Genomic DNA, 57,671 nt, shown 5'->3' on the forward strand with positions numbered 1-57,671 from the left:
GGCTATGTAGACATAACGGAAAGCTATGAATTTGGAACCCCGCTTGAAATTGCTGAAACGATCCAAAGGCAAATTCAGAGGCAGCTTGATTTACCGTGCAGCATAGGGGTTGCACCGAATAAATTTCTAGCAAAAATGGCTTCTGATATGAAAAAGCCAATGGGGATCACTGTTCTTCGAAAAAGGGATGTGCCATCCGTTTTATGGCCGCTCGATGTGGAAGAAATGCATGGGGTTGGGAAGAAAACAGGGGAAAAACTACGGACCATCCATATAAAAACGATTGGTGATCTAGCAAAAGCCAATGATGTTCAATTGAAATCTGTTCTAGGAATCAATGGTCCGAGATTAAAGGAGAGGGCGAATGGAAATGATCAAAGACCTGTTGACCCTGATGCAGCTTCCGAATTCAAAAGCATTGGCAATTCAACCACTTTGCCTCGTGATGTTTCCAATCAGCAGGAGCTCTTGCAGGTACTTGAAAAACTATCTGAAACTGTGTGTGTCAGACTAAAAAGAAAAAAAGTTCTTGCTTCTTCATTAGGGATAACTATCCGTTTCAAGGATCGAAAAACAATTACGAGAAGCAGGAAGCTTCAAAACCCAGTTCAAAAGGAAGAGGAGCTATTTCAGATAGCTAAACAGCTTTTTCTAAAGCATTGGAATGGTGATTCCGTTCGGCTGCTTGGCATTACGGGAATGGATTTAATTGAGTATAATGAGGCAGTTAAACAGCTAGACCTCTTTAGCTATGAAAAAGAGGCAAGGAAAGAGCCTTTGTTAGCAACATTAGCAACTCTTCGTGAAAAATTTGGCTCACATATTATTGATCGAGCAGTGATGATGCCGGAGGTTAAATCCGAGCAGCGAAATATTGGGGCAGAAACGAGCTTTAATAAAGATTTTTTGCAGGATTTCCCTTATAGGAAGGCCGAAAAAGAGGAATAGTATGCGAGAATTGCATTAATAATTGAATCTTGCTACAGTATAGAGGATTCTTAGCATGAAGATAGGCTTTAGAAGGGGTGTTAAAGGATGGAAAAAACACAAATTGGAATTATAGGTTTAGCGGTTATGGGAAAAAATCTTGCTATGAATATTGAGAGCAGAGGGTATTCCGTTTCCGTCTATAATCGATCACGAGAAAAGACAGATGAGATGCTGAAGGAGACAAACGGAAAAAATATTAAGGGTACATATTCCATTGAAGAGTTTGTGAATTCGATTGAAAAGCCAAGAAAGATTATGTTAATGGTGAAAGCTGGCGCTCCTACGGATGCAACCATTGAGCAATTAAAACCCCTCCTTGAAAAAGGGGATATCTTAATTGACGGCGGCAATACGTTATTTACAGATACACAGCGCCGCAATAAAGAGCTAAGTGAATTAGGCTTCCATTTCATCGGTACAGGTGTTTCTGGCGGCGAAGAAGGAGCATTGCTCGGTCCTTCCCTTATGCCTGGCGGCCAAAAGGAAGCGTATGAGCTTGTTGCTCCAATTTTTAAAGATATTTCTGCAAAAGTGAATGGGGAACCTTGTACAACGTATATCGGCCCGGATGGTGCAGGACATTATGTAAAGATGGTGCATAACGGGATTGAATATGGAGATATGCAGCTGATTTCAGAGGCTTATTTCCTATTAAAACATGTTCTTGGTCTTGGAGCAGATGAGCTTCATGATGTATTTGCAGAATGGAATAAAGGGGAACTTGATAGTTATTTAATCGAGATTACTGCGGATATTTTTGCGAAAAAGGATGATGAGACAGGTGAACCGCTTGTCGATCGCATTCTTGATACAGCTGGTCAAAAAGGGACAGGGAAATGGACAAGCCAAAGCGCATTAGATATGGGCGTGCCGCTTCCAATTATTACTGAGTCTGTGTTTGCCCGCTATATTTCTGCAATGAAGGCTGAGCGTGTCTCTGCAAGCAAGGTGCTAAGCGGCCCTAGTAAACAAGCTTTTTCAGGGGATAAAAAAGCTTTCATTGAATCTGTCCGCAAAGCACTTTACATGAGCAAGATTTGCTCATATGCACAAGGATTTGCCCAAATGCGTGCAGCATCTGAGGAGTATAATTGGGATTTACGCTATGGCGATATTGCGATGATTTTCCGTGGAGGCTGTATTATTCGTGCACAGTTCCTGCAAAAGATTAAGGATGCCTATGATCAGGATGCAGGCTTGAAAAATTTACTGCTTGACCCTTATTTCAAAGAAATTGTAGAAAGCTATCAGGGTGCACTTCGTGAAATCATTGGTGTGGCTGTTCAAAATGGCATTCCTGTGCCATGCTTATCAGCAGCTATTTCTTATTATGACAGCTACCGGACAGAAACCTTGCCAGCCAATCTCATTCAGGCACAGCGTGATTATTTCGGTGCCCATACATACGAGCGTATTGATAAAGAAGGCGTGTTTCATACAGAATGGATGAAATAAAAGAATACAAAAAACAGCAGCGTTCAATATGAATGCTGCTGTTTTTTGTACAAATTAGAAAAGGGGATTAAAAATATAATTAACTCTATTAAAAAATTCGTTCTAATGAAAAAAAAGCAGGGATTAGCTATTATTCATATGAGCAAACTCAATGGTTGACAGAGAAAACGCGAAGAAGGTTAATGCAGAAATAGGATTAGAAGCTATAGAAACATCCATATCTACAAGCTAGGAAGTCAAGCAGGCTGGGCTGAATCATTAACCGGAAGAGCAGCTGAATTCTATATTTCAAAGGACAATCCAGTCGCAACAGCCCTTGAATCTATATATTACTGGAGCAAATGCAAGGGGATTCCAATGTTTGACATTGAAGGGAATTCTGCAAAGTGTAGAGATTTTGTTTCATACGGACTTGACTATCATGTCTAGGACATTCAACAGGAACAGTGGCAGCCGGCATCCTAAATGGAAAAAGCCAAGTGATATTCCAGTGTGGGATTCTCAGAAAACTTAAGGGTTGTCATTAATAAAAAGGCAGGTGAGGGTGGGAGTCTTAAAAGGATGCTAAAAATTGTAGGGAATAGGAAAAAATCACACTGCTAATTTAAAGCAGTGTGATTTTTTATTTTTTGAAATATTTTAATAAATTAATGGTTTATTCAGGTAGGTAATCAGCAAATTAGGGAGGCTTAGGAAGAGAGCATCCGCCCCCTCCCTTTGCAATTCAAAAGAACTAAGTCGTCTATCCAATTCGTCAACGGTGAGATGTGATTAATTTCCAAAAAATGAACAATTTGTACTAATAAAATTAACATTTGTAACATAAAAAAGGTGAATTAATTCAATGAAATTTACAAAAGTAACTAAAAGATGACTTAGGAATGAGACAAGTATAGTCCATTAGTTTTATTAATTATTCTAGTTTCAAGACAATATCAGGAATATTTTAACAGACAAAATTCGACATTTTTTTTGGGAGTATTTGACCAATTTGTGAACAGGTGGTAATTAATATTAAAGGCAAAAAAAAATTAAGAATGTATATTTCATACTACAAAAAGTGAATCGCTAAGAGAGGTAACAAATTATGTTGGAATCAAAGAGAAGAGCCATTATTTTCTTATCAATCTCTTTAATATTGGCGTTTATTGCTGGACTATTTTTTCTGCAAAAAATTAAAGAATTAAATAGTGAATTAGGGGGGATGACCAAAATATACGTGGCAGCAACTGATATCCCATCACGATCTTTACTTCAGCCTACCCATGTTATACAGGAGGAAATTCCAAATCGCTATGTGAATAATTCACATGTGACAAATGTTGAGGATTTGATTGATAAGGTTTTAGTTGTTCCATTAGTTGAGGGAGATATTATCACGAAATCGATGTTAAAACCTGTCTCAAATGCAACAGATGAAAATAATAGATTAGTAACGATGCTCCAATCAGATCGGATACGTTTTGATGAAGAATTAGAAGGACTTGATCGTGTTGATATTGTAGTATCACATAATTTTGACGGGAAGCCCGTTACTGAAATCTTTATGAAGGATGTTTTAGTTGCTGCCGTCTCTAAAAGCGAGAAAAACTTTTCTGGAGTAGCTGTTGAAGTTCCAGCCGAAGATGCGCCGAAAATTATCCATATGCAAAATTACGCGGATTCCATTCGAATACTAAAGGCGAATGTTGGAAAAGGACTCCAAATGAATACAGAGACCGATAAGCCGGAAGCCGAGCAGGAGAAAAAAGAAGAAAGTGCAGAAACTCAAAAGGCCCCAGTAACTCCAGTCGCACCACCGCAGGAGCAAAATAAAGAAAAAGTTGAAACAACTGAAAACGGGGCTGAAAACGTAAATAATAAAAAATAGAACCGAACTTAATTTGGAGGGTACAAATGAGTGCTGAGATAAAAATATTACTTGTTGGTGATCAAGAACAATCGAAAAATCATTTAAGGGGTGTATTAAATAGCTTCGAAAAAGTTGATTTAATCTCTTATCGTGATTTGAAGACTGAGCTGGATCGATTAGCTCCAGATTTAATATTTTTAATTGAATCTGACGATGAATCCTCTGCAGATGCCATTGAATATATCCATGCAGTTAATCCGATGGCTCTAGTGGTTTTTATCGCATTCTCGCAAAATTTTGATGTATTAAAAAGCGTAATGAGAGCAGGCATTAAAGATTTCTTCGTATTGCCTGATGAAAATGCGATGCTGTATGGCCGAATGGATAGCATTATTCAAATGGTCTATCAACGAAAAAAACAATTAATGGAAACCGCCGTTGCAAGCCAGTCCTTTAAAAGAGGCAGGGGAAAAATATATTCGTTTTATAGTGGAAAAGGCGGATCAGGCAAAACGTTAATATCTAGTGCTTTTGCACAAACTTTAAAGTTTGAATCGACCGCTCAAGTAATCTTCATCGATTTAAATTTACACTATGGTGGTGCAGAGGCTTTTCTTTCAATCACTTCTAACCGTTCCTTTGCCGATCTAATGCCGGTTATTGATGAACTAAACGAAAGCCATATTCGAAATGTATCCCAAGTGGAGAAGCTATCCAAATTAGAAGTGCTGCTAAGTCCGCGCGATGCAGAAATAGCTGAGCATTTGCCAGAAGGGTTCATTGCAAGACTATTAAGAACTTGCAGGAGAAGCTATGACTTTGTCATAGTGGATTTGCCTGTGGCCATGAATATTCATTCCTATGCAGCTCTTGAAGAATCCGACAAGATTTTTTACATATTAAATTTAGATACCCCTTCTATTAACACTTTAAAACAAGTGGAGGGGCTATTTCAAAGGCTAGGAATTGAAACCGAGAGCAGAATGGAAATCCTCATTAACCAAGTGGGAAAAGAAAATGAGATTAAACCGAGTGATGTAAAGAATATCATTACTTACCCAATTGCTGCTAAGTTTCCTCGTGATTTTAAAGGAGTGCAGGCACATATTAATAAAAGCGTGCCCTTTAGAAAGGAAGCTAATGAAAAGAAATTAATCCCATTTGCAAAAGGTGTTAGAAAATGGGTTGTTCAAATGGTGGAATAACTCTTAAAAGGATTGATGACAGATGTCATTATTTGAAAGAAGAACGATCAAGTTAAAAGAAGAACATAAAGGAAATTATGAAAATCAATATATTAGTGAACTAGTCGATCATTACAAAACGAGAATTTTGCGTGAAGCGAACTTAGAACTGTTAACAAGTCTTCCTCAAGGCGAAATGAGATTAAGAATTGAACAACTAATTAGCCAATTTATGAGTGAAGAAAAAGTTGTCATCCCTAGACTTGATAAAGAAGAGCTATTGACAAGAATTATTGATGAATCGGTAGGCTACGGGCCGCTAGAGCCGCTGCTCGATGATCCAACGATCACAGAGATTTTAATCAATGGCCATAAGGAAATTTATATTGAGAAGCTTGGTAAGCTGCAGCTTGCTCCCGTTGCGTTTAAGGATGACAATCATGTGCGGCATGTCATCGATCGAATTGTTGCCCCTATCGGCCGGCGAATAGATGAAAGTTCACCGATGGTAGATGCTAGATTACCAGATGGAAGCCGTGTAAATGCCGTTATACCGCCAATTAGCTTAATTGGTCCAGTTGTTTCCATCAGGAAGTTTCGAAAAGAACCATTTCAAATGACTGATTTGCTTAATTTTGAATCATTAAATAATGAAATGTCGATATTTTTAGATGCTGTTGTAAGGGCAAAATTAAATATTTTGATATCAGGCGGTACTGGAAGCGGAAAGACAACTTTGTTAAATGTAATGGGCAACTCCATTCCAAATGGGGAGAGAATCGTAACGATTGAGGATTCCGCGGAGCTGCGTCTTGATAAACAGAATGTTGTTGGTTTGGAAGCAAGACCTCCTAACGTTGAGGGCTCAGGTGAAATTACCATTCGACATTTAGTGAAAAACTCGTTGAGGATGCGTCCTGACAGAATTATCGTCGGAGAGGTACGTGGTGCGGAAGCGTTTGATATGCTTCAAGCAATGAATACTGGACATGAAGGGTCAATTACAACCGTCCATGCCAATACTCCATTTGATGCATTAAGGCGTGTAGAGGGGATGGTTGTCATGGCGGGAATGGATTTACCTACACATATCATCCGTGAGTATATTGTTGGTGCGTTGGATATTATCGTTCAAGGAGAAAGGCTAACGGATGGAACGAGAAAGTTAACATCCATTTGTGAGATTCATAGGGAAGACAATGGAGAAATTGTCATTAAGGAAATTTTCGCATTCAGAAGAATTGGGATGAAGAAAACGGGAGAAGTTGAAGGGTATTTTGCACCTACTGGAGTAGTACCGAGATGTTTAGAAAGGATAAAAATGTTCGGCATTACTCTACCAGAAAATCTTTTTGAAAGTAAATAGAGGGGGGGACATTTTGGAAATTGCCTCTATATTCGGTATTTCTGTCTTGTTTTTTATTTGGGGAATTTATCAATTGCTCGGCTATAGAAAAGAGAAACGGGAAATAACAAAAAAGTATGAAAATATGTTTAAGAAAGAGAATGGTAGAAGCAGCTTTATTTCAAAGCTAGGTGATCGCTTTGATCAAACCCCATTCGCAAAGAAATTCAAGATTAAATTATTGTATGCGAATATATTAATCCTTCCTTCCGAGTTTTTTGCTATTTTGCTATTTTATTGCTTTGTCATGGTCATTATCTTTATGTGGCTATTTTCCTTGAAGTTTAAGATTAGCATTATCATAGCAGCCGTCATAACTTTAGTATCTTACTGGCTTTTATTTCTAGGAAGAAGAAACAAGTATATTGAAAAGCTAAATAATCAGCTTTCAGAAGTTTGCCGATTGCTGGGAAATAGTACAAAAGCCGGAATGACGATTAATCAGGGAATTGAAGTTGTTGCTGCAGAGGTCGGATTTCCAGCAAGAGATGAATTTAAAGATCTAGCCCATAATTTACGTCTCGGCGTAGACTTTGAAAGGGCCTTAAAGGAAATTGAAAAAAGAGTGCCGACAAAAGAATTTAAATTATTTATTGCTGCTTTATTAATACAGAAGAAATCAGGCGGAAACTTAACAAAGGTTTTGGAGGAAATGGCCAAAACATTAGAAGAACGAAAAATTTTAAGGCAGACGATTAAAACAGCAACAGCTGAACAGCGCTTTATTTCATATATTTTACCGGCAATGCCGATATTTTTAATTTTAATGCTGAATTCAATGATGGATGGTTTTATTGATTTGATATTTACCATTCCGGGTGCCATATTAACAACGGTTTTCTTAATCGGAATGGTCATATCTTTCATATTGGTTAGAGCTGTCACAAATATAAGGGTGTAGACGATATGGACGGAGTAATACTTTCAGCAATTTTATTATTTTGGTTGTTCTTAGTGCTAAGCTTTTTGAATTTATATAGTTATTCCAAAAGCAAGGAAACACTTAAAGTGCACTTAAATGAAGTTGCTCTAACTCAAGCAATGATAAGGGAAAAGAAAAGATCATTATTCGACAGAATGATTATGTTTCTATCCCGTTATGCTGATGATTTTTCAGCAATTGGAGAGAGAATTAATTTTTATAGTGAATCACCTGATGTTGAAGTCTTGCTGACGAAGGCAGGGAAGCCATATGGACTAACGGTAGCCCGCTTCCAGGGATTTAAAATTGTTTGCGTCATCCTTGGGTTTATTATTGGAACTTTTCTCTTCATTTTGGGCTTTCCTTTTGCAAATGTTCTTTTTGTTACACTTCCGTTTATTGGATTTTTTATCCCTATTTTCTTAGTAAGGGGAAAGGCGAAAAAGCGTCAGGAGCAGCTCCGACGAGATTTGCCGGACTTCCTTGATACGGTAAGTATAAGTTTGCAGGCAGGATCTGGATTAGATGGAGCAATAAAGGAAGTAATCAGTTATTATATCGGGCCAATTCAGGAAGAGTTTTCAAGGTTTATTCAAGAAATAGAACTTGGTGTTCCGAGAGAAAAAGCATATTTGGAAATGCTGAATCGAAACGATAATCAGGATTTTCAAAATGTCATTAAATCTTTAATTCAAGGATCAAGATTAGGTGTGCCCGTTGCTACAACGTTTCAAAATCAAGCGAATGAAATGAGAAGGATAAGCCTAGAGCAAGTGAAGGAAAAATCTGCAAAAGCTTCTCCGAAGGTGACACTCATTACGTCATTTCTTATCGCACCACTGATTATGTTAATGATTTTAGGTTTGATCATTCTCAATATGATCTATGGGGAAGACAGTATTATTAATCTATTTTCAACGTAAAAAGACTCTTTGAAAGGGGTGGTGTTTCAAAGGTTAGAAGAAACGATGACTTTGTTGTTATGATTTAAGATTGGAATTAAACATATTGAGGAGGAAGAAAATGAAGAAGAAATTGATTGAAATTAGAGAAAAAGTGAATAACAGCTTAACGTCTATGTACTTTGGTCTTAAAGGAAGAGTAGCAAATGAGAAGGGTGTTTCAACTATTGAGTGGGTTGGCTTAGCGGCGGTTATTATTGCCTTGATGTTCGCATTAGCTACAGCGATGAAGACGAGTGGCGGGGATCTTTCTGAAGTAATCATAACTAAATTAAAGGAAATGATCGAGGGTATAAACAGCTGATTACGGTATGAAACAACTTTGAAAGGAGGGAGTTCATGCTTAGACTATTTACTCCTGCAGCTATTATATTTTTTTGCTTTATCTTTTTGGCTGGGTGCCAAGATAAACAGGAAACGGTTGATAAAGTAAAAGAAAAAGAGGTTGTTAAGGTAGAGGAAGAGAAACCTGCTTCCGAGGAAACGACAGCAGAGCCTGAAGAAATACCGTTTCATATTGACGTTCCTGAAATGCCTAGCAATCTTGAAGAAGTAGTTTCCTATCCCGTTGGATTATTCGCATCCAAGGATACCAAGGTAAAAGATGAAGCGGTTCAAGAAGCGTTAGACGTAATCCCTCCTCTTTCTGAAACAGCTAATGATGAAGAACTATCTAATTTATTGGCTTATGTATACTCTCTTTTCAAGATGGATTATGATGACCCAAAGGTTATTATTGATTCGTTAAGTATTGCGACAACACCAGAATCGGAGGGAATTTCTGAAGAAGAGAAGACGGAGACATTCAATGTGGAAATCATACTGGATGCCAGTGGAAGTATGAAGAAAACGATTGGCTCTAAGTCTATGATGGAGATTGCCAAGGAGGCTATTCAAGAATTTGCCTCAACCTTACCTGAAGAGGCAAATGTTGGTTTGCGTGTTTATGGCCATAAAGGAACGGGTTCTGACGCGGATAAAGCCATGTCCTGTGCTGCAAATGAATTAGTCTACCCTATTCAGCCGTACAGTGACTCGGGACTGAAAGAGGCATTAGGAAAATTTAATCCTTCGGGCTGGACACCGCTTGCCCAATCATTACTTGAAGCCCAGCAAGATCTAGCTCAATTCAAAGGTGAAAACCATCGAAATATTATTTACTTAGTAAGTGATGGAGTAGAAACATGTGATGGCGATCCAATTGCTGCTGCAAAAAGCTTAAAGGCATCTGAGATTTCACCAGTTGTTAATATCATTGGATTTGATTTAGGCAGTAAAGACGAGCAGCAATTAATGGACGTAGCAGAAGCAGCTGGTGGAACATACGTAAATGTTCGCAATCATGAGCAATTAAAAAGTCAATTTAATAAGGCTTCGGCTGATGCAAATAAATGGATGACGTGGTATCAGAAGGAAAAGTCAGCCACTTATGATTTAGCAATTAGTCAACAGTCGGCAATTTATAAGCTATCAAACTCATGGAAAAATAATATTTTCAAAGAGAAATATTTAGTTCAATTTTCACTGCAAAGCTTGCATACAAAGGGGAAAATTGAAAAAGAGCAGGAATTAAAAATGTATAACATGGCAAAAGAATTCTACAAGGAGCATTTTGAGTCAGTTGAAGAAATGAAGAATACGCTCATTGATGCAAGAGATGAGAATTTAGCCTCATCTTTAAAAGAAATTAAAGAAATATATAACCAAAACGTCTCTCCAGGAAAAAAAGAGTAGGGGGACTTGATAAGTAAATGAAGAAATTACTTAAAAATGAACGAGGGTCGGCAATCATTGAATTTATTTCAATGGTGCCCCTTGTCTTACTTTTAATGATGATCCTTTGGCAATTTCTTGTAGCTGGATATGCTGTTATTATCACTCAGTCAGCCGCAAACGAAGCCGCAAAAAACTACTCTGTAACAAAAGACCGTATGGAAGCTAATGCTGCAGCGGAGAAAATTGTTCAAAATGCTAAAGGTATATTAAAGCTAAATGGAAATGTAAATATTCAAAACTTGAGCTCAAGAGATTTCAAGGCGACAGTTACTGTTGATATGTCGCTAAAGTTTTTGCCTAAAGATTTTCTTGGAATCCTTCCGCCATTAACTTTTGATAAGTCAATAAATGGCAGGACGGTGGAGTAAGTGAAGAGATTTATTGCAAATGAAAAAGGGAATACGATGATTATTATGCTTGGCTCGATGACGATGCTTGTGTTAATGTTTGTCATTATTGGGAGCTTTGCCAATGTCTTTATTATTAAGGAAAAGGCATCCAATAATGCTGAACAGGCAAGTTTAGCAGCATCGGGGGAAATTTTGGCGGGTTTAAACACAGCGATCGAGCAGTATGACCAATTTCAGTATAATTACTATCTAAGTATTGAGAGGTTAGACTTATATGCTGCAAATTCAATCCTAAAAAAGCTTGGTGAAGAAAAAGTAAAGCTAAGCAGCTCCGGGAGAGATTTATCAACAATAGAGATTAACCACAATGCCATAAATAATGTGATAAAGGCAGAATTAGAATCTCCAGGGATTACTAGTAGTGCATTGCAAGGGTATGTAACCAGTGAACTGAGTACTGCAGTTAGCAGAGTCCATAATGCTGTTGAAAAAAATATTAATGACAACAATGGTGTGCTTTCTGGAACAACAGTAGTTATTTTTAACAAGAATAAAAGGGTTGAAGTAGAGACAGCAACCAAATATAAGGCTATTAAATATGATAGCTTGTTTCCCGAAGATAAAAGGCTCATCAAGCAAAAAGGTGAAGGGTTAAAATTTGAGTTTTTAAGCGGTTTCGGCACGTTCAAATCGGAATACACATTTCCGTGATAAGAAATTTTAGGCAATAAATAAATCTGCAAGAAAGGAGAGGAGATATGATTAAACGATTAAGGATCGTTTTTGCGATCATAGCAACAGCAGCATTGTTGTTTCTCAACACGGGTCCATTTATTTTATATGCGTCAGCATGGGGTGAATCGAACACATGGACGACTTCTCCATCGTGGAATAACGAGCCCACATGGAAAACCGCGCCTAAATGGGAGACTCCACAGTGGAAATCTCCTGGCTGGAATACACAGCCCACATGGAAAACGCAGCCAAACTGGCAGAATCCTGGTTGGAATACCGAACCATCATGGAAAACATCACCAGATTGGAGTTCGCCTGGTTGGGAGAATCAGCCAAATTGGAATTCACCTGGATGGGAAACTCAGCCTGGGTGGGAAAACCAGCCAAATTGGAATTCGCCTGGATGGGAAACTCAGCCTGGATGGGAAAACCAGCCTAATTGGCAAGATCCAAACTGGAATGACCCTAATGGGGGAAACTCTAATTCGAACCCAACACCCGGCCAAAACAACAATATAAATGATCCTACTTCTCCAGATGGAACAAAGCCAAATAATCCGGGTGACCCAAACTCCCCAAACCCACCAGATGATAATAATCCACAATCGAATGATCAGACAGATAATCAAAATGACTCTAATACGGAAAATAAGAATAATAATGATAAGTCAGGGGATGACCTAGATGGCCCATTCTTTGATTTCAAAGATCCTAAAGTTAAAGATAGTATTGATTATATTGTAAAGGATATTGCTGGAGGGACGATTAATCTAGTAGACCAGAGTCTAAGAAAAGGAGACATTACTCTACAAGACTTTCTTAAAAGCAAGGGTTCAATGGGGTTCTCCGGGTTTAAGGTATTTACAAAAGGAGATCCCACACTTGATGGATTGTATGATGGAATTGATCTAGTAAAAAACTCTAAAGAAGTTTATGATAAGTACAAAATTTTTAAAGAAGTAAAAGATGTTGATAACCTAAGAAAAGCTGGAGATTTACTAGAGTATGCTAGACATTCTCAAGATTTATATGAGGCTGGTAAATCCTTCTCAACTGGAAATGCAATAGTTTCAGCTATTACGATGCCATTAACGATATATGACACCGTCGGTAACGTTAAGAAACTAAATAATGCCAAAACGGCTGAAGAAAAGACGGATGCTAAATGGGATATAGCAGAAAATACCGGAAGTCTAATAACTGGCGCTGCCCCATTTGTTGCAATGATTCCAGGTGCACAGCCTATTGCCGCAGGAATGGTTGTTGTAGGTACAGCAATAACTGCCGTAGCCGCAGGTAGAAAACTTTGGAAAAACCGTAAAGAAATTGGAAAAGATATAGTGAAAAAGGCTAAGAAGGTAGGAAAATGGTTTAAGTCATTATTTAAGGGGTGAGTTGCAGCATTGATCGACACAAAGCCTACAAAACTGCACGAAAAAAATATCAAACAGTATAAAAAAGTCTTTGAAAAATGGGATATGTGGGATTTTGCCTATTTTGATGGAAAAGATTATTATTTTTTAACTTTATATGAGCAGGTCCTTAAAGGAATAACAGGCTATTTGATCCTAGACTACAAAGGGAATATTGTTCCCTTTGTACAGGCAAAATCCCCAGCTCTTTCTTTAATTAGATTTAATACGATGATCCATGGGGCAATGCAGGAAATGGTTCCGCAAATGCGGAAAAATATGACTCCGTATAAAGAAGTAGTATCCTTGTTATCAAAATATAAAACAAATTTAGTTAGTAAGCATCCCAAATTGGAATCATCTGTTGAAAAGGTCATTCAATACACAACACATGCGTTAGGAAACAGTACGCGAATTGAGGAGTTTATTAACAAATTAGGCCATTTGCAGCGTTTTGCTACGAGAGAACATGGATATTTTGATGAAGAAATCTTAAAGGCAATGAAAGAAGAAAGTGTTAAGTATAATGCCATGATGTATGAGTATGGTCTCAATGAATTTGATATGATGAATGATTACCAGCAAATAATCAATGCTTTAAGCGAGGGATCTTCTACTATTCCTTTTACTGACCGTAAAAAAATAAATGAATTATTGAAGGCAGCAATGCAATCAAATAATGGTTCGTTAAAAAGGACAATGCAGGAATTTGATGATGGATTTAAGGAGGTCAATGTACTTCTAAATCCAGCAAATTTAGAGCAATCGTTTAATGAAAAAATGTTGAAAAGCGGATTGAAGGCATTTGAAGAAAAAATAGTCCCTATCATTCGAAATCCATCATAATGGCAGGTAAAGTACATGAAAAGAATTTTGTCTAACTCATTATACTTGTATTCAAGTAAATTTGTTCCACTTATTTGTATGTCATTATTGACGTATGTCCCCTTATTATTTTTGCATACGATCATAGTTAACTATATTTATAATGAATCGCGTTTTATGGAATATCCTGGTGTGATCGGGGATGCAGCCAATGGGATATTCATGCTCGTTTTTCTAACTATTGCCCAAGTTCCGTTTATTAAGCTAACCATACTGGATCATGAAGATGAGGAATCCATATTTCGAAAATCTCTAGGGTTTTCACTGGATAGAATGATTTCTTTATATGTTTTTGCTTGCTTGTATTCATTATTGGTATTTCTTGGGGGACTGCTTTTTGTCATTCCGGGGTTAATTGTTTTACTTCTTTTTTATTTTGTTCCATATTTTATTGCGGATGGTGTTAAGTCATATAAAGTAGCCATTCGAAAGTCTGTCAGCTTAGTGAAAAAGCGCGTTTTAATTACATTTGTAATCATTGGAGCAGTAACGGCCATTCAGTTATTATTTGAAAATGTTTTATTCCTCTTTATTTCTATCTATACGGATGTGTATTTCGTATTTCTATTTACAAAAATTATTTTACAAATGTTTATTTTGCCATTCCAAATTATCCTTGTTACAAATTTATTTATTGATATTAAGGAAGAAAACACGGTTGAACTCGAAACGAATTCCATCATTAAAGCTAGAATGTAAAATGAGTGTCAAATGTTAAAGGGAAAAATGCTGAGACAAAAGGAGCTTGACATTTTATGATAAAACTGACGAAGAAGCACTATATTATCCTATTAATTGTATTTGTTTCTATTATCTCAGCATTTTTATTCAGTATGGCTTTCTCGGGAAATCAGCCGAAGGAAGCATCTGTACAGCCCGAAAGTAATCAAGAAGAAATAGAAGAATCAGAGAAGGATGCAGAAGAGGGTCTGCAACCGAAGCAGCAATTGAATGCAGATGAAATATTGGCTAATCTTCCATCAACATTAGAAAAGGTCGATGAGATCGTCAACTACCCAGTTGGGGGCTTTTCGGGAAGGAGTTACCGCGAGTTAAATAAAGAAGAAAAGCAATATATATTAGAACACTTTGAAAAGCTTCCTATTATCGAAGATTCAGATGGGAAACAAAGTCAGCCTGCAGAGGAAGAAATCGAAGCTTATTGGCGATTAGCCTATTCTTTGTTTCATGAGAACTATCCAGGTCCAAATGAAATTTTAAAAGAATTAAATACAATCCTATTTGGAAGACCGGATTTAGAGGATGACCGGTATCGCTTTAAAGAGCATTTGAATGTGGAAATCATATTAGATGCCAGTGGCAGCATGGCAAAAAAAATTGACGGCAAGCCTATGATGGATATGGCCAAAGAGGCAATAAAAGAATTTACTGCAGACTTGCCGAAAGATGCACATGTGGCTCTTCGCGTTTATGGACATAAAGGAAGCGGCTCAAATCAAGATAAAAAGCTTTCATGCTCGAGCAATGAACTTGTTTACCCGTTAAAGAAATATAGTGCATCTAGTTTAAATTCAGCGTTAAGGAAATTTAAACCTTCCGGATGGACGCCACTTGCTAAGGCTATTGAAGAAGCCAAAAATGACTTAAAGGATTTTAATGGCGAAAATCATACGAATATTATTTATTTAGTAAGTGATGGGGTTGAAACGTGTGAAGGTGACCCTGTAAAGGAAGCGAAGGAACTAGCAGATTCAAATATTACGCCTATCGTTAATATTATTGGCTTCAATGTGGATAGTGAAGGGCAAAGACAATTAAAAGAGATTGCAGATGCTGCAAAAGGAACATATACAACGGTTTTAAACCAAGAAGGGCTATCAGAAGAATTCGACCGTTCAAAAGAAATCGCTCAAAAATGGGAAGAATGGGTTGCAGATGCTGTTAAGCAATTAGAGGATGAAAATAATCATCAATGGGATAACATCTTTAATGCTTCAACGATATGGCTGGAAAAGAATAAACAGCAAAGAATGAACATTATGGATGTTACAGATGATCTACATAAAAGCGGTCAAATCAATAAGAAATCCGCTGAGATGATAAAAGAAAAAGCAAATGACCAATCTAGGAAGATATTAAAACTAAGTGCAGATTTAAGAGACGGTCTTTGGGTGCTAAAAGATAAAAAATACGAGGAAGTTAAAGAAGAAATTGATAAGCTATTTAATGAAAATGTCGAGCGGCTAAAAAATAGGGAGAAGTAAGACATTGCCAATCTAGCTGCATGACCAATAGCAAGATAGGATTAATAAAAACAAGCACTCCTATCATTCACTTTAAAAAGGTAATATGGAGTACTCTAAGCTGATAGTTATATCTCTATCGGCTTATTAAATTTCCAAAATTCTTGATAGAGGTAAGCCTTTAATCAAATCGTTCAAATAGTGTAGCAGAATCAATTTCATCTTCAGATTAAAGGGATAATTTATGAAACAAGAAGACTATTTTATTGTAGGGAAGTTAAGAACAAGGACGTATATATGTGGAAAAACGGAAAGTGGAGTAAAAAATCTTTACAAAGCTTTCCATTTTATTTTTGCATACCTTTTGAAGAGGACTTCTAGAATGGATGTGTTTTTCGGAAGTAAGCCTTTAGTCTATTGTTTAAATAGGGATTTATACCTAGAAACTAAACTGCAGCCCAAACGTAAAAGATGATAAAGGCATGTAAATGTTTGTTTTGTTATTTAAGGGGGTGAGTTGCAGTATTGATAGACACAAAGCCTACCAAACTACACGAAAAAAATATCAAACAATACAAAAAAATATTTGAAAAATGGGATATGTGGGATTTTGCCTATTTTGATGGAAAAGATTATTATTTTTTAACTTTATATGAGCAGGTCCTTAAAGGAATAACAGGCTATTTGATCCTAGACTGCAAAGGGCATATTGTTCCCTTTGTACAGGCAAAAGCTTCAGCTTTTTCTTTAATTAGATTTAATACGATGATCCATGGGGCAATGCAGGAAATGGTTCCGCAAATGCGGAAAAATATGACTCCGTACAAAGAAGTAGTATCCTTATTATCAAAATATAAAACAAATTTAGTTAGTAAGCATCCCAAATTGGAATCATCTGTTGAAAAGGTCATTCAATACACAACACATGCGTTAGGAAACAGTACGCGAATTGAGGAGTTTATTAACAAATTAGGCCATTTGCAGCGTTTTGCTACGAGAGAACATGGATATTTTGATGATGAAATCTTAAAGGCAATGAAAGAAGAAAGTGTTAAGTATAATGCCATGATGTATGAGTATGGTCTCAATGAATTTGATATGATGAATGATTACCAGCAAATTATCAATGTTTTAAGCGAGGGATCTTCTACTATTCCTTTTGCTGACCGTAAAAAAATAAATGAACTATTGAAGGCAGCGATGCAATCAAATAATGGTTCGTTAAAAAGGACAATGCAGGAATTTGATGATGGGTTTATGGAAGTTAATGTACAGCTAAATCCAGCAAATTTAGAACAATCGTTTGATGAAAAAATGTCAAAAAGCGGGTTGAAGGCATTTGAAGAAAAAATAGTCCCTATCATTCGAAATCCATTATAATGCAGGTATAGTACATATAAAAATAAGAACCCCTTTCATTCAATTTGAAAAGGGTTCTTATTTTTATTTAGCAATTATCCACATTTAAATCGGTCACGGGCCACCAGAAGAATCCATCTTTTTCTAATAATTGATCTGCTTCTCTTGGTCCCATCGTTCCGGATTCATAGTTCGGGAAGTTTTCCGCTTTTTCCGACTCCCAAACCTCAGATATTTTATCGACGAAGCTCCAAGAAAGGGCCACTTCGTCCCAATGGGTAAAGTTTGTTGCGTCTCCGCGCATGCAGTCAAATAATAGCTTTTCATATGCTTCTGGCGTATTGATTCCATCAATCCCTTTATTGGCAAAGTTTAACTTTACAGGTGTAGCCTCCACATTTTGTCCGCTCTTTTTAGCATTCAAATAGAGCGAAATTCCTTCGCCCGGCTGAATGTGGATAACGAGTAAATTTGGATTTAGTGTTTGCTCAGATTGATAGTACAAGTTCATCGGAATATCTTTAAATTGGATAACAATTTTAGTTGACTTTGTTTCCATTCTTTTTCCTGTACGGATATAGATTGGTACGCCTGCCCAGCGGAAATTATCAATTAAGAGCTTTCCAGCGACAAATGTTTCGGTATTAGAAGAAGGGTCCACCATCGGCTCATCGCGATAGGCTGGCACTTCTTCTTCGTCTATTTTCCCTTTGCCATATTGACCGCGGACAAAATGCTCATTGACGGCATCGCCTTCTAACGGCCTCATTGCACGAAGTACTTTTACTTTCTCAGATCTAATTTCTTCTGTTGTCAGGCGAATAGGAGGTTCCATCGCGAGGAGGGCGACCATTTGCAGCATATGGTTTTGGACCATGTCTCGGAGAGCACCGCTTGTTTCATAGTAGCGGCCTCGTTCCTCTACTCCAAGCACTTCACTTGATGTCAACTGGATATTAGAAATGTAGCGATTATTCCATAGCGGTTCAAAAATCGCATTTGCAAAACGGATCACTTCAATATTTTGTACCATTTCTTTTCCTAAGTAGTGGTCAATTCGGTAAATCTCATCTTCTGAAAACGCATTTCTGATTTGTTTATTCAGCTGCTTCGCGGATTCTACATCATGGCCAAAAGGCTTTTCAATGACAAGCCGCTTAAAGCCTGCTACATCTGTCAATCCATCTGCCTTTAAATGCTCAGCAATTGTCCCAAAAAACTCAGGAGCCATTGCTAAATAAAAGATCCGATTTCCCCCTAATCCATAGTGACTATCTAAATCTGATGCCATTTGTTTTAAGGATAGATAGGAACTTGAATCTGTAACATCATGTGAATGATAGTGAAAGTGGGAAATAAACTCATCATGATTTCCGTTTTTATCAGATGCTGCCTCAATCGATTCCTTTACACTTAACTGAAATTCTTCATTTGAGAGTGCACGTCTTGCAACACCTACTACTGCAAATCGTTCAGATAGCTTGCCTTTTTGATACAATCGATAAAGTGATGGGAATAATTTTCTCTTAGCTAAATCTCCTGTTGCGCCAAATATCATAATTAATGCAGTTGGTTTTTCAGTATGTATCACGTTTCTTGAACCTCTTTTCAACAAGAATTCTTTAATTATAAAAGAATAAAGGATGTTTTTCATCATAAATATCTCGCAAATATAGTTTTTCGCGAATACATCCTTCCTATCCAAATGTTTTTAATTAAAGATTATATGGTATAGTAAGTACATTCAATATAGCACGAATTTATTTTTAAAGCTTTAAAGGGGAGTTATGTATGGAAGTCTTTTTTTTAGGCACAGGTGCGGGAATGCCCGCTAAACTGCGAAATGTTACTTCAATTGCGTTGAAATTGCTAGAAGAGCGGGGAGCCATCTGGCTTTTTGACTGTGGAGAAGCAACCCAGCATCAAATTTTACATACATCGATTAAGCCGCGCAGAATAGAAAAAATTTTCATTACCCATTTGCATGGGGATCATATTTATGGGCTTCCAGGACTATTATCAAGCAGATCGTTTCAAGGAGGAGAATCAGAGGTTGTTTTGTATGGACCAAAGGGGATAAAGGAATTTGTTGACATCTCACTATCTGTTAGCCAGACCTATTTGAAATATCCGCTGAAAATAGTAGAAATCAAGGAAGGAATTATTTTTGAGGATGAAGAATTTACAGTAGAAGCAAGGCTTCTTGAACATGGGATTCCTTCGTATGGCTTTCGAGTGAGCGAAAAGGACAGACCTGGTACATTGCTCGCAGATAAGCTTATGGAAGCAGGAGTAAAGCCAGGACCGCTTTATAAAAAAATAAAAAATGGAGAGGCAGTAAAGCTTGAAAATGGAAATGTAATTGAGCCTGGAGCTTTTTTAGGACCTTCGCAAAAGGGACGAATCATAACGATTCTTGGGGATACGAGAATTTGTGAGGCAGCCGCCTATTTAGCCCAAGAGGCGGATTTGCTTGTTCATGAAGCAACATTCTCGAATGGAGAAGAAAAGCTCGCATATGATTACTTTCACTCAACAACTGTTCAAGCCGCACAGGTCGCCAAAGAGGCAGGTGTGAAAAAGCTGTGCTTAACTCATATTAGCTCAAGGTATGATCGTACTGATTGGAATCATCTTGAGGAAGAGGCAAGAAAGATTTTCCAGAATACAGTTATTTCAGAGGATTTTAAGGAAATATCATTGCCAATTTGTAAAGGAAATTGAATTTTTCCGATAATTTTATTGACTTGACTAAAAATGCATACTATAATCTCATTTAAACCTAAACATTATATTTATAAAGCTATGAAGAGTATCTATTAAGTCTTATTTCCCTGTTATAGAGAGTCAGTGGTTGGTGAAAACTGATACAAAGGTAAGATGAATTTCAGCTTGGAGCTTTTTCTTGCTGCATGTATTATGCAGGAAGAACGGAAGAATCCGTTAACATGTCAAGTGGAAAGTCACATGCTTTCAAAAAGGGTGGTACCGCGTGAATCAAATCACGTCCCTTTTAGATAGCTGTGACTTTTTTGTTTTTAGTAAGAAATCGGCCAATTTCTGAACGATTCAATCTTAATTGAAACTAGAGGGGGAGCAAATGATGCAAAATGAACAATGGTCTTCAAAAATTGGCTTTATATTAGCTTCTGCCGGTTCAGCAATTGGACTTGGAGCAATTTGGAAGCTTCCATATGTAACAGGGAATAGCGGGGGCGGTGCATTTATTCTTTTATTCTTAATTTTTTCCTTGCTTATCGGGTTTCCGCTTTTACTAGGTGAGTTTATTGTTGGGCGCAGTACAGGAAAAGAGGCGATTTCTGCATACAAGACGATTGCCCCGAAATCAAGATGGCATTGGATCGGTTATATAGGGGTATTTACATGTTTCCTGCTTCTGTCATTTTATAGTGTAATTGGCGGCTGGATTATTAAATATTTATTTGCAAGTGTTACGGGGGGAATGCCTGCCGAAGCTGATGGCTATGTAGCATTTTTTAATCAATCAGTTGGAAATCCTCTTGAAGTTATTATTTTCCAAGCAATCTTTTTAATTATCACTATTGTTGTTGTTGCAAGAGGTGTGCAGCAAGGAATTGAACAAATTAGCAAAATCATGATGCCCGCTTTGTTCTTATTATTTATCGTTCTAATTGTCCGTTCCTTAACATTAGAGGGGGCAATGGCTGGAGTTACGTTCTTTTTAAAGCCTGATTTTTCAAGCTTAACTTCTGAAAGTGTGCTTTATGCGATGGGACAATCATTCTTCTCATTGAGTGTAGGGGTTTCTGTGATGGTCACGTATAGCTCGTATTTATCCAAAAAGGAAAGTCTCCTGCAGCCAGCGCTATCCATTGTGGCGATGAATCTATTCATTTCTATCTTAGCTGGATTGGCAATTTTTCCAGCTGTGTTTTCATTAGGGTATGAACCTGAAGGTGGACCTGGATTGTTATTTATTGTTCTGCCATCTGTTTTTGATCAAATTGTTTTTGGAAAAGTATTTTTATTGCTATTCCTTTCCTTATTTTTATTTGCTACGCTCACATCCGCTTTTTCGATGCTTGAAATTGTCGTGGCAGCATTGATGTCTAACAAGGGAAAAGGAAGAGGCCGAATGGCTTGGCTAATTGGTGCAGCGATTTTCCTAGTCGGAATTCCTTCTGCTCTATCCTTCAGCACATTATCTGAAATCTCTATTTTTGGTAAAAGTATTTTTGACAGTGCTGATTTTCTAGTTAGTAATATTTTGATGCCGATTGGCGCGTTGCTCATCTCTATTTTCGTATCATATAAAATGAAGAAGGATCTTTTAAGAAGTGAACTGATTCAAGGGAAAAAAAGTTTGAACTTAATTTTTACAGTGTGGTTCTTCCTGATGAGATATGTCGTTCCTCTTGTCATTATTATTGTGTTCCTTGATGCAGTAGGTCTTATTTAAACAATAAAAGGGATGGACATATAAGTGTCCATCCCTTTTTACCTATACAAGCCATCCGCGTTCATATTGCTTCGGCGAATCAATGTTGACACCAAGCTCTTTCGCTGCTGTGCGCGGCCAGTATGGGTCACGCAGAAGCTCACGAGCAAGGAAAATTAAGTCGGCACGTTCATTTTGCAGAATCTCTTCTGCATGCAGCGGTGCTGTAATTAAGCCTACCGCACCAGTAGGGATACCAGCCTCCTCTTTAATTTTTTCGGAGAACTTTACCTGATAGCCAGGGTACGTGTGAATCCTAGCTGGGACTACTGCGCCAGAGCTAACATCAATAAGATCGATTCCTTGTTCTTTCATCCATTTCCCAAATCGTACATAATCTTCAGCAGTTAAGCCTTTTTCATGATAATCATGTGCAGAAACTCGAACAAATAATGGCCCATCCCATACAGTTTTAATTGCCTCAATGATTTCACGAAGGAAACGATAACGATTTTCAGGAGATCCACCGTATTCGTCTGTCCGCTGGTTAGAAAGAGGGGATAGGAATTCATTAATTAGATAGCCATGGGCCCCGTGAATTTCGATGATATCAAAGCCTGCTTTTTGTGCTCTTTCTGCTCCTTGCTTGAATGCTTCAATTGTTTCTTGTATTTCTTCAATCGTCATTTCTTTTGGCTGTTTCATTTTTTCATTGAATGCTAGAGCGGATGGTGCAAGGATTTCACCCTCAAGCACTGCTTTTCGGCCAGCATGGGCAAGCTGAATGCCGGTTGCTGCTCCATGTTCCTTCATTAAATCAGTGAGTTCCTTTAACCCAGCAATGTGGTCATCGCTCCAAATCCCTAAGTCATTTGGGGAAATCCGTCCTTGTGGAGTGACAGCAGTTGCTTCTAAAATAATCAGTCCTACTTGACCGACTGCTCTGCTCGTATAATGTGTTTTATGCCAATTCTCTACCATGCCATCCTCGTTCGGGCACGAGTACATGCACATCGGTGCCATGACAATCCGGTTTTTAATCGTCGTATTCTTAATCGTAAAAGGGGTAAAAAGCTTTGCTTCCATTCGAAAAACCTCCTCTTATATATGTAGCTTTTCTCTAGTATAACAATCGTTTCTTAAAATGAAAAAGAACTAGCTTCTCTTTTCACGCAATTCACTCAGACGGTACTTTGTTCCCCTCCATATGATGCCGCCTCTTTTAAATGTCAAGAAGCTCGCACGGATAATTGAATAAATAAAGACAAGTGCTGTTATTGGAAATAAGAGAAAGGGGAGCGGGGAGAAGGCCGTCATCCGCTTTATGATCAATGTGTAAACAATAGCTAGCAGAAGGATATTGGCTGCACTTAAAGCAATATGGTCTTGGGAAAACAATGTGAAGAAAGGAAGAACTTGTGAAAGGAACACACCGGCTATCGCGAATAGAACCATACTGATCCGATAATGGAGACCGGCAAACGTATTTTTCTCAAGGCCAATTAATGCTTCTTTTAAGCTTCTATACCACTCTACCTCAAGTAATTCCATTGCAGTCACCATTCGCTGATGATGCCCCATTTCCTTCATTTTCTTCCCGAGCATTAAATCATCGTCCGGGCGCATTTTAATCGCTTCATGCGTTCCGAAAGCATGATATGCCTTTTTTGTTAGCATATTGAAAGCACCGATGCCCATTCCCGTTTTCGAAGTCGGTCTATTTGCCATCCACGGACGCTTATAGTAAGAAAAGCCAAACATGAAAAAGGCAATAAAGGATTGGAGCATGATGCTTCTTCCATATAGATTTGGAGCGGCAGTTAAGTGATCAAGTTTATTGTTTGTAAAATAGCTGATTGCCTTGCCAATGGTTTGTTCTTGGAATTGAACATCTGCATCCGTAAATAATAAGAGCTCTCCGGCGGCTTCTTTTGTACCTGTATAAAGCGCATAATTTTTCCCAAGCCAGCCTTTAGGGAGCTCCTGAATATGAATGATTTTTATTCGTTTGTCAGTTTCCCGCAATTGGTCCATTATCTTTCCAGTTTTGTCAGTAGATCGATCATTCACTAAGACCCATTCAATGTTTTTATAGTTTTGTTTCAGCTGGCTGATGATGCTGCTTTCGATGTTCTCTTCTTCATTCCGAGCTGCAACAATAATTGAAAGCAGCGGTCCATTTATTTGTTCCGCTTCATCTTCCAGCCGTTCTAATTTTCTAAAGCCTGCACTGGCATCAAATAGAATCGCCAGCCAAACAAACAAGCTTAAAAAAAGCAGAGCGGTTAGCATGGAGACACTTCCTTAAGAAATTTGTATAAAAAATTGGCGTTTTGCAAATTTAACTTGATTTTCACAAATAAATTATTTGGTTTGCAAATAAACAAAGAATACCGAAAAAAAAAATTTAAAAAGGTTAGTAATCGGGATCTTGCAAAAATTATGTCATATTTCGCAAATATATAAAAACAATTTGCTAATAAACTAATTTACAGAAGGAATTTTTGCCAACTAGATTGAATATATTCTTGACATTACGAAAGGTGTGATCTAATTGATTGTAATGGAACGTGTTAAGCCGGTGAGAGTGCTCAAAAATGAGGCATTATTAAGGCGGCTTCCCAAAAGCCATGTGAAACGTCCCATAATTGAAACTGAACAAGGGAAAAGAACTGCTGGCCCGATTCTCCAAGCGAAGAGGTAGCAAAGTGAATTTACAAACTGGCTAAAAGAGCTAAAAGTTCATTTACCTTCAGAATGTTTAATCACCATTAGCAATCCCTCAACAATTATTAAATCAGATCCCCATCATTATGAAGCACATCAAAAGGTTGTGCGACCACAAGAGATAGTAGAAAAGATCGTTAAAATTAGTAAGCAATTTATGAAGGAGCAATTGTCCTCTTATGAATTAAAAAAAGTAATCAAAACCTTAATAAATAGGCATGTTCCAGAGTCTTTTGATGCCTTAGCCTATTTTAAAATACCCGAAACGGATGTTATTACTGGTGTTCAGTGCAAAGAATGTGAAGTGTTTGGTATGGAACGAATACATGGGACTTGGTATTGTCCATCATGCAAAGCGAAAAATAAAGATGCACATATTCAAGCAATTAATGATTATTTTCTTATAATAAATACAACGATTACGAATAAAAAGCTATGTGAATTTCTCCATTTAACCTCACCATATATTGCTAGCCGTCTCTTAACAAAAATGAACCTTCCCTTTACTGGTACGAAAAAAGGTAGAGTGTATAAGCAAAAACACTAAATTTGTGCTTTGCAAAAATAAGGTAGATCTTGCAAATAAAATGAGTATTTCACAAAAATAAGGTTGATATTGCAAATAAAATGAGCTATTTGCAAAAATAAGGTAGATATAGCAAATAAGAAGAGCATTTCGCAAAAATAAGGTTGGTATTGCAAATAAAATGAGCATTTCGCAAAAATAAAGCGGATCTAGCAAATAAAATCAGCTAATTGCAATTAACCAGCTATACGTTCATTCCTGCAGAGATATCTTCGCCAAGGCGCTTTGATTGGGCAGTTGCTTCTTTTATACAATCGATAAATGCATGCTGTACGCGATAGTTTTCCAAGACTTTCAGTCCCGCTTCTGTTGTGCCGCCAGGACTTGTTACTTCCTTCCGAAGCTGCTTGGGTTCTTTTGCTGACTTTGATAGCATTTCTGCCGCTCCCAGTAATGTTTGTACAATGAATTCTTTTGCGATTTCTTTCTCGAGACCGACGTCGACTGCACTTTTTTCCATTGCTTCTGCCAGATAGTAAATATAGGCTGGGCCACTTCCCGACAAACCTGTCACGGCATCAAGCTGCTCTTCTTCAACGATTGCTGTTACACCAACCGTTGCAAACATGTTTGACACAAGCGTCATCTGTTCAGCTGATACTTTCTGATTGATCGCAAGGGCAGTAGCTGATTTTCCGACAGCTGCTGATGTATTTGGCATGGCCCTTACAATGGCTAATGATTGTCCGGCAAGCATTTCAACACTGTTCATCGATACGCCAGCTAATACCGAAATAATTAGCATTTCCTCTGTTAAGTACTTCTTAATATGCTCTATTGCCTCAGCTGCATCCTTTGGTTTCATTGCTAATATAACAATGCTGGCATTTTGAAAAAGTTCATTTAAATTATAGGTCGTTTGCACATCATATTGATTTTGTAAGGATATTAATTTTTCATGATCTGTCTTGTTTGTAACCCATATTCGCCTGCTATCCATTAGCTTATTTTTTACAATGCCGGCTATTAAAGCCTCCGCCATAGAGCCTGCGCCAACGACTGCTAATTTTTCCATTTCATATTCCTCCAGTGTGAATGAATGTGTAAACAAAAAAGTCCTTCCATCCTGTAAAGGACGAAAGGACTAAGCTATTCGCGGTACCACCTTCAATTACCTTTTTCATCTAACCGAAAAAGGCATCTCGACTCCGTTAACGCCGGAAAACACGTTTAGGTTTGCCTAACCGCTCATAAGGTAGGTTCAATGGTCAAGTGGACGGTGAAGCCTTTCAGCCTGTCGAGCTTCACTCTCTTACGTCTTTTTCCATTTACTGGCCTTACTCATCGCTATTTCCATTCTAAAGATATTAATAGTGATTATGAAGGGGGACAAGCATAGTTGTCAAGAGTTAATTGTTTAAATAAACAGAAAATGATCTTTTGTTATTGTAACTCCAAATGCTCCCTTAATTCATCTTGAACCCTCTGTTTTTCTTCGTCAGGCACAATAAAATAATAAATATCTTTGATTAATTTTCCATCACCGGCAATAGACATTGGTTCTACCGTTTTTGCAGCATTACGGTAATTTTTTTGGATATCGACCATTTCGTTGAAAATAAGGTTTGTCTTAATGTTTTTTCCTAACGCACTAAAAATCTTCTGATAATTTGTTAAGGATGAAAGGCTTGCTCCTTTTTTAATCACCGCCTGGATTACTTCTCTCTGTCTTAGCTGGCGTCCAAAATCACCTCTCGCATCCTCGTATCTCATACGTGAAAACATTAACGCTTCTTTTCCATTTAAAGTGATTTCGCCTTTAGGAAAATGGTTCCCATCAACAGTAAAGTCTAAATCATTGTTTACGGTTACACCACCAACAGAATCGACGATATCCTTGAAGCCCTCCATATTAATTTGCAAGTAGTAATCAATGGGAATATCCAAGAAATCCTCTACGGTTGCCATCGACATTTCAATTCCGCCAAATGCATAGGCATGATTAATTTTATCTTCTGATCCATGACCAACAATTTCTGTTCTCGTATCCCGTGGAATGCTGAGCATTTTGATGGTATTTTGATTTGGGTTTACTGTTAAGACAATCATCGTATCAGAACGTCCACGATCACCTTTGCGCTCATCAACCCCAAGCATTAGAACAGAGAACGGTTCTTTCTTTTCAAAAGTCACCTCTTCCATTCTTTTTTCAGATAATTCTCTTTCAATGGGCTGATGCATGGTGTCAACTGCATCTGTCAATGATTTATATACTGAATATCCGTATACTCCGGTACAGATTAGCATAAATAAAATGACAATCCCAGTTACGCGGAGCCAGGTTCTTTTTTTTCTTTTGGAATCAGATCTCATTTCCTTGTCCTCCATTAAAGGGTAGATCTATATTAATTAAAAGAATAACAGATATTCTTTTAAAAGAACACTAAATACTTATGTGAAGAATGTGAATATTCAATCGTCAGTGGTTCCGAACATTAGGGGAAAAACCGCTATATTTGTCTCACGATTGTTTCCAGTACTAATTAATTATGTGAAAATAATGACAATTACCTAAAAGAGGGTTACACTTATTTATATACACGGAAGTCAGCAAAAATACGTGAAGATAATCCTATCGAGAAATAGTAATTTTTGAGGAGTTGGAAAAATGGCACAGTGGAAAGACGGCATTGCAAAACTAATCATCCCGACCCCTTTTCCAGTCGGAGATGTAAATGTATATGTGGTGAAGGGAGAGAGGCTGACACTCGTTGATGTTGGGCCGAAAACAGAAGAGGCATGGGAGGCATTGACTGAGCAGCTGAAGGAGTTAGCATTAACACCAGAGGATATTGAGCAGGTCGTGCTCACCCATCATCACCCGGATCATTCAGGTCTGCTGGATTATTTTTCACCAGCCTTGGAAGTGTATGGGCATCGATTTAATCAAAGATGGCTTTCCCGTACCGATCAGTTTCTAGAGGCACATGACGAATTTTATCATCAGCTTTTTGGTGAATTTGGCATTCCCGAACAATATTTTCCGCTCATTGGGGCATTGAAAAAAACGCTGCGTTTTGCATGCCATCGTTCTCTTACCGGTGAATTGGCAGAAGGAGATACGCCTGTTGGTCTGGAGGAGTGGATGGTGATTGAAACACCGGGACATGCCCAGAGCCATATCGGTCTCCTGCGTGAAAAGGACGGCGTGTATATAGGCGGGGATCATTTGCTCGCCCATATCTCGCCGAATCCATTATTAGAACCGCCTCTTCCAGGCGAAACGGTGCGTCCGAAACCCCAATTACAATACAATGAATCATTAAGAAAGCTTTCGACGCTTCCGATTCAGCTCGTTTATTCGGGACATGGCGACGATATTTATCAGGTGAACATGCTAATTGAAAAAAGATTGTCTCGCCAGCGCGACAGAGCAATGGATGTAAGAAAATGGCTTGAGACAGAAAGGCTTACTGTTTTTGACATTTGCCGCCGGCTGTTTCCAACGGTCTATGAAAGGGAGCTTTCTCTTACTATCTCTGAAACAATCGCCCAGCTTGACTATTTGTATGCAATCGGGGAAATTAAGGTAAGTAAAGAGGAGAAAGCATTTTTATATTATGTTTAGTTCTAAAGTCAAAGTGAGGTAACTGCATGTCTGATCGATTAAAAAATAAAAATATAATTATTACAGGAGCGTCAGGGGGAATTGGAGCAGAAATGGCTGCGCTTTGTGCCAAGAGCGGGGCGAATCTTGTGCTGCTCGCCCGAAATTTTGAAAAGCTTAATGCCTTGAAGACACAATTAGAAAATCAATTTCATGTTCAAGTTGACGTACATAAACTTGATGTTTCCAATACGGATGATGTGCAGGCTGTTTTTTCAAACATACTTGCTAAGATTGATCACGTCGATGTCCTTGTGAATAATGCTGGCTTCGGGATTTTCCGTGAGGCCCATGAGGCAAAAATTGATGAAATAAAGGGAATGTTTGATGTAAATGTTGTCGGATTGATGGCTTGTACAAGTATGGTGCTGCCAAAAATGAGGCAGAAGCAAAGCGGACACATTATTAATATTGCTTCCCAGGCTGGGAAAATTGCGACGCCAAAATCGAGTGTATATTCCGCAACGAAGCATGCGGTTCTCGGGTATACAAACAGCCTTCGGATGGAGCTTGCCCGCACGAATGTCTATGTAACAGCTGTGAATCCAGGACCGATAGAAACGGACTTTTTTACAATTGCTGATGAAAAAGGCACATATGTTAAAAATGTACAGAGATACATGTTAAAACCCACGTATGTGGCAAGAAAAGTTGTTGATGCCATGCTTACTCCTACTAGAGAAATTAATTTGCCGCGCTGGATGAATGCAGGAAGTATTGTTTACGCACTTTTTCCCCGTATGTTCGAACGGCTTGGCCGAAAGGCGTTCGAAAAAAAATAGCCGCCAGTTCTTGGCGGTTTTTTTTTGTCTAAAAATAAGGGGAATCCGTTATGTAACCGTAAACAACATCATTAACGATATCATGCAAATCATCTTCCTCTTTTTTTGTTGCAATAATTTTATTATAGATCTCCTCGAATGTTTTGCTGTTTAGTGTGATCGAATCGCCATCCTCATTGTATTGCTTCAAGCAGTTTTGTACCATTTTTAAAATAAGTTTACGATCCATTTTTTTGCCTCCTTCTACAAGATTATACATGCTAAGGGGGGAATAGCTTCTCACGTTTAAGAAATTAGTCGATAAATTCCTGTTGTAAACGAACGTATATTCGATTAATATAATGGATATAATCAGAACAAACGTTCCCTTTGGTTTTAGGAGATGACGAATATGATTGATTACAGCATGATGCCAAAGAACAAAATTCTGTGTGTTGATATGAAAAGTTTTTATGCAAGCTGCTCTGCTGTCATGCGAGGGCTTGATCCGCTTGAGTGCTATCTTGTTGTAGCCGGCAATCAGGAGCGAAAGGGGAGTGTTGTTTTGGCAGCATCTCCCCAGATGAAAAAGGTATTTGGAATAAAGACAGGTGCTCGCCTTTACGAAGTTCCGAATGACTCGCGGATCATCATTGATGAACCGAAAATGGCAACATATTTAAGAGTTGCTGCTGAAATTACACGTGTTTTTAATCGCTATGTCCCGAAGGAGGACATTCATGTGTACAGCGTGGATGAGAGTTTTATTAAAGTCGATAGTGTCCTTCATCTTTGGGGGGATGCATTTACGATTGCAAGGAAAATAAAAGATGATATTGAGCGGGAATTTCAATTGCCGTGTGCTATTGGAATTGGACCAAACATGCTGCTGGCCAAGCTTGTGCTTGATTTAGAGGCAAAAACGAAAGAAATTGCTCAATGGACATATGAGGATGTCCAAACAAAACTATGGAAAGTTTCTCCTTTAAGGGAAATGTGGGGAATCGGGCGCCGTGTGGAAAAAACGCTGAATGGGATGGGGATTTTTTCAGTTGGCCAGTTAGCCAAATATGATTTAGAAAAACTTGAAAAAAAGTTTGGGGTTATGGGCAATCAGCTGTACCATCATGCATGGGGAATTGACCTTTCAGACTTGGGTGCACCGATCATGGAAGGGCAAATCAGTTTTGGGAAAAGTCAAATTTTGTTACGGGATTACAAAGAAGAGCATGAAATCAAGGCTGTTATGTTGGAAATGTGTGAGGAGGTAGCAAGAAGGGCACGAGACCATCGAAAAGCCGCACGCACTGTTAGTTTTGGCGTCAGCTATAGCCAAGATGAATTTGGCGGCGGTTTTTATCGTTCCCAAACAATCGATGAGCCGACGAATATCACAATGGAAATTTACGGTGTCTGTTTAAAACTTTTTCACAAACATTATGAAGGTAAAACCGTTAGGCAAATTTCTATTTCACTTAGCAAGCTTGTTGATGATACGGAAATGCAGCTAAATCTTTTTGATGCGAATGGCTGGAAGAAGCGGGAGTTAGGCTACACCGTTGACCATATTCGTTCTAAATTTGGAGCTTGTGCTCTTTTGAGGGCCGTTTCTTATACAAGCGCAGGAACTGCTAAACACCGAGCAACACTTGTTGGCGGTCATAAAATGTAGACAAGGGAGGATCAATCATATGATTCGGGATCGCGGCAGAATAAAATGGACAGCAATGATGCTTCCTGAACATGTAAAGTTATTGAGAGACTGGGCCGAGGAAGATAGGCACGAACAAAAGCGGGAAATTGACGAGCAGGCATTAGAAAGCATGAACGACTGTATTTCCGAGGCAATGGAATATGGAAGAGCGGTGACACTTACCTACTATCAGCATAAAAATTACCATCTCGTCATTGGGAACATTCATTATTGGGATGAAATCAATCATAAAGTGCATATTGTCGATCACTTCGGGGAGGTACATCAAATTCGAATTTCTGAGATAGCCGATGTGCGGTTTACGGATTGAAAATGAAAAAATGTAAAAAGAAGGGCTAGTTTTCCAATGATTGAAGCAACTTAACATGTAGGAGGTGATTCTTGTGCCAAGAGGAAAAGAGCTTGAACAGCTTCCCATGTCGACGATTGCTCCAGGTGCAGGAGAGGATAGCACGAGGATGGATCGGGAAAATCTCCAAGGAATGATGGATGAGGAAGAAGTGACCCCAGCAAAGGCTGGAAATGACAAGAAAAAGCGAGGTTGAATTCCTCGCTTTTTCTTTATATCCCCTAATTTAATCCTCAGCTGGCTTCGGTGCACGAACAACAGATTCAAATACACCTTTATGGCTTCCATCACAAAATGGAGCGTTGGACGACCTTCCACATCTGCATAGCGAAAATGTTGGCTTCGTAACAAATGGATTTCCTTCCGCGTCAACGAGCTCAACATCACCAGTAATACGATAAGAACCATTATCATTCACTTTAATTGTAACCTTTGACATACATATCTATCCCTTCACAAAATTGACATATTTTCCTCTGATGTTAAAGGGAATGGAGGAAAAAAGCAATAGAAAGGGTCTACATGCCAATTTATGATAAAATCAAGCGATAGAGGGGGTTATATAATTGGAAATTATCGTAACCGAGGAAGCAGCAAATAAAATAAAAGCGAAAATAGCCGGCAAAAATGGCTGCCTAAAGCTAAAATACGATACAGAAGGCTGCGGATGTGTGGTCAGTGGTGTATCAGCTCTTTGGCTCGTAAATGAGCTAGACGATGATGACCATGAGATTAAAACAAATATTGGCAGTATCTATATTGAAAAATCAAAGGAAGTCTTTTTTGAGGAAACAATGACAATCGATTTTTCGGAGAAAGCGAACTGCTTTCAATTAAAAAGTCCAAATCAATACTTAAATCCAAGAATGAGTTTGTATGACCGAAAAATAGTTAAATAGCATGGTAAAAAGTGAAACTTCAAGCGGGGGCCTCTCTTAGAAGTTTCACTTTTTATTTTCCACACAAGCAGATAGGTATGTACCTTAATAGATTTATGAACAACTATTATCACCCCATCCTCTTTATCCTTTTTTAGCTCCTATTATATACAGTTCCTAGCATGTCTACCTGTTGCACAGTATTTTTTAAAAATACCAATATAATTTTTTTGGAGAGAGTCTCCAGAAGGACACTCTCTCATTATTTTATTTCAAATCTTCAATCGAATCAATGTCGACATACTCTGGTACAACTAGTCCATTCTTCGTCCCATGAAGATTTTGTCCAAGGTCAATGAAATCCTTCTTATAGGTATTATAATACTCAACATGCGTAGTTGGGAGCCATGCACCAACCATCCCATCCACACTTCCATTGGCTACACCAGCAAACATTGGCCCAACTTCAACTTGGCTTAATGTCACATCATAACCATTTTGCTCAAGAACCTTGCCAATAACATATGTACTAGCTATTTCTGTGTCCCAAGCAACAAAAACAAGGTTGATCGGTTGGCCACTTCCTGATTGGGCACCGTTTTTCCATTCAGAAACTTTGTCAGGATTGGCATCAACCCACTTTTCAGCCGCTTCTGTTGGATCCATTCCATCTGTAATATCGACCATCACGGCTTCCATATCACTTGGTTCCCAAGAAAATTGATCAAGGATTTTATAGGCACCAGGTGCATCTTGTTCAAGACCTTTTCTTACGATTGTATGAATACTTTCAGCCCCACCAAAGGATCCTTTCGGGTCGTCGAGATATTTCAAATCGAATGCGGAGAACATCCAATGTGGTGACCATCCAGTGATAATAATGGGTTCTTGATTATTATAGGCTTTCTGCAGTTCAGCAACCATTGCAGCAGAAGAGCCTTCAAGTAACGTCCAATCATCTAACTGGTAATCTTCTAGTGCTGTACTTGTCAACCCCATCAAGCCTGCTCCAGGTTCAATCCCAACAATTTCGTATTCTGTTTGGGCACCAATCCCATTCACATTTCCATTCACAGCAGCCTTGTCTTTTGGAATCGCTAATACAATAGCTGTACCAACTGCAAGTAAAGCAAAAATAGAAAAGACTATTTTAGGCTTCACAGCATGCCCATAAGCCGGCTTACGTAAGTTTTGCGTGATACGGTCAAGAATGATGGCGATGAAGACGATCGATAATCCAGCTTCAAAGCCTTGCCCAACGTCAATTTGACTAACTGCCCGGTAAACATCTGCTCCAAGTCCAGGCGCCCCAACTAATGAAGCGGTAACAACCATTGATAGGGCAAGCATAATACTTTGGTTAACCCCAGCCAAAATGGTTGGAGTTGCCAAAGGTAATTGAACTTTGAACAATTTTTGACTGGTAGTTGCACCAAAAGCATTCGACGCTTCAATTAAATCTTTAGGCACTTTCTGAATACCAAGATTTGTCATACGAATGGTTGGTGCAATAGCGAAAATAAAGGAAGCGATAATTCCTGGTACGACTCCAATCCCGAAAAATAAAATGGATGGAATTAAATACACAAATGCAGGCATGGTCTGCATAAAGTCTAAAATAGGTGTAACGATGCTCTGCACTGTTTTTCTTTGCGCACACCATATTCCAATAGGGATACCAATAATGATCGTAAGCAATCCCGATAATAATACAATCGCAAGAGTTTGTATACTTGAATCCCAATAACCAAGATTATCAATCAATAGTAAACTAATGAACGTAAAAACTCCTAATGGCCATCTGCTTGTATAGGTAACTAAAAGAGTCAAGATGAGAATTAAGATGATAGGAGGTCCTACACTTAATACATCCGCTATAACATCCAATAAACCATCGATTAAATTGGTTATAAAGGTAAAAAGTCCAGCCCATGCAATGGTTAACCATGCGACAAAAGAATCTACCCATTCTCCTAAGGGAATTTTGGGAATATCCATTTATTAGTCACTCTCCAATTCATTCAAAGAATCTTTATTTCCCGTTAAAGCACCAATAACGGCCCCGCGTATCACAATTCCTTTGAATCGATTTTCTTCATCAATAACAGATATCGGCAAATTGGATGTTGCAATCACATCCATCAGATCTGTAAGTAATGTATCTTCTGAAACCGTTGGGATATCTGTGGTCATGGCTTCGGCAATGGTTTGATTTTGATCAATGGCTTGACGTGCTTGTTCAGCAGTAATTGCCCCCAACAATTTATTTTTACGGTCTACGATAAATATGCTGGAATATCCTTGATTCCGCATTATTTCCAACGCAACCCTTGGACCTCGGTCTACACCGATTTTTTCTCCTCGCTTCATCACATGTGAGGCTGTTATGATCTTCGATAAATCAACATCTTCAACAAACTTTTCAACAAATTCATTTGCGGGCTTGATCATAATTTCTTCAGGTGTCCCTAATTGAATGACACTGCCATCTTTCATCAGGGCAATTCGATCCCCAATTCTTAGTGCTTCATCTAAATCATGGGTGATAAAAATAATCGTTTTCTGGTATTGTTCTTGAATGCCCATTAATTCATCCTGCATATCTTTACGAATTAACGGATCTAGGGCGCTGAAGGCTTCGTCCATCAAGATAATATCTGTATCGCTTGCAAGAGCTCTAGCTAGACCAACCCTTTGTTGCATTCCACCGCTTAATTGTGATGGGTATTGATGTTCGTAACCTTTTAACCCGACAGCTTCTAAAGCCTGCATCGCTTTTTTGCGGCGTTCATCCGGAGCGACTTTCTTAATTTCAAGACCAAATTCAGCGTTTTCGAGAATTGTTTTATGTGGAAAAAGGGCAAAGTTTTGAAAAACCATACTGATTCTTTTTTGTCTGGTTTCCCGTAATCTTGCGGCATTCATTTTAACGATATCTTCATTTTTTATTAGTATTTCTCCAATTGTAGGATCGATCAGCCTGTTAAACATTCGAATTAAGGTTGATTTTCCGCTTCCAGATAAACCCATGATGACAAAAATTTCACTGGGATAAATTTTAAAACTAACATTATTAACACCAACCGTGAGCCCTGTTTCTTTTAAGATTTCTTTCTTTGATTTGCCCTGTTTCAATAAATCAATGGCAACTTTAGGAGATTTACCAAAAATCTTCGAGACATTCCTGACTTCTACATATGGATTCACCAAATCACCTCATTTTATTAATCGCCTAGTCCCTATTTAGTTTTCCCTATTGTGTATCTCAGTATGAAAGGTTCCAAAGGAGAAGGGAAAAAAGCATGAACTTATTGAATGAAATCCTCATGATGCGGTACAGGAGTATGGATGAAAAGAAAGCAGCGTTAATTGCGATTGCCAAGACAATTTTAAAATAATCCTGTTCTTTATCCAAAATTTACAAAAAACAGGTATGTTCTCTCCCTAACCAACATTTAATGATAAAGATGTTGCTAAAGTGGAGGGAACTGTGTGAATCATAAATGGATTGTCGTATTGCTAACAGTGATGCTATTGCTGACAGCCTGCAGGGCAGTGCCGATGAATCAGGTAATTGAAGAGGACATCCCATTTAATGTAAAAGAAGTTATACATACAGAAAAAGTGAAGGGTGGCGTAATTCTGTTATATGTAACAAGGCAGAAAAATGAAAAGAAAGAGGAATTTGATGCGGTCACAGTAGCCTTTTTAAAGGGAAATGATCGGGACGGATGGGAAAATGCGGGGCATAATCATTGGGATTATGATGAAGATGAACTGCTGACTGTCTTTAAAAATGTTTTCTATGAATATAATGGCAATGGCGACTTAGAAAACAGAATCCCTGTGATCTATGGAAAAATAGAAGATAGCAGCATTAACAGTATTGAAGTGATCGGGAATGAAGGATTGGAAAGAGCACAAATGATTAAAAAAGATAGTGGTCGCTACTTTTTTAAAGTAGGGGATTATGAAACTGCTAGGGGTTTGTCAGGGAGTGAAAATGAAATAAAGCTGCTAAAATAAAAAGAGGCCAGCATCAAGGCCTCTTTATTCATGTGAAGACATATTCCTCTAAAAACTCATCAATCACCTTTTCATAATCATTTTTATTCTCGTTCAATGACTGTGCATGGACCCCATTGGAGGCTAAGTAAAGCTTTTTGGGTCCTTTTTTTAATTCATATAAGGCTTCAGACATTGTCGGTAAAATAAAATCATCTTTCTGGCTATGAATAAAGAGAATGGGTTTTTGAATATTCTCAATGACCGAAATCGGGGAAACATCTTTAATTGAATACTTTTGCCGCATGCGTAAAAATAAATCACCGACAGATAGGATAAGCCTTGGCGGCAGCTTCAATTCTCTTTTAATTTGGTAAGCAAGCTGTTCCTTAAAGTCAGAAAAAGGACAGTCTGCAATATAAAAATCTGCACCATCCTCAAGCATACCAGCATAAAGCAGCATCGTTGCTGCTCCCATCGATTCCCCGTGGATCCCTATCTCGATGTTTGGACCGTGCTTTTTTTTCAGCCAGTCCACAATGGTCTTTAAGTCGAATTTTTCATAGTGACCAAAGCTTGTTGTTTTTCCGCCAGACTCCCCGTGGCGGCGATGATCGTAAATCACTGCATTAAACTCGCGTTCTAAAAAAAGATTCATATATTTAATGGAGTTCATTTTATTTTCCGTTACTCCATGAGAAATAATGATAAAGCGATTATTTTTGTGTGGTTCAATAATGACAGTCTTGAGATTATAGCCAAAAGGGGAAGGAATGAGAACTTCTTTCTTTGGAAGCCCGTCATATTCCATTAAATCAAGCCTTCCTGCTCCTTGTTCCCGATCCAAAATAAATTGATCTTCTTTCTTCTTCATATACATAAGCCGATTCGTAAAATAAACACCGATTGATGTGAAAAAGAGAAGGAAAGAAATAAAGTAACGAGTTAAACGAAGCAGTCTTTTCATGTCGATCCTCCCGATAATCTTTTTCTTTATTTTACCATTCTGGAGGGGATTAAAACATGAATTCGACTTATATGGAAAAGGAAAAATAATCACTAATTATTGTCGGCCGAACATTGGAGAAAAAAGATAAAAGGGTATCCAATCGCCCCTATTGGTGAATGAACACTGGAGAAAAAAGACAGAAGGGTATCCAATTGCCGTTATTGTCGACCGAATACTGGAGAAAAAAGACAGAAGGGTATCCAATCGCCATTATTGGTGACCGAACACTGGAGAAAAAAGACAGAAGGGTATCCAATCGCCGTTATTGTCGACCGAACTCCCGAGAAAAAAGTAAGAAGGGTAGCCAATCCCTGTCATTGGCTACCGACTTTCCGGGAAAAAGGATAAAACGGTAGTCAATCGCTCCCGCCAGCTTACTGCTCTGAATTTTGCCGTTTCGTCGGATGGATCGCCTTTTCTAATTCCTCGGCAGCGATTGTTTGATTTACTGTATCACTATTTGGCTTGCCCTTCTGGCTAAAGCCTTTATCTCGTTTCCGGCTCATTTGGAATGGTCCCCCTTTTCGTATGGTTTACCTAATAAGATGGATGATCAAAGGGAAGTTTATTCATTATTTAAACGTTTTGTTGATGAAGGCGATAATAGGTACTTTCAATCGCCCGAGATAAATGCGGCGTGACGATTGAAATCGCCTCAACTAATTTTTCTAAATTAACATTTGTTTGAATCCCCATTCGCTCAAGCATGTAGACGACATCTTCTGTTGCAGCATTTCCTGCGGCCCCGGGAGCAAATGGACACCCGCCAAGCCCACCGGCTGAAGTATCGAACCGGTCAATCCCGGCTTGCAAAGCAGCAAATATATTAGTAAGGGCAAGCTTCCTCGTATCATGGAAATGAGCAGTCAGCAAGGTATCCGTAAACGCCCGCTTCAAGCTGCTGAACAAAGCAAAAGATTCATGAGGCGCAGCCATTCCAATGGTATCAGCCACACTCAGCTCATCAACACCAGCATCAACAAATTGTCGGCATAACCTCAAAGTATCATCCGGCTCGATTTTTCCTTCATATGGACAGTAGAAAGCAGTGGAAATACAAGCACGGACAAAGTATCCTTTCTCCTTTAATTCGCCAATAATCGGCAGGAGCTCAGTCATGCTTTCCTTTGTAGATTTATTGATATTCTTTCGATTAAACGTATTACTGACCCCAACAAAAACAGCAACAGCTTGGCAATTGGTCAAATAAACTCTTTCAATTCCTATACGGTTTGGTGCCAAAACGATGTTGCGTGTTTCGTTATCAAGACAGTCAGCGACAATTTCAGCTGCATCTCCCATTTGCGGAACCCATTTTGGCGAAACGAAAGAAGTAAGCTCCATTTCTGTTAAGCCAGCCATTTTCAATCCCTTAATAAACTCCTTTTTAATCTCTGTAGGCACAAAAGCTTTTTCGTTTTGAAGCCCATCACGCGGACCGACTTCAATAATTGTTACTTTAGCAGGTAATTGCAGCGTCATGTTTTCCTCTCCAGTCTCATAGTTTATAAGGGTAGAATCAAAAGTTGTAAACGTTTTCTACTTGTCTAGGAATTTCTAAAATCGGATATTGTGGGTACTTTGTATAAGGTTTGGTCTACGTTTAGCGCAAGCGTCCTATCGCCTATCAAACTTCAGGTCTCCTCCGCAACGATTGCGTCAACATCGGTTCGCTCACTCACCGTGTTTCCTTTATCGCTGTCGTTGTCCCTTCTGCGTTTGTACGGCGATGATCAAGGCGCTTACGCATTTGTACTTCAAACTGAGCGGGCGCTCTCCTATTCTCTTATTTTATTCAATTTGTTTTTTAAAAAGCAAGAATAATAGAAATTTTGACATAATAAAAGGGTTTTTGCGTTTTTTCTCGAAATAGTATGATTGAAACTGATTGTGAAAGGGTGGGAAATATGACACAAACAGAAGTAGTAATTGTAAGTGCTGTAAGAACAGCGATTGGCAGTTTTAATGGGAGTTTAAAGGATATTTCCGCTCCTGAACTAGGGGCAGTGGCAATTAAAGGTGCACTTGAAAAAGCGGGTTTGAAGCCTGAGCAAATAGACGAGGTTATTCTTGGAAATGTATTGCAGGCAGGGCTTGGTCAGAACCCAGCAAGGCAAGCGGCACTTAAAGCGGGTCTTCCTGTAAGCGTTTCCGCAATGACGATCAATAAAGTATGCGGTTCTGGATTAAAGGCAGTCCATTTGGCGACACAAGCGATTATCGCCGGGGATGCTGAGGTTGTGGTAGCTGGTGGAATAGAAAATATGAGCCAAGCTCCATACATATTAAAAAATGCCCGCAATGGATTCAAAATGGGTGATCAGAAGCTGATCGATACGATGACTTCTGATGGCTTAACATGTGTATTCAATGATTATCATATGGGTGTAACAGCAGAAAATCTTTGCGAAAAATATGAATTAACAAGAGAAGAGCAGGATGAATTTGCTGCAGCGAGTCAAGAAAAGGCAGTGAATGCGATTGAAGCAGGCAGATTTAAGGATGAGATTGTTCCTGTTGAAATCCCGCAAAGAAAAAGCGATCCAATTATTTTTGATACAGATGAATATCCGAAGAAAGGAACAACAGCTGAAAAGCTGGCAAAGCTGAGACCGGCGTTTAAAAAAGACGGCAGTGTCACAGCTGGTAATGCTTCAGGGATTAACGATGGTGCAGCTATTCTAGTTGTTATGAGCAGGAAAAGGGCGGATGAGCTAGGAATCAAGCCACTTGTAACGATAAAAGGAAATGCAAGTGCTGGAGTAGATCCAAGCATCATGGGCATTGGTCCGGTCCAAGCGGTAAAAAAAGCGCTTGAAAAAGCAGCTGTATCCATGGAAGAGTTGGAGCTGATTGAAGCGAATGAAGCATTTGCAGCCCAGTCGCTGGCCGTTGATAGAGAGCTTGCGTTTAACAAAGACATTCTTAATGTCAACGGAGGAGCAATCGCGCTAGGTCATCCGATTGGTGCGAGCGGAGCCAGAATTCTTGTCACTTTGATTCATGAAATGCAGAAGCGGCAGGCAAAAAAAGGTCTTGCCACGCTTTGCATCGGCGGGGGCCAAGGTGTTGCAACAGTAGTTGAACTGGCATAAACAAGTACCTATTCATATAAACAAAAAGTTCTCGGAAAAGAGGGGGAGAATGACATGAAAACAATTTGTACTTCCTTTAATGAAGCAGTGAAGGATATTCATGATGGCGCTGTTTTAATGGTGGGCGGATTTGGTCTCTGTGGAATCCCGGAAAACTTAATCCTTGCATTGGTTGAAAAAGGCGTGAAGGATTTGACCGTTATTTCGAATAACTGTGGAGTGGATGACTGGGGACTTGGACTGCTTTTGAAAAATAAGCAGATTAAGAAAATGGTAGGTTCCTATGTAGGGGAAAATAAAGAGTTCGAAAGACAGGTGCTTTCAGGGGAGATTGAGGTAGAGCTCCTCCCGCAAGGAACGCTTGCCGAGAAAATTCGAGCAGGCGGAGCAGGAATTCCTGCCTTTTATACACCTGCTGGAGTTGGTACGCCAGTTGCTGAAGGGAAAGAAACAAAGATCTTTAATGGAAAAGAATATTTGCTGGAGGAAGCGTTGATCGCGGACTTTAGTTTAGTGAGAGCGTGGAAGGGCGATAAAATGGGAAATCTCGTCTATCACAAGACGGCAAGGAACTTTAACCCCATGATTGCTGCGGCAGGGAAAGTAACAATTGCTGAAGTAGAAAAGCTGTATGAAATTGGTGAGCTTGATCCGAATGGGATTCATACACCAAGCATTTATGTGCAGTCTTTAATCGAAGGAAACCAAGAAAAACGAATTGAAAGGCTGACTGTCCAAAAGTAAAAACGATGAGGAAGGAGACGCTGCAAATGACTAATGATAAAGCTTCTGTTCGAGAAAAAATTGCTAGACGTGCAGAAAAGGAAATTGAAAATGGATTCTATGTAAATCTTGGGATTGGCATGCCAACACTTGTAGCAAATTATATTTCAGATAATAAAGAAGTGGTGCTGCAATCAGAGAATGGCTTGCTTGGCATTGGTCCATATCCTGCAAATGAAGAAGTAGATCCTGATTTAATTAATGCGGGGAAAGAAACAGTTACGGCCATTCCTGGGTCTGCTTACTTTGATAGTGCGGAATCCTTTGCCATGATCCGCGGCGGTCATGTAAATATAGCAATCCTTGGCGGAATGGAGGTCTCCGAAAAAGGCGATCTCGCAAATTGGATGATTCCTGGTAAAATGATTAAAGGAATGGGCGGCGCGATGGACCTCGTTCATGGAGCAAAGAAAATCATTGTCATCATGGATCATACGAACAAAAATGGCGAGTCAAAAATTTTGAAGAAATGCACGCTGCCATTAACAGGAAAAGCGGTTGTGAACCGAATCATTACGGAACGTGCCGTTATTGATGTAACGGAGTCCGGCTTAAAGCTTATAGAAGTAGCAAAGGGCTTTACGATCGAAGAGATCATTCAATCAACAGAAGCGGAATTGCAAGTAGATGAGAACGTTCTTACAGAAGCTTATTAATTGATTTTGAAAAGTGCGGCTGTAAAAGCTGTGCTTTTCTCTATTTTAGGAGGAGAATGTACATGAGATTTTCATTTAAGGGAATTGATCATATTCAATTAGCAGCACCCGAAGGCTGTGAATCACAGGCTAGAACATTTTTCGGAGAGATCCTCGGACTTAAGGAAATTCCAAAACCAGAAAATCTGCGAAAACGTGGTGGATGCTGGTTTCAGTGCGGGAACCAGGAAATCCATATAGGTATTCAAGAAGGTTTCGTGCCTGCCAAAAAAGCACATCCGGGATTGGTAGTAGAAAATTTGGAAGCATTGCGTGAAAGCTTGCTAAGTCAAGAGATTATCATAAAAGAAGAACCGCCAATCGAAGGAAGAAACCGATTTTTCGTTGATGATCCCTTCGGAAATCGGATTGAGTTTCTCGAATTTTTGAAGTGAAAATGATATAATAATTTGTAAATTATTTATATGAGGGGATTTCCATGAAAAAGAAAAAACAGCATTCCCAACCAAAAAAGGATGATAAGCCAGTAACACTTGGTGATATGCTTAACCAAGATTTAATGGCAAAACTAAAAGATACAAAGCAGCAATTAAAAGCGGCTGAAGATAAGAAAATGGAAGAAGAAGAACAACGCAAGAAAGAGGAAAGACGATTGCGCGAAAAGAACAAGAGCTTCGAAGAATTGCTAGGTGAAAGCAATTTGAACTGGAAGGAATATAAATAAAGCAGAAATAAAAATGCCGCTTGGAACGCAAGCGTCATTTTGTTTATCGCGGATTAACGGGAACGAAAAATTCTAAGTGGGCATCAACAGACCGTAAAGGCCCGATTAGTTCAACTAACAATCAGTGGGATGAAAGAAAACCCCATTGATTGAAGTTTGACTTTATAATCGATGCTGTTCATATTTGTTCGCTTTAGTAATCGATTGAATAAGTGAAATTTCATTTTCTGAAAGTGGATTGGCCCGTACCGCCTTTGCATTTTCTCTAATCTGTTCTACCTTGCTTGCCCCTGCCACTACTGAGGAAACCACAGGCTGGGCCAAATTAAACTGGAGGGCAATCTCCGTCGTTGTCCGGGAATCGGCAAACTTTTCTCTCAGTAAAGGTAAAATCGAGTTTAATTCTTGGTTGCTATAATCGAGAAAGCCTTGTTCTGAGGCTTTCTCAAGCATCTTATTACTTAATAACCCCTTTGCCAGCGGTCCTCTAGTAACAATATTAATGTTATTTTCCTGTAGTAGCGGTATTGCCTGCTCATCAGGACGGCGGTCTAACATACTGTATTGCATCATGACAGAGACAATACTTGATTTTTTCGCGTATTCACGTATGACATTCGGACGAATCGAGGAAATGCCATAATAACGGATAAAACCTTCTGCTTTCAGCTCTTCGAAAGCTTCAATGGTTTCATCAATTGGATCCTCCATTGTTCCTCCATGGAGCTGGTATAAATCAATGTAATCTGTACCGAGCCTTGTTAAGCTATTCTTAACTGCTTCTTTAATATATCGTTTGGAAGGGTCCCAGTGCCAGCCATCCATTTCCTCTCCCCACCGGTTTCCGACTTTCGTAGCAATAATGACTTTGTCTCTTACATGCTTTAATGATTGCCCGACGATTTGCTCGTTTTGACCGAAATCGTAAAGGTCAGCAGTATCAAAATAATTAATGCCTTCTTCTAGTGCAGTTTCGATGATTTCCTGTGCCTTTTTCGGTTCAGTACTAAGGGACATGCACCCAAGCCCAAGCTCACTCACATATAAATCTGATTTCCCAACTTTTCTTTTTTTCATTTGATATCCTCAATTTTCTTTTCTTTCTATTGTATAAAATAATTAAAGCTAATCGCAATGAAAGTGAATATGCAAATAAAGATCGAATTTCGCAAATATAATCATTTTTTCACAAAAATATTGTAGAAAATGCAAATAAAAAGAAATTATTGCAAAAATAATGATTTATTAAAGGAAATAAGGGAATTAATCTTCTTTATTTCTGTTGTTTTTTGTACAAGAATAAACCCAATCCTTTAACAAATAATAATCCTTGCTGTATTCTTTTAATTTCGCTCGAATTTCCCATGCTTTTCCGACGAGTGTAATCCCTTTCTCATGCACGTATATTTTCACGGTCTGCTCCCCCAATTAAAGTATGATAATATGTATGAGAGAACATAATCGGAATAGAACAGGAGTGGGCCGCAAATATGAGTCACCTAGAAGAAAAGACGTTACATACAGAGAAAGTTTTCACTGGTAAGGTGATTAGCCTTCAAGTGGAAGATGTAGAATTGCCGAATGGAAACGTTTCAAAACGGGAAATCATTAAGCACCCAGGTGCGGTAGCGATTTTGGCGTTAACAGATGATGATAAAATAGTCATGGTCGAGCAGTACCGTAAAGCGCTGGAAAAGACAATCATCGAGATACCTGCAGGAAAGCTTGAGCATGGAGAAGCCCCAGAAACCTGTGCTAAAAGGGAATTAGAGGAAGAAACTGGTTATGCCTGCAAGAAAATGGAGTGGCTGATCTCTTTTTATACATCACCAGGTTTTGCAGATGAAATTGTCCATCTATACATAGCTGAAGGGCTGGAGAAAAAGGAAAATGCTGCATCCCTTGATGAGGATGAATTTGTCAATTTGATGGAGATCACTTTAGAAGAAGCGCAAGCATACTTGAAAGAACAAAGAATATATGATGCAAAAACAGCATATGCTGTTCAATTTCTGCAATTACAAAAGGCGTTGAAGAAGTAAATGGAGAATTATTATTCTGATCTGCATATTCATATCGGAAGAACACGATCTGGAAAACCAGTGAAAATAACAGGGGCTAAATCCTTAACCTTTACGAATATTATTGAACATGCAAGAAATGAAAAAGGATTGAACATCATTGGGATTATTGATTGCCATTCACCAGAGGTGATTTTGGAAATCGCGGAGCTTATGGAAACAGGTGATGTGACGGAGCATCCTGATGGCGGCTTACAGTATGGGGACTTAACGATTATTCCTGGGTCAGAGCTGGAAATATATGATGAGAATTGTCACGGTCCGATTCATGTTCTTGCGTATTTTCCTACTCTTTCCATCATGCGGGAATTTTCGATGTGGCTATCGAATCATTTGAAAAACATCACACTTAGCTCACAAAGAATTTATGTTTCAGGCAGGGAGCTCCAATTAAAAGTAAAAGAGCTTGGCGGATTATTTATTCCTGCCCATGTTTTTACCCCGTTTAAAAGCCTGTTCGGAAAAGGTGTTCAAAAATCATTAACAGAAGTGTTTGATAAGAGGCTGATAGACGGAATTGAGCTCGGTCTAAGTGCTGATACTGTGATGGCAGATCAAATAAAAGAACTGCATGACTATTCATTTGTAACGAATTCTGATGCTCATTCTTTAAAGAAGATTGCTAGAGAATACCATGTTCTTCAGATGGCAGCACCAACCTTTAATGAACTTGAAAAGGCATTGAAAAAAATCGATGGAAGAAAAGTAAAAGCTAATTATGGCCTTGATCCACTCCTTGGAAAGTATCATCAGACCGTGTGCTCCCAGTGTTTTGCCCCGTTTGATCCTGAAAAGGGAGAATGCAGTAATTGCGGCAGTTCCAAGTTTATTAAAGGAGTCGCAGATCGAATTACTGAACTAAAAACAGCAAGCATATCCCCTGTTCATCGACCGCCATACATCCATCAAGTACCACTTGAATTTATTCCAGGGCTCGGACCGAAAATGCTAGAGAAGCTTCTTGATCATTTTGGAACGGAAATGGCGATCTTACATGAAGTTCCTATAGAAAAATTGGAACAGATTATTCCAGCAAAAACAGCGGAAATGATCATCAAAGCACGTGAAGGAAAACTAAGTTTATCTGCTGGCGGCGGAGGGAAATACGGGAAAATCGCAGATTAATAAAAAAGGGTCTAGTTCCTAAAAGAACTAGATCTTTTTTTGTGTCATACAAAGCAAGGACAAGCATACAATTTAATAACAGAAATATAGCAGGAGGATCGCAATGAGAAAAAAAATATACCAGAACGTCGTCGCAAATCATTTCCGTGAGCATTCCTCAATTTATTTATTTGTAGTTGTATTATTTTTAATGGGTGTTATTTTCGGAGCAATTATTGTGAATAGTTTGAGCTTTACACAAAAAGAGGACTTATTTTTTTACCTCTCACAATTTTTTGGACAAGTATCGGACGGAAATGTAGCGGCTGCAAATGACTTATTCAAGCAAAGCTTCTTCCATAATACGAAATTTATCGGGTTAATGTGGATTTTAGGAATATCTATCATTGGTCTGCCTGTCATCCTAATTCTCTTATTTATGAAGGGGATGGTTGTTGGATTTACGGTTGGATTTTTAGTAAACCAAATGGGCTGGGATGGCTTTTTGCTTTCATTTGTTACAGTTTTGCCGCAAAATTTAATTATCATTCCTGTCTTCATTGTCGCCTCAACGATCTCAGTCGCATTTTCATTAAAAATGATTAGGAGACAATTTATGAAAAAGGTTGGTCAGCCGATCATGCCGATGTTAGGAAAGTATATGTTTGCTTTTGTTGTTGCAGTGCTATTTTTATGTGCTGCAGCCGGAATTGAGGCACTGCTCTCACCAATATTAATGAAATCAGTAATCAATTCATTCTAGCTTGAGAACATACTTCATCTTATATATAATGGGCGAATAAACCAGTTTGGTTTATTCGCCTTTTCTCATTAAATAACGAATAATTACTCTTCTCTTTTGATAATAATTATTATATAATATAAATTATCAACTCTTATTTGTAATAATTTTATTTTGAATCTATCCCATAATCTGTTATAATGAGAATGTTAGTGGCGAGGGAGGAACTTCAGATGGAAAGTAGAATTGATAGAATAAAGAAACAGTTGCATTCGTCAAGCTATAAATTAACGCCTCAGCGTGAAGCAACCGTTCGCGTTTTGCTGGAGAATGAAGAGGACCATTTAAGTGCGGAAGATGTCTACCTCCTTGTAAAAGAAAAATCGCCTGAGATAGGCTTGGCAACTGTATATAGAACACTTGAATTATTAACAGAACTGAAAATTGTTGATAAAATTAATTTTGGTGATGGGGTTTCTCGCTATGATCTTCGTCAAGAAGGAGCAGCACATTTCCATCATCATTTAGTATGTATTGAATGTGGAGCAGTAGATGAGATCCAGGAAGATTTATTAGAGGATGTTGAAGAAGTTGTTGAACGAAGATGGAATTTTAAAATAAAAGACCATCGTTTGACATTCCATGGCATTTGCTATCGTTGTCATGATAAAGCCAATAGTGAAGAAACTGAAAAAGTTGAACAACAATAGCCCAAAAACCTTTTCTGTTAGTGGAAAAGGTTTTTTATTTTTAAAACTAAACATAAGCGGGATCAGGTATAATTCTTGTCCAAAATGGCATATCTTTTACTATTAATGATATGGTGGGGGACAAATATGATGAAATCCTGGCTAAAAATTGTTTTTCAAACGTTCAAAGTGTTCGTGCTTTTCACAGGATGCACAATCCTTTTTTATTATGGTATTATGTGGTTAAATGAAGAATATCAAGATTATCACCGCTATGATGAACCAGAGGGCACTGCTGTAAAAGTATCCTCTAGCGGAAATGCTGAAAATTCATCAAACTGGTTTGATCGGTTAATTCTTTTCTATTTAAATGGAGAGTAGGGCCATCCATGGAGGACAATCTGAAAGATTTCATACATTATTTAATAGTAGAAAAAGGGCTGGCGAAAAATACAATCGTTTCTTATGAGAGAGATCTGAAAAGCTATATAAAGTATTTAAAAAAGGTTGAAGTGATAGCGGCAATGAATGATGTCCAGCGTGTTCAAATCATTCATTTTCTAAAGAGCTTGAAAGAACAGGGGAAATCATCTAAAACTTTGGCAAGGCATATTGCTTCAATTAGAGCGTTTCATCAATTTCTCTTGAGGGAGAAAGCAGTAGACCAAGACCCTTCCGTACATATTGAATCTCCTCAGCATGAACGTTCACTGCCAAAGGTATTGAATATGCAAGAGGTGGAAACATTGTTAGATTCACCGAAAGCCCATGATCATTATGGACTTCGTGATAAAGCAATGCTTGAATTACTATATGCAACAGGAATCAGGGTTAGTGAGTTAATCGGTTTGAAGATTGGAGATGTCCATTTAACTATGGGGTTTGTTCGCTGTATTGGAAAGGGCAATAAGGAGCGAATCATTCCAATTGGAAAGACAGCTACAGAAGCACTTGACCGGTATCTGCATGACGGAAGAAGCCACTTTGTTTCAAAGAAACAAAGAGATGAATCCTTATTTTTAAATCATCATGGCCGTGGGCTATCCAGACAAGGCTTCTGGAAAATACTTAAACGTCTTGCTGCTGAAGCAGGTATTGAAAAGGATTTAACTCCGCATACGCTCAGGCATTCCTTTGCAACCCATCTTCTTGAGAATGGGGCGGATTTACGTGCCGTACAAGAAATGCTTGGGCATGCGGATATATCAACAACACAAATTTACACTCATGTAACAAAAACTAGATTAAAAGATGTATATAGTCAATATCATCCGCGAGCCTAAGGTGATGCGGAAGTACCTTCGGAAAAAATATAATGATGTCTAGCTCCAGCGCCTACCCCTTCGAGGTCACAAGTCAATCCTCCCAGAAAGGTAAAGAGCACCTTTCCGGGAGGCTCGTCTTGTGCTTGTCGGGGGTGAGCACAAAGGAAAGCTCCTAAGAGCAATCTTCGCAGGAACAATCGGCACTTTGATTGTTCCGAAGGCGCTTGCACTTTTCAAAGTTGCCATAAAATATGGCAGCTTTTTCTTTCATTTATGATAAATATTAGGTAAAATATAGATGTCAGACTTCCGACATATAGAATGGAAAAAATGTGATAAACGTATGTATAAAGGGTAACCTAATTTATATTTACTAATGTAACCGCATTCACTTAAAAAGGAGGAGTTCTAATGACTTCATATGCATATAAAAGAATTTTCGTCGTTGTAATGGATTCAGTTGGAATCGGTGAAGCACCGGATGCTGAAAAGTTCGGGGACAAAGGGGCCGATACGCTTGGCCATATTGCAGAAAAAATGAATGGCCTAAAGATGCCGAATATGGGTAAGCTTGGTCTCAGCAATATTCGTGAAATAAAAGGTATTGAAAAAGCAGAGAAGCCACTCGCATTCTTTACGAAAATGAAGGAAGCATCGAATGGAAAAGATACGATGACAGGTCATTGGGAGATTATGGGGCTTAATATTCAAACCCCTTTTCAAGTATTTCCTGAAGGCTTCCCGCAAGAATTAATTGCTGAACTAGAATCACGCACTGGCAGAAAAGTGATCGGCAATAAACCTGCAAGCGGAACGGAAATTCTCGTTGAACTTGGGGAAGAACATATGAAGACTGGTGCACTTATAGTCTATACATCAGCTGATTCGGTTCTGCAAATTGCTGCGCATGAAGAAATTATTCCATTAGAAGAGCAATATAAAATTTGTCAAATCGCTAGAGAACTTACATTGGATGAGAAATATATGGTTGGCCGGGTAATTGCTAGACCATTTATAGGTGAACCAGGACACTTTCAGCGAACATCTAATCGTCATGATTATGCCTTAAAGCCTTTTGATCGGACAGTCATGTTAGAAATGAAGGATGCAGGTTTTGACGTTATTGCTATAGGGAAAATTTCTGATATTTTTGATGGCGAAGGTGTAACAAAGTCCCTTCGTACTGTTTCAAACATGGATGGAATGGATAAATTATTGCAATCATTTGATATGGACTTTACAGGTATGAGCTTCTTGAATTTAGTAGATTTTGATGCCCTTTACGGACACCGAAGAGATCCTGAAGGATATGGAAAAGCGCTTGAAGAGTATGACGCCCGTCTGCCGGAAGTATTTGAAAAGATGCAAGCTGGGGATTTGCTGATGATTACGGCTGACCATGGAAATGATCCGATTCACCAAGGAACAGACCATACAAGAGAATATGTACCACTTCTTGTTTATGCAAAAAATAATGAAAATGGCAAAGAGCTCACGATTCGTGAAACATTCGCAGACATTGGCGCAACGATTGCAGAAAACTTCCATGTTAAAATGCCTGCTTATGGAAAGAGTTTTTTACAGGAATTGAAATAGGAGGAAATGAAATATGTCATTCGAAAAAATTGAAACAGCAGCAAGCTTCTTAAAAGGAAAGTATGAGCAGACACCACAAATCGGTCTAATCCTTGGGTCAGGCCTTGGCGTTTTAGCAGATGAAATCGAAAACCCTGTGAAAATTCCATATAATGAAATTCCAGATTTTCCTGTTTCTACTGTTGAAGGCCATGCAGGCCAGCTTGTATTTGGCTTGCTTAATGGCATTCATGTCGTAGCGATGCAAGGGCGTTTTCATTATTACGAAGGATACTCATTTGAAAAGGTAACATTCCCTGTCCGTGTAATGAAAGAGCTTGGAATCGAACAGTTAATTGTAACAAATGCAGCCGGCGGAGTGAACGAAAGCTTTTCACCTGGCGATTTAATGCTTATTAGTGATCATATTAATAATATGGGAAGCAATCCGCTAATTGGTTCGAATGATTCTCGTCTCGGTGTTCGTTTCCCTGATATGTCTGAAGCCTACTCCTTAGAACTGCGACGATTGGCAAAAGGAATAGCAGCGGAATTAGGCTTAAACATTCAAGAAGGTGTCTATGTCGGCAATACGGGTCCAACATACGAAACACCTGCTGAAATACGCATGCTTCGCAAGTTAGGTGGAGATGCAGTTGGCATGTCTACAGTGCCTGAAGTAATTGTCGCGAGACATGCAGGCATGAAAGTATTAGGAATTTCCTGTATTTCAAATATGGCCGCTGGAATTTTAGATCAGCCGTTAAATCATGAAGAAGTAATTGAAACAACTGAAAAAGTGAAAGCTGATTTTCTTAGCTATGTAAAAGCGTTAGTGCAAAAGCTTGGTACAAAGTAGGAAATAGAAGAAAGCGAGCGGTGATTTAATATGAGAATGGTAGATATTATTGAGAATAAAAGAGATGGAAAAGAATTATCGACAGAGGAAATCCAATTTATTATTAAAGGATATACAGACGGCTCGATTCCTGATTATCAGGTAAGTGCCTTAATGATGGCGATTTTCTTTCAAGGGATGACGGAACAAGAAAGAGCAGATTTAACAATGGCAATGGTTGAATCTGGCGATAAAATCGATTTATCCAAAATAGAAGGTATCAAAGTGGATAAGCATTCGACTGGCGGGGTTGGAGATACAACAACACTTGTATTAGGACCTTTAGTGGCAGCCGTTGGTGTTCCAGTCGCAAAAATGTCTGGAAGAGGGCTAGGGCATACTGGAGGAACGATTGACAAGCTTGAATCTGTTGAAGGCTTCCATGTAGAAATCGAAAATGAAGAATTTATCAATCTTGTGAACACAAATAAAATTGCCGTTATTGGGCAAAGCGGAAATTTAACCCCTGCAGACAAAAAGCTCTATGCTCTTCGTGATGTCACAGCAACCGTTGATAGCATTCCATTAATTGCAAGCTCGATTATGAGCAAGAAAATTGCCGCAGGAGCAGATGCGATTGTGCTTGATGTGAAAACAGGTGCTGGTGCATTTATGAAAACTCTTGATGATTCAAAAGAGCTCGCTAAAGCAATGGTTAGTATCGGTAATAATGTCGGAAGAAATACAATGGCCGTTATTTCTGATATGAGTCAGCCGCTTGGATTTGCGATTGGAAATGCGCTTGAAGTAAAAGAGGCGATTGATACGCTTAAAGGAGAAGGACCGGAAGATCTAACAGAGCTTTGCTTAACATTAGGAAGCCATATGGTTCTTCTTGCTAAAAAAGCAGACAGCTTAAAGGAAGCACGTGAAATGCTTGAAGAAGCCATGAAAGACGGTACAGCTTTAGAAACATTTAAAACATTCCTAAGCTCACAAGGCGGCGACGCGTCAGTCGTTGATGATCCAGCAAAGCTTCCACAAGCAAAATTCACATTTGAACTAGAAGCGAAGGAAGATGGCTATGTTTCCGAAATAGTGGCAGATGAAATTGGCACAGCAGCCATGCTACTCGGCGCTGGAAGAGCTACGAAAGAATCAGTTATTGACCTTGCAGTTGGTCTTATGCTTCGAAAAAAAATCGGTGATCAAGTGCAAAAGGGAGAGTCGCTTGTGACGATTTACAGCAATTTTAAAGAAATTGATGAAGTAAAAGCAAAACTTTATGCAAATATTACCTTATCAAAGGAAAAAGTAGCTGCACCAACGTTAATACATGGAGAAATTACCGAATAAGTAAAAAGTGTCAGGGGAAATTTACCTCTGACATTTTTTATTTTTGTCATTCAAAATATAAAATTTTTACGAATAGAAAATTGTATAAATTTGTTACAAATGGAAATGATGGAGGCTATAAAGAATGGAGGTTTATGTGATGAAACGAATTGTCTCTTTAATAGTTATCTCTTTCCTATTGTCAACACTCTTTGTACCTGTAGCATTGGCAAAAGAAAACGATGGACTAGATTTAGCTAAAAATGTAAAATCCGCCATCTTAATCGAACGAGATACAGGTGCAATTTTATACGAAAAGAATAGCAATGACCAACTCCCTCCCGCAAGCATGACGAAAGTAATGACAATGCTATTAATTATGGAGGCATTAGATGAAGGCAGGCTGTCGATGGATGAAAAAATTCGCACGAGTGAATATGCTGCCTCAATGGGAGGATCACAAATTTTTCTTGAGCCGGGAGAGGAAATGACGACAGAGCAAATGCTAGCGGGAATTGCCATTGGATCTGGCAATGATGCTTCTGTTGCGATGGCAGAGAGGCTTGCTGGTTCTGAAGAAGAGTTTGTAAAGCTTATGAATAAAAAAGCAAAGGAACTCGGGCTAAAAAATACAGAATTTAAAACAGCAACGGGTTTGCCTGGCCATGGAGATTATAGTACTGCTCATGATATGTCAATGATGGCTAAGGAGCTTCTCAAATATGAAGGAATAACGAAATTTACTGGTACTTATGAATCTTATCTTCGTGAAAATACAGATAAAAAATTCTGGCTAGTAAATACAAATCGCCTCGTCAAATTTTATCCGGGTGTTGATGGGTTGAAAACGGGATTCACAAATGAAGCAAAATACTGTTTAACAGCAACGGCTGAAAAGGATGGTATGCGCGTAATTGCAGTCGTATTTGGAGCTCCGACCTCAAAGGAGAGAAATGCCCAAGTAACAAAGATGCTTGATTATGCATTCAGCCAATATGAGACGCACCCGCTGTATAAGCGAAATGTGGCACTTGGAAAAGTAGCTATTAGTAAAGGTGAGAAGAAAAGGGTTGAAGCAATGACAAGTGAGCCTATTTCCCTTTTAACAAAGAAAGGCGAGGGCATTGAAAATATAAAACAAGCTGTTGAATTAAATAAAAATGTGAAAGCACCTGTAAATAAAGGGGATAAAGTAGGAACCTTAAAACTGAAACAGGATGGAAAAACAATCGTTGAAACACCATTAGTAGCAAAGGAAGATAGCAAGGAAGCTAGCTGGTGGACCTTGTATAAACGTTCAATGGGCATGTTTACGAAAGCGGGACAATAGGGAGATGCAAGGCGCTTCCGCTTTTCTATTTTGTCGAAATGTTGATTATACATTCTAGTTTTAGCGAAATGTCACTAGTTTTGTCTTTCGGAAGGAAATGCGTAAGTAAATATCGAATTTGACTCACTATAAAGGCCAATGTATGTCATGTAAATGATACGGTCAACCGATCCTGTCAAGGCTTTTACATAGACAATCGGGATCCTAGATAAGGAGGCTATGATAGTGAGTCTTACCATTAATTTAGAAGTGAAAAAAGATGTCCTATGTATTCGTTTAAGCGGGGAATTAGATCATCATTCTGCTGATGAGCTTCGGAGACAGGCGTCTAACGCAATTGAAGAATATGATATTCATCATATTATCTTAAATCTTGAACAGCTTTCCTTTATGGATAGCTCAGGTTTAGGCGTCATTCTAGGCAGATATAAACAAATTAAACAGCAACATGGCGAAATGGTTGTTTGTGCAATTTCTCCAGCAGTCCAAAGATTATTTGATATGTCGGGTTTATTTAAAATTATCCGTTTAGAACCGACAGAAGAATTTGCTTTGCAAAGACTGGGGGTTGCATGATCAATGAAAAATGAAATGCAAATTAAATTCAGTGCATTAAGCCAAAATGAATCGTTTGCGCGTGTAACAGTCGCAGCATTTATTAGTCAGCTTGATCCGACAATGGATGAGTTAACTGAAATTAAAACAGTTGTATCTGAGGCAGTTACCAATTCAATCATTCACGGCTATGAACAAGATCCAGACGGGCTTGTGTATATAACTGTGAAAATTGAGGATGGTTTCATCGATATGTCCATCCGTGATGAGGGATTGGGAATAATGAACGTGGATGAAGCGCGTCAGCCGCTGTTTACAACAAAGCCAGAACTTGAGAGATCAGGCATGGGCTTTACGATTATGGAAAATTTCATGGATGAAATCGAAATTCAATCGCAACCGGGGAAAGGCACAGAGATCCGATTAAGAAAGCATTTATCAAATAGTAAAATGCTATGCAATTAAGGGAGTCTTGCTATGGATGTGGAGGTTAAAACAGAAAAGAGCCAAACTTTTTTGAAGGATCATGAAGTCAAGGAGTTAATCCAAAAAAGCCAGGCGGGAGATCAGGAGTCTAGAGATTTAATTGTCCAAAAGAATATGCGTCTCGTCTGGTCGGTTGTTCAGCGGTTTTTAAACCGCGGATATGAGCCGGATGATCTCTTTCAAATCGGTTGTATTGGATTATTGAAGTCAGTCGATAAATTTGACCTAACATTTGATGTGAAATTTTCAACGTATGCCGTTCCAATGATCATTGGAGAGATTCAACGTTTTATCCGTGATGATGGAACAGTCAAGGTAAGCCGCTCATTAAAAGAAATGGGAAATAAAATTCGGAAAGCAAAGGATGAATTGTCAAAATCGCTTGGCAGAATTCCGACTGTATCAGAGCTTTCTGAATTCCTAGATATCCCGCCTGAAGACATCATCCTTGCTCAAGAAGCTAGCCGAACCCCATCATCCATTCATGAAACGGTTTACGAAAATGATGGGGACCCAATCACATTGCTGGATCAAATAGATGATGGAAATGAAGGAAAATGGTTTGACAAGATTGCTTTAAAAGAAGCGATTAATGAACTAGAAGACAGGGAACGTTTAATCGTCTATTTGCGCTATTATAAAGATCAAACGCAATCTGAAGTGGCCGCAAGACTTGGCATCTCACAAGTTCAAGTATCTAGGCTAGAAAAAAAGATCCTCCAGCAAATGAAAGACCGTATGGATTTATAATCCATACGGTCTTTTTTTCGATTTAGCTAACAATTTTGCGGAATCCGGTATTATATTTGCAAATTATCTATTATTTTTGCAATTGCTCTAATAATTACGCGGAACCTCATTATTTATTCGATACCCAATTATTGGTCGTCATGAAGTAAATATATGTAACTCATACTAGTGATACAAGGAAATAACTGTGTGGGAAGTGAACGAAATGGAACGAACGGTTTATATTCGATTGCGACACCGCATACAAGTTCGAGCACGTGAAGAGATTTTGCTAAAGGATATTGCGCAATTAATTGTCGATGAAATGCTATATGAGCAGTTAAGTAAAATGAAGATTTATGAAGTTTCTGAACAAGACCGCAATATAATTATTATCGATGTCATGATGGTGATCCGTTTAATTACAGAAATACTGCCGAACTTAGAAATTCAAACACAGGGCCCATCTCAAGTTATCGTTGAAGTGGTTCCGAAAAAAAAGAGGGTATCCCTGCCACTTTTTATTTTAGTATGGCTTTTATTGTTTATTGGTGCTGCCCTTACCATTATGAACTTTCATGAAGATGTTAGCATGCAGGCTGTTCAGCAGCGAATTTACACAATCATTACGGGAGAAATTGATGACAAACCTTTAATCTTTCAGATTCCATATTCCATCGGTTTAGGCCTAGGAATGATTCTTTTCTTTAATCATCTTTTTAAGAAGCGTCTTAATGAAGAGCCGAGCCCGCTAGAAGTAGAAATGTTTAATTATCAGCTGGATCTAGACAATTATGTGGCAATGAAGGAAAACAAAGAAAGTATGAAAAATATTGACGAGCGGTAATGTTGTCTTAGTTATGTTTGTCGGTCTTGCGGGAGGATTAGCAGTAGGCTCAGGGTTTGTAGCGTTTTTGTCAGTATTAGGTGTGATCCCAAGACTTATGCAGCTGACAAAAACAATGAAAATGATCCGGTTCTATGAGTGGGCTGTTGTAATTGGAGCTGTTATTGGTGGAATGAGTACGTTATGGGATCCACTCTTTCACCTTACTTCCTACCTATTAGTCCCGATTGGTTTGGCAGCAGGGATATTTGTAGGTATGATTGCTGCAGCTCTGACAGAAGTACTAAATGTCCTTCCGATTCTTGCAAAGCGAATAGGGATTGATGGACAAATTATTTTTTTATTAATGGCTATTGTATTTGGGAAGATTGTAGGATCTTTCTTTCAGTGGATCTATTTTGTCGATAAGTAGCAGGGAAATAGCTGATTTAAGATAGCTGTATCAACCTATGACGAAAGGATAATAAAATATGGAGGACCATCGAAGGCACGTAGTTTTAATTACAGATGGAGATGACTATGCTAGAAAATCAATCGAACACATAGCCAATGAAATCGGGGGGAGATGTATCTCCCTATCCCACGGAAATCCTACCACATTAGACGGAGCCCTAATTGTTAAGCTTATCAAAAAAGCATCGCATGACCCAGTATTTGTTATGTTTGATGATAGTGGTTTTGTCGGTGAAGGTGCAGGAGAACGTGCGTTAAAGTATGTAGCAAGCCATAAAGATATTGATGTACTCGGGATTATTGCAGTCGCCGCAAAAACAAGACAAGCCGAATGGGCTAAAGTAGATGTTTGCATCGACCGAGATGGTGAAATAACCCCTTATGGAGTCGATAAATATGGTCTACAAGAAATGGATAAAGGAAGACTTTATGGTGACACGGTATATTGTCTCGATGAAATAGATGTCCCGATTAAAGTAGGAATTGGCGATATAGGAAAAATGGCGAAAAAAGACCATTATGAAAATGGCTCACCAATTACGAAAAAAGCCGTAGAACTCGTATTGGAAAGGAGTGGTTATCGTGGCAGACAATAAGATAAAAAATAAAATGCCCATTCCTGATTCAGTAGATGAAATTGAAAAGTATATGAAAAATAGAATTGGGCTGGGAGATAGTTTCGATTTAGGTGTAAGGAAACTAAAAGTTCTCAGAAAAGACGTGCATATTTATTTTGTAAATGGGTTAACCGATACACAATTTATTATCGAAATTGTTGAAGAGCTTGTTGCAATCAATGATAACGAGAAATTATCAACGAATCTAAGTAAAATAGTT

The 57,671-nt window shown here is 38.6% G+C and carries 63 protein-coding genes and 1 other annotated feature (2 of these 64 cut by a window edge); of the genes, 49 read left to right on the plus strand and 14 right to left on the minus strand.

The genetic code is table 11. The features are described from left to right. The 16 genes from FI644_RS17585 to FI644_RS17660 form a co-directional block, all read left to right on the plus strand. Positions 1 to 948, plus strand: partial view of a DNA polymerase IV gene (locus FI644_RS17585; protein ID WP_142108672.1) — the 3' portion only. Its footprint begins 339 nt before the window's first position; only the last 948 of its 1,287 coding nucleotides appear in the window; the start codon falls outside the window, past its left edge; its stop codon occupies positions 946 to 948. An 87-nt stretch (positions 949 to 1,035) separates the two neighbouring features. Next, entirely contained in the window at positions 1,036 to 2,445 is a 1,410-nt protein-coding gene (gene gnd / locus FI644_RS17590) for an NADP-dependent phosphogluconate dehydrogenase (protein ID WP_053476922.1), read from the plus strand. Between the two features lie 1,087 nt (positions 2,446 to 3,532). Next, on the plus strand, positions 3,533 to 4,315 hold the full coding sequence (gene cpaB / locus FI644_RS17595; protein ID WP_075209180.1) for a Flp pilus assembly protein CpaB: 783 nt from the start codon (positions 3,533 to 3,535) through the stop codon (positions 4,313 to 4,315). Positions 4,316 to 4,341: 26 nt separating this feature from the next. After that, positions 4,342 to 5,502, plus strand: coding sequence for a CpaE/TadZ family protein (locus tag FI644_RS17600; RefSeq protein ID WP_053476921.1), 1,161 nt, complete (start codon positions 4,342 to 4,344; stop codon positions 5,500 to 5,502). A gap of 22 nt (positions 5,503 to 5,524) precedes the next feature. After that, on the plus strand, positions 5,525 to 6,847 hold the full coding sequence (locus FI644_RS17605) for a TadA family conjugal transfer-associated ATPase (protein ID WP_053476920.1): 1,323 nt from the start codon (positions 5,525 to 5,527) through the stop codon (positions 6,845 to 6,847). Between the two features lie 13 nt (positions 6,848 to 6,860). Next, on the plus strand, positions 6,861 to 7,787 hold the full coding sequence (locus tag FI644_RS17610) for a type II secretion system F family protein (RefSeq protein WP_053476919.1): 927 nt from the start codon (positions 6,861 to 6,863) through the stop codon (positions 7,785 to 7,787). Positions 7,788 to 7,792: 5 nt separating this feature from the next. Next, the gene (locus FI644_RS17615; protein WP_142108673.1) at positions 7,793 to 8,731 is read left to right on the plus strand and encodes a type II secretion system F family protein; all 939 of its coding nucleotides are present in this window, start codon (positions 7,793 to 7,795) and stop codon (positions 8,729 to 8,731) included. 100 nt (positions 8,732 to 8,831) lie between these two features. Then, positions 8,832 to 9,074, plus strand: coding sequence for a hypothetical protein (locus FI644_RS17620; RefSeq protein WP_053476917.1), 243 nt, complete (start codon positions 8,832 to 8,834; stop codon positions 9,072 to 9,074). Positions 9,075 to 9,109: 35 nt separating this feature from the next. Continuing rightward, complete coding sequence (locus tag FI644_RS17625) at positions 9,110 to 10,504, plus strand: vWA domain-containing protein (protein ID WP_053476916.1); 1,395 nt, start codon at positions 9,110 to 9,112, stop codon at positions 10,502 to 10,504. A gap of 17 nt (positions 10,505 to 10,521) precedes the next feature. Beyond that, positions 10,522 to 10,914 carry a TadE family protein gene (locus tag FI644_RS17630; RefSeq protein WP_053476915.1) on the plus strand — a complete coding sequence of 131 codons (393 nt, stop codon included), beginning with the start codon at positions 10,522 to 10,524 and terminating at the stop codon, positions 10,912 to 10,914. Continuing rightward, on the plus strand, positions 10,915 to 11,607 hold the full coding sequence (locus FI644_RS17635) for a TadE/TadG family type IV pilus assembly protein (protein ID WP_142108674.1): 693 nt from the start codon (positions 10,915 to 10,917) through the stop codon (positions 11,605 to 11,607). A gap of 47 nt (positions 11,608 to 11,654) precedes the next feature. Next, positions 11,655 to 13,025, plus strand: a complete 1,371-nt coding sequence (locus FI644_RS17640) for a hypothetical protein (RefSeq protein WP_053476913.1) — start codon at positions 11,655 to 11,657, stop codon at positions 13,023 to 13,025. Positions 13,026 to 13,034: 9 nt separating this feature from the next. Continuing rightward, positions 13,035 to 13,889: a hypothetical protein gene (locus FI644_RS17645; RefSeq protein ID WP_053476912.1), complete on the plus strand. Its 855-nt coding sequence runs from the start codon at positions 13,035 to 13,037 to the stop codon at positions 13,887 to 13,889. Positions 13,890 to 13,904: 15 nt separating this feature from the next. Then, the gene (locus tag FI644_RS17650) at positions 13,905 to 14,627 is read left to right on the plus strand and encodes a hypothetical protein (RefSeq protein ID WP_053476911.1); all 723 of its coding nucleotides are present in this window, start codon (positions 13,905 to 13,907) and stop codon (positions 14,625 to 14,627) included. 56 nt (positions 14,628 to 14,683) lie between these two features. Then, entirely contained in the window at positions 14,684 to 16,153 is a 1,470-nt protein-coding gene (locus FI644_RS17655; protein ID WP_053476910.1) for a vWA domain-containing protein, read from the plus strand. A gap of 504 nt (positions 16,154 to 16,657) precedes the next feature. Beyond that, positions 16,658 to 17,512 carry a hypothetical protein gene (locus tag FI644_RS17660; protein ID WP_053476908.1) on the plus strand — a complete coding sequence of 285 codons (855 nt, stop codon included), beginning with the start codon at positions 16,658 to 16,660 and terminating at the stop codon, positions 17,510 to 17,512. A gap of 67 nt (positions 17,513 to 17,579) precedes the next feature. Here FI644_RS17660 and zwf read toward each other — a convergent pair whose 3' ends face one another. Beyond that, the gene (gene zwf / locus FI644_RS17665; protein ID WP_053477585.1) at positions 17,580 to 19,049 is read right to left on the minus strand and encodes a glucose-6-phosphate dehydrogenase; all 1,470 of its coding nucleotides are present in this window, start codon (positions 19,047 to 19,049) and stop codon (positions 17,580 to 17,582) included. Positions 19,050 to 19,282: 233 nt separating this feature from the next. Between zwf and rnz the strand changes: the two genes are divergently transcribed. Together rnz and FI644_RS17675 are read left to right on the plus strand one after the other, a co-directional pair. Continuing rightward, positions 19,283 to 20,215 (plus strand): ribonuclease Z, encoded by a 933-nt coding sequence (gene rnz / locus FI644_RS17670; protein WP_053476907.1) that lies wholly within the window; start codon positions 19,283 to 19,285, stop codon positions 20,213 to 20,215. Between the two features lie 72 nt (positions 20,216 to 20,287). Further along, positions 20,288 to 20,506 (plus strand) — a binding site (T-box leader). Between the two features lie 85 nt (positions 20,507 to 20,591). Beyond that, positions 20,592 to 21,932, plus strand: a complete 1,341-nt coding sequence (locus tag FI644_RS17675) for a sodium-dependent transporter (RefSeq protein WP_053476906.1) — start codon at positions 20,592 to 20,594, stop codon at positions 21,930 to 21,932. A gap of 42 nt (positions 21,933 to 21,974) precedes the next feature. Here the strand turns inward: FI644_RS17675 and namA are convergent, their stop codons facing one another. Together namA and FI644_RS17685 are read right to left on the minus strand one after the other, a co-directional pair. After that, positions 21,975 to 22,997, minus strand: a complete 1,023-nt coding sequence (namA, locus tag FI644_RS17680; RefSeq protein ID WP_053476905.1) for an NADPH dehydrogenase NamA — start codon at positions 22,995 to 22,997, stop codon at positions 21,975 to 21,977. A 69-nt stretch (positions 22,998 to 23,066) separates the two neighbouring features. Next, complete coding sequence (locus tag FI644_RS17685) at positions 23,067 to 24,203, minus strand: glycosyltransferase family 2 protein (RefSeq protein WP_053476904.1); 1,137 nt, start codon at positions 24,201 to 24,203, stop codon at positions 23,067 to 23,069. Positions 24,204 to 24,795: 592 nt separating this feature from the next. Here FI644_RS17685 and FI644_RS17690 point away from each other — a divergent pair. Then, positions 24,796 to 25,185 carry a hypothetical protein gene (locus FI644_RS17690; protein ID WP_142108675.1) on the plus strand — a complete coding sequence of 130 codons (390 nt, stop codon included), beginning with the start codon at positions 24,796 to 24,798 and terminating at the stop codon, positions 25,183 to 25,185. A 223-nt stretch (positions 25,186 to 25,408) separates the two neighbouring features. Here FI644_RS17690 and proC read toward each other — a convergent pair whose 3' ends face one another. Both proC and tagU read right to left on the minus strand, forming a co-directional pair. After that, complete coding sequence (gene proC / locus FI644_RS17695; RefSeq protein ID WP_053476902.1) at positions 25,409 to 26,239, minus strand: pyrroline-5-carboxylate reductase; 831 nt, start codon at positions 26,237 to 26,239, stop codon at positions 25,409 to 25,411. Positions 26,240 to 26,607: 368 nt separating this feature from the next. Beyond that, the gene (gene tagU, locus FI644_RS17700) at positions 26,608 to 27,537 is read right to left on the minus strand and encodes a polyisoprenyl-teichoic acid--peptidoglycan teichoic acid transferase TagU (protein ID WP_053476901.1); all 930 of its coding nucleotides are present in this window, start codon (positions 27,535 to 27,537) and stop codon (positions 26,608 to 26,610) included. A gap of 295 nt (positions 27,538 to 27,832) precedes the next feature. Here tagU and FI644_RS17705 point away from each other — a divergent pair, with 295 nt between their 5' ends. Both FI644_RS17705 and FI644_RS17710 read left to right on the plus strand, forming a co-directional pair. Then, a complete protein-coding gene (locus FI644_RS17705) occupies positions 27,833 to 28,792 on the plus strand; it encodes an MBL fold metallo-hydrolase (protein WP_056685484.1) in 960 nt (319 codons plus the stop codon). 26 nt (positions 28,793 to 28,818) lie between these two features. Further along, positions 28,819 to 29,613, plus strand: coding sequence for an SDR family NAD(P)-dependent oxidoreductase (locus FI644_RS17710; RefSeq protein ID WP_053476899.1), 795 nt, complete (start codon positions 28,819 to 28,821; stop codon positions 29,611 to 29,613). Positions 29,614 to 29,641: 28 nt separating this feature from the next. Here the strand turns inward: FI644_RS17710 and FI644_RS17715 are convergent, their stop codons facing one another. Next, on the minus strand, positions 29,642 to 29,842 hold the full coding sequence (locus FI644_RS17715; protein ID WP_053476896.1) for a YqzH family protein: 201 nt from the start codon (positions 29,840 to 29,842) through the stop codon (positions 29,642 to 29,644). Between the two features lie 162 nt (positions 29,843 to 30,004). On the opposite strand from FI644_RS17715, the gene FI644_RS17720 reads away from it, so the two are divergent. The 3 genes from FI644_RS17720 to FI644_RS26405 all read left to right on the plus strand — a co-directional run bounded on the left by FI644_RS17720 (position 30,005) and on the right by FI644_RS26405 (position 31,851). Beyond that, entirely contained in the window at positions 30,005 to 31,264 is a 1,260-nt protein-coding gene (locus FI644_RS17720) for a Y-family DNA polymerase (protein ID WP_142108676.1), read from the plus strand. A gap of 19 nt (positions 31,265 to 31,283) precedes the next feature. Then, positions 31,284 to 31,616: a YolD-like family protein gene (locus FI644_RS17725; RefSeq protein ID WP_053476894.1), complete on the plus strand. Its 333-nt coding sequence runs from the start codon at positions 31,284 to 31,286 to the stop codon at positions 31,614 to 31,616. Between the two features lie 73 nt (positions 31,617 to 31,689). After that, positions 31,690 to 31,851 (plus strand): hypothetical protein, encoded by a 162-nt coding sequence (locus FI644_RS26405; RefSeq protein WP_053476893.1) that lies wholly within the window; start codon positions 31,690 to 31,692, stop codon positions 31,849 to 31,851. 30 nt (positions 31,852 to 31,881) lie between these two features. On the opposite strand, the gene FI644_RS17730 is transcribed toward FI644_RS26405, so the two are convergent. Further along, positions 31,882 to 32,094: a CDGSH iron-sulfur domain-containing protein gene (locus FI644_RS17730; protein ID WP_053476892.1), complete on the minus strand. Its 213-nt coding sequence runs from the start codon at positions 32,092 to 32,094 to the stop codon at positions 31,882 to 31,884. Between the two features lie 127 nt (positions 32,095 to 32,221). On the opposite strand from FI644_RS17730, the gene FI644_RS17735 reads away from it, so the two are divergent. After that, complete coding sequence (locus FI644_RS17735; protein ID WP_053476891.1) at positions 32,222 to 32,554, plus strand: iron-sulfur cluster biosynthesis family protein; 333 nt, start codon at positions 32,222 to 32,224, stop codon at positions 32,552 to 32,554. 246 nt (positions 32,555 to 32,800) lie between these two features. On the opposite strand, the gene FI644_RS17740 is transcribed toward FI644_RS17735, so the two are convergent. Beyond that, positions 32,801 to 34,531 (minus strand): glycine betaine ABC transporter substrate-binding protein, encoded by a 1,731-nt coding sequence (locus FI644_RS17740; RefSeq protein ID WP_053476890.1) that lies wholly within the window; start codon positions 34,529 to 34,531, stop codon positions 32,801 to 32,803. A gap of 3 nt (positions 34,532 to 34,534) precedes the next feature. Then, the gene (locus tag FI644_RS17745; protein WP_053476889.1) at positions 34,535 to 35,740 is read right to left on the minus strand and encodes a quaternary amine ABC transporter ATP-binding protein; all 1,206 of its coding nucleotides are present in this window, start codon (positions 35,738 to 35,740) and stop codon (positions 34,535 to 34,537) included. Positions 35,741 to 36,025: 285 nt separating this feature from the next. Between FI644_RS17745 and FI644_RS17750 the strand changes: the two genes are divergently transcribed. Next, a complete protein-coding gene (locus FI644_RS17750; RefSeq protein ID WP_246066964.1) occupies positions 36,026 to 36,559 on the plus strand; it encodes a hypothetical protein in 534 nt (177 codons plus the stop codon). A gap of 28 nt (positions 36,560 to 36,587) precedes the next feature. Here FI644_RS17750 and FI644_RS17755 read toward each other — a convergent pair whose 3' ends face one another. The 3 genes from FI644_RS17755 to FI644_RS17760 form a co-directional block, all read right to left on the minus strand. Beyond that, the gene (locus FI644_RS17755; protein WP_142108678.1) at positions 36,588 to 37,505 is read right to left on the minus strand and encodes an alpha/beta hydrolase; all 918 of its coding nucleotides are present in this window, start codon (positions 37,503 to 37,505) and stop codon (positions 36,588 to 36,590) included. 416 nt (positions 37,506 to 37,921) lie between these two features. Next, on the minus strand, positions 37,922 to 38,053 hold the full coding sequence (locus tag FI644_RS27160; RefSeq protein ID WP_256376264.1) for a hypothetical protein: 132 nt from the start codon (positions 38,051 to 38,053) through the stop codon (positions 37,922 to 37,924). 70 nt (positions 38,054 to 38,123) lie between these two features. Beyond that, a complete protein-coding gene (locus FI644_RS17760) occupies positions 38,124 to 39,029 on the minus strand; it encodes a hydroxymethylglutaryl-CoA lyase (RefSeq protein WP_053476888.1) in 906 nt (301 codons plus the stop codon). A 425-nt stretch (positions 39,030 to 39,454) separates the two neighbouring features. Between FI644_RS17760 and FI644_RS17765 the strand changes: the two genes are divergently transcribed. From FI644_RS17765 to FI644_RS17785, 5 genes are all read left to right on the plus strand, one after another. Then, a complete protein-coding gene (locus FI644_RS17765; protein WP_053476887.1) occupies positions 39,455 to 40,642 on the plus strand; it encodes an acetyl-CoA C-acetyltransferase in 1,188 nt (395 codons plus the stop codon). A gap of 54 nt (positions 40,643 to 40,696) precedes the next feature. After that, positions 40,697 to 41,386, plus strand: a complete 690-nt coding sequence (locus FI644_RS17770) for a CoA transferase subunit A (protein WP_053476886.1) — start codon at positions 40,697 to 40,699, stop codon at positions 41,384 to 41,386. 26 nt (positions 41,387 to 41,412) lie between these two features. Further along, positions 41,413 to 42,081 carry a CoA transferase subunit B gene (locus FI644_RS17775; RefSeq protein WP_053476885.1) on the plus strand — a complete coding sequence of 223 codons (669 nt, stop codon included), beginning with the start codon at positions 41,413 to 41,415 and terminating at the stop codon, positions 42,079 to 42,081. Positions 42,082 to 42,143: 62 nt separating this feature from the next. Beyond that, positions 42,144 to 42,515, plus strand: a complete 372-nt coding sequence (locus FI644_RS17780) for a VOC family protein (protein WP_053476884.1) — start codon at positions 42,144 to 42,146, stop codon at positions 42,513 to 42,515. A gap of 44 nt (positions 42,516 to 42,559) precedes the next feature. Further along, positions 42,560 to 42,805, plus strand: coding sequence for a YqkE family protein (locus FI644_RS17785; protein ID WP_053476883.1), 246 nt, complete (start codon positions 42,560 to 42,562; stop codon positions 42,803 to 42,805). Between the two features lie 162 nt (positions 42,806 to 42,967). On the opposite strand, the gene FI644_RS17790 is transcribed toward FI644_RS17785, so the two are convergent. Together FI644_RS17790 and mciZ are read right to left on the minus strand one after the other, a co-directional pair. After that, positions 42,968 to 43,882 carry an aldo/keto reductase gene (locus tag FI644_RS17790; RefSeq protein WP_056685471.1) on the minus strand — a complete coding sequence of 305 codons (915 nt, stop codon included), beginning with the start codon at positions 43,880 to 43,882 and terminating at the stop codon, positions 42,968 to 42,970. A gap of 186 nt (positions 43,883 to 44,068) precedes the next feature. Continuing rightward, complete coding sequence (mciZ, locus tag FI644_RS17795) at positions 44,069 to 44,218, minus strand: Z-ring formation inhibitor MciZ (RefSeq protein WP_075209179.1); 150 nt, start codon at positions 44,216 to 44,218, stop codon at positions 44,069 to 44,071. Between the two features lie 77 nt (positions 44,219 to 44,295). Here mciZ and FI644_RS17800 point away from each other — a divergent pair, with 77 nt between their 5' ends. The 18 genes from FI644_RS17800 to FI644_RS17880 all read left to right on the plus strand — a co-directional run. Continuing rightward, on the plus strand, positions 44,296 to 44,847 hold the full coding sequence (locus FI644_RS17800; protein ID WP_053476881.1) for an NUDIX hydrolase: 552 nt from the start codon (positions 44,296 to 44,298) through the stop codon (positions 44,845 to 44,847). Continuing rightward, complete coding sequence (locus FI644_RS17805) at positions 44,848 to 46,011, plus strand: endonuclease Q family protein (protein ID WP_142108679.1); 1,164 nt, start codon at positions 44,848 to 44,850, stop codon at positions 46,009 to 46,011. Positions 46,012 to 46,114: 103 nt separating this feature from the next. Further along, positions 46,115 to 46,753 carry a stage II sporulation protein M gene (spoIIM, locus tag FI644_RS17810; protein WP_053476879.1) on the plus strand — a complete coding sequence of 213 codons (639 nt, stop codon included), beginning with the start codon at positions 46,115 to 46,117 and terminating at the stop codon, positions 46,751 to 46,753. A 212-nt stretch (positions 46,754 to 46,965) separates the two neighbouring features. Continuing rightward, positions 46,966 to 47,442 carry a ferric iron uptake transcriptional regulator gene (gene fur, locus FI644_RS17815; RefSeq protein ID WP_053476878.1) on the plus strand — a complete coding sequence of 159 codons (477 nt, stop codon included), beginning with the start codon at positions 46,966 to 46,968 and terminating at the stop codon, positions 47,440 to 47,442. A 129-nt stretch (positions 47,443 to 47,571) separates the two neighbouring features. Continuing rightward, a complete protein-coding gene (locus tag FI644_RS17820) occupies positions 47,572 to 47,802 on the plus strand; it encodes a YqzK family protein (protein WP_053477582.1) in 231 nt (76 codons plus the stop codon). Between the two features lie 8 nt (positions 47,803 to 47,810). Continuing rightward, positions 47,811 to 48,704, plus strand: a complete 894-nt coding sequence (gene xerD, locus FI644_RS17825; RefSeq protein WP_053476877.1) for a site-specific tyrosine recombinase XerD — start codon at positions 47,811 to 47,813, stop codon at positions 48,702 to 48,704. 121 nt (positions 48,705 to 48,825) lie between these two features. After that, on the plus strand, positions 48,826 to 48,963 hold the full coding sequence (locus tag FI644_RS26410) for a hypothetical protein (RefSeq protein WP_156319135.1): 138 nt from the start codon (positions 48,826 to 48,828) through the stop codon (positions 48,961 to 48,963). A gap of 134 nt (positions 48,964 to 49,097) precedes the next feature. After that, the gene (deoB, locus tag FI644_RS17830; protein ID WP_142108680.1) at positions 49,098 to 50,282 is read left to right on the plus strand and encodes a phosphopentomutase; all 1,185 of its coding nucleotides are present in this window, start codon (positions 49,098 to 49,100) and stop codon (positions 50,280 to 50,282) included. A gap of 13 nt (positions 50,283 to 50,295) precedes the next feature. Continuing rightward, complete coding sequence (locus FI644_RS17835; RefSeq protein ID WP_053476875.1) at positions 50,296 to 51,120, plus strand: purine-nucleoside phosphorylase; 825 nt, start codon at positions 50,296 to 50,298, stop codon at positions 51,118 to 51,120. A 30-nt stretch (positions 51,121 to 51,150) separates the two neighbouring features. Further along, the gene (locus FI644_RS17840) at positions 51,151 to 52,455 is read left to right on the plus strand and encodes a pyrimidine-nucleoside phosphorylase (RefSeq protein WP_053476874.1); all 1,305 of its coding nucleotides are present in this window, start codon (positions 51,151 to 51,153) and stop codon (positions 52,453 to 52,455) included. Positions 52,456 to 52,594: 139 nt separating this feature from the next. Then, positions 52,595 to 53,764: a D-alanyl-D-alanine carboxypeptidase family protein gene (locus FI644_RS17845; RefSeq protein WP_181758127.1), complete on the plus strand. Its 1,170-nt coding sequence runs from the start codon at positions 52,595 to 52,597 to the stop codon at positions 53,762 to 53,764. A gap of 225 nt (positions 53,765 to 53,989) precedes the next feature. Then, on the plus strand, positions 53,990 to 54,340 hold the full coding sequence (spoIIAA, locus tag FI644_RS17850; RefSeq protein WP_053476873.1) for an anti-sigma F factor antagonist: 351 nt from the start codon (positions 53,990 to 53,992) through the stop codon (positions 54,338 to 54,340). A 3-nt stretch (positions 54,341 to 54,343) separates the two neighbouring features. Next, positions 54,344 to 54,784, plus strand: coding sequence for an anti-sigma F factor (gene spoIIAB / locus FI644_RS17855; RefSeq protein ID WP_053476872.1), 441 nt, complete (start codon positions 54,344 to 54,346; stop codon positions 54,782 to 54,784). 12 nt (positions 54,785 to 54,796) lie between these two features. Continuing rightward, positions 54,797 to 55,555 carry an RNA polymerase sporulation sigma factor SigF gene (gene sigF, locus FI644_RS17860; protein ID WP_053476871.1) on the plus strand — a complete coding sequence of 253 codons (759 nt, stop codon included), beginning with the start codon at positions 54,797 to 54,799 and terminating at the stop codon, positions 55,553 to 55,555. 205 nt (positions 55,556 to 55,760) lie between these two features. Further along, on the plus strand, positions 55,761 to 56,381 hold the full coding sequence (locus FI644_RS17865; protein WP_053476870.1) for a stage V sporulation protein AA: 621 nt from the start codon (positions 55,761 to 55,763) through the stop codon (positions 56,379 to 56,381). A 13-nt stretch (positions 56,382 to 56,394) separates the two neighbouring features. Continuing rightward, positions 56,395 to 56,793, plus strand: coding sequence for a stage V sporulation protein AB (locus FI644_RS17870; RefSeq protein ID WP_053476869.1), 399 nt, complete (start codon positions 56,395 to 56,397; stop codon positions 56,791 to 56,793). Between the two features lie 58 nt (positions 56,794 to 56,851). After that, positions 56,852 to 57,430, plus strand: a complete 579-nt coding sequence (spoVAEA, locus tag FI644_RS17875; protein ID WP_053476868.1) for a stage V sporulation protein SpoVABEA — start codon at positions 56,852 to 56,854, stop codon at positions 57,428 to 57,430. 13 nt (positions 57,431 to 57,443) lie between these two features. Beyond that, on the plus strand, positions 57,444 to 57,671 hold the beginning of the coding sequence (locus FI644_RS17880; RefSeq protein ID WP_379999331.1) for a spore germination protein. Its footprint extends 1,242 nt past the window's final position; only the first 228 of its 1,470 coding nucleotides appear in the window; the start codon lies at positions 57,444 to 57,446; its stop codon lies beyond the right edge, outside the window.

This window comes from Cytobacillus solani, from assembly GCF_006704205.1.
Taxonomy (GTDB): domain Bacteria; phylum Bacillota; class Bacilli; order Bacillales; family Cytobacillaceae; genus Cytobacillus; species Cytobacillus solani.

Coding starts and splice junctions, on each gene's coding strand:
- FI644_RS17740 (WP_053476890.1), bottom strand. CDS start 34,531: ATGGATATTCCCAAAATTCCCTTAGGAGAATGGGTAGATTCTTTTGTC.
- FI644_RS17600 (WP_053476921.1), top strand. CDS start 4,342: ATGAGTGCTGAGATAAAAATATTACTTGTTGGTGATCAAGAACAATCG.
- FI644_RS17710 (WP_053476899.1), top strand. CDS start 28,819: ATGTCTGATCGATTAAAAAATAAAAATATAATTATTACAGGAGCGTCA.
- FI644_RS27160 (WP_256376264.1), bottom strand. CDS start 38,053: ATGAGCCGGAAACGAGATAAAGGCTTTAGCCAGAAGGGCAAGCCAAAT.
- FI644_RS17870 (WP_053476869.1), top strand. CDS start 56,395: ATGTTTGTCGGTCTTGCGGGAGGATTAGCAGTAGGCTCAGGGTTTGTA.
- FI644_RS17625 (WP_053476916.1), top strand. CDS start 9,110: ATGCTTAGACTATTTACTCCTGCAGCTATTATATTTTTTTGCTTTATC.
- FI644_RS17605 (WP_053476920.1), top strand. CDS start 5,525: ATGTCATTATTTGAAAGAAGAACGATCAAGTTAAAAGAAGAACATAAA.
- xerD (WP_053476877.1), top strand. CDS start 47,811: ATGGAGGACAATCTGAAAGATTTCATACATTATTTAATAGTAGAAAAA.
- tagU (WP_053476901.1), bottom strand. CDS start 27,537: ATGAGATCTGATTCCAAAAGAAAAAAAAGAACCTGGCTCCGCGTAACT.
- FI644_RS17655 (WP_053476910.1), top strand. CDS start 14,684: ATGATAAAACTGACGAAGAAGCACTATATTATCCTATTAATTGTATTT.
- deoB (WP_142108680.1), top strand. CDS start 49,098: ATGACTTCATATGCATATAAAAGAATTTTCGTCGTTGTAATGGATTCA.
- FI644_RS17705 (WP_056685484.1), top strand. CDS start 27,833: ATGGCACAGTGGAAAGACGGCATTGCAAAACTAATCATCCCGACCCCT.
- FI644_RS17685 (WP_053476904.1), bottom strand. CDS start 24,203: ATGCTAACCGCTCTGCTTTTTTTAAGCTTGTTTGTTTGGCTGGCGATT.
- spoVAEA (WP_053476868.1), top strand. CDS start 56,852: ATGGAGGACCATCGAAGGCACGTAGTTTTAATTACAGATGGAGATGAC.
- FI644_RS17770 (WP_053476886.1), top strand. CDS start 40,697: ATGAAAACAATTTGTACTTCCTTTAATGAAGCAGTGAAGGATATTCAT.
- fur (WP_053476878.1), top strand. CDS start 46,966: ATGGAAAGTAGAATTGATAGAATAAAGAAACAGTTGCATTCGTCAAGC.
- spoIIM (WP_053476879.1), top strand. CDS start 46,115: ATGAGAAAAAAAATATACCAGAACGTCGTCGCAAATCATTTCCGTGAG.
- FI644_RS17650 (WP_053476911.1), top strand. CDS start 13,905: ATGAAAAGAATTTTGTCTAACTCATTATACTTGTATTCAAGTAAATTT.
- sigF (WP_053476871.1), top strand. CDS start 54,797: ATGGATGTGGAGGTTAAAACAGAAAAGAGCCAAACTTTTTTGAAGGAT.
- FI644_RS17725 (WP_053476894.1), top strand. CDS start 31,284: ATGATTCGGGATCGCGGCAGAATAAAATGGACAGCAATGATGCTTCCT.
- FI644_RS17845 (WP_181758127.1), top strand. CDS start 52,595: ATGAAACGAATTGTCTCTTTAATAGTTATCTCTTTCCTATTGTCAACA.
- FI644_RS17775 (WP_053476885.1), top strand. CDS start 41,413: ATGACTAATGATAAAGCTTCTGTTCGAGAAAAAATTGCTAGACGTGCA.
- FI644_RS17730 (WP_053476892.1), bottom strand. CDS start 32,094: ATGTCAAAGGTTACAATTAAAGTGAATGATAATGGTTCTTATCGTATT.
- FI644_RS17760 (WP_053476888.1), bottom strand. CDS start 39,029: ATGACGCTGCAATTACCTGCTAAAGTAACAATTATTGAAGTCGGTCCG.
- FI644_RS17675 (WP_053476906.1), top strand. CDS start 20,592: ATGATGCAAAATGAACAATGGTCTTCAAAAATTGGCTTTATATTAGCT.
- spoIIAB (WP_053476872.1), top strand. CDS start 54,344: ATGAAAAATGAAATGCAAATTAAATTCAGTGCATTAAGCCAAAATGAA.
- FI644_RS17785 (WP_053476883.1), top strand. CDS start 42,560: ATGAAAAAGAAAAAACAGCATTCCCAACCAAAAAAGGATGATAAGCCA.
- cpaB (WP_075209180.1), top strand. CDS start 3,533: ATGTTGGAATCAAAGAGAAGAGCCATTATTTTCTTATCAATCTCTTTA.
- FI644_RS17690 (WP_142108675.1), top strand. CDS start 24,796: ATGAAGGAGCAATTGTCCTCTTATGAATTAAAAAAAGTAATCAAAACC.
- FI644_RS17805 (WP_142108679.1), top strand. CDS start 44,848: ATGGAGAATTATTATTCTGATCTGCATATTCATATCGGAAGAACACGA.
- zwf (WP_053477585.1), bottom strand. CDS start 19,049: ATGATATTTGGCGCAACAGGAGATTTAGCTAAGAGAAAATTATTCCCA.
- FI644_RS17715 (WP_053476896.1), bottom strand. CDS start 29,842: ATGGATCGTAAACTTATTTTAAAAATGGTACAAAACTGCTTGAAGCAA.
- gnd (WP_053476922.1), top strand. CDS start 1,036: ATGGAAAAAACACAAATTGGAATTATAGGTTTAGCGGTTATGGGAAAA.
- FI644_RS17630 (WP_053476915.1), top strand. CDS start 10,522: ATGAAGAAATTACTTAAAAATGAACGAGGGTCGGCAATCATTGAATTT.
- namA (WP_053476905.1), bottom strand. CDS start 22,997: ATGGAAGCAAAGCTTTTTACCCCTTTTACGATTAAGAATACGACGATT.
- rnz (WP_053476907.1), top strand. CDS start 19,283: ATGGAAGTCTTTTTTTTAGGCACAGGTGCGGGAATGCCCGCTAAACTG.
- FI644_RS17840 (WP_053476874.1), top strand. CDS start 51,151: ATGAGAATGGTAGATATTATTGAGAATAAAAGAGATGGAAAAGAATTA.
- FI644_RS17765 (WP_053476887.1), top strand. CDS start 39,455: ATGACACAAACAGAAGTAGTAATTGTAAGTGCTGTAAGAACAGCGATT.
- FI644_RS17800 (WP_053476881.1), top strand. CDS start 44,296: ATGAGTCACCTAGAAGAAAAGACGTTACATACAGAGAAAGTTTTCACT.
- FI644_RS17755 (WP_142108678.1), bottom strand. CDS start 37,505: ATGAAAAGACTGCTTCGTTTAACTCGTTACTTTATTTCTTTCCTTCTC.
- FI644_RS17835 (WP_053476875.1), top strand. CDS start 50,296: ATGTCATTCGAAAAAATTGAAACAGCAGCAAGCTTCTTAAAAGGAAAG.
- FI644_RS17620 (WP_053476917.1), top strand. CDS start 8,832: ATGAAGAAGAAATTGATTGAAATTAGAGAAAAAGTGAATAACAGCTTA.
- FI644_RS17780 (WP_053476884.1), top strand. CDS start 42,144: ATGAGATTTTCATTTAAGGGAATTGATCATATTCAATTAGCAGCACCC.
- FI644_RS17820 (WP_053477582.1), top strand. CDS start 47,572: ATGAAATCCTGGCTAAAAATTGTTTTTCAAACGTTCAAAGTGTTCGTG.
- FI644_RS17640 (WP_053476913.1), top strand. CDS start 11,655: ATGATTAAACGATTAAGGATCGTTTTTGCGATCATAGCAACAGCAGCA.
- FI644_RS17865 (WP_053476870.1), top strand. CDS start 55,761: ATGGAACGAACGGTTTATATTCGATTGCGACACCGCATACAAGTTCGA.
- FI644_RS17615 (WP_142108673.1), top strand. CDS start 7,793: ATGGACGGAGTAATACTTTCAGCAATTTTATTATTTTGGTTGTTCTTA.
- proC (WP_053476902.1), bottom strand. CDS start 26,239: ATGGAAAAATTAGCAGTCGTTGGCGCAGGCTCTATGGCGGAGGCTTTA.
- FI644_RS17790 (WP_056685471.1), bottom strand. CDS start 43,882: ATGAAAAAAAGAAAAGTTGGGAAATCAGATTTATATGTGAGTGAGCTT.
- FI644_RS17720 (WP_142108676.1), top strand. CDS start 30,005: ATGATTGATTACAGCATGATGCCAAAGAACAAAATTCTGTGTGTTGAT.